The sequence below is a fragment of the Flavobacteriales bacterium genome, from assembly GCA_021739695.1.
Classification (GTDB): domain Bacteria; phylum Bacteroidota; class Bacteroidia; order UBA10329; family UBA10329; genus UBA10329.
The window spans coordinates 1-57,671 of the sequence record JAIPBM010000003.1; the positions used below are offsets into that span (position 1 = coordinate 1).

The 57,671-nt window shown below is 44.3% G+C and carries 45 protein-coding genes (1 of these 45 running past the window's edge); 24 read left to right on the top strand and 21 right to left on the bottom strand.

Annotated features, from left to right (window positions below; all coding sequences use genetic code 11):
- Positions 1–247 precede the first annotated feature (247 nt).
- From K9J17_02275 to K9J17_02290, 4 genes are all read left to right on the top strand, one after another.
- Positions 248–1,822 carry a sulfatase-like hydrolase/transferase gene (locus K9J17_02275; protein MCF8275534.1) on the top strand — a complete coding sequence of 525 codons (1,575 nt, stop codon included), beginning with the start codon at positions 248–250 and terminating at the stop codon, positions 1,820–1,822.
- 376 nt (positions 1,823–2,198) lie between these two features.
- The gene (locus K9J17_02280) at positions 2,199–3,377 is read left to right on the top strand and encodes a DUF445 family protein (protein ID MCF8275535.1); all 1,179 of its coding nucleotides are present in this window, start codon (positions 2,199–2,201) and stop codon (positions 3,375–3,377) included.
- A 180-nt stretch (positions 3,378–3,557) separates the two neighbouring features.
- On the top strand, positions 3,558–4,973 hold the full coding sequence (locus K9J17_02285) for an amidase (GenBank protein MCF8275536.1): 1,416 nt from the start codon (positions 3,558–3,560) through the stop codon (positions 4,971–4,973).
- Positions 4,974–5,018: 45 nt separating this feature from the next.
- Complete coding sequence (locus K9J17_02290) at positions 5,019–6,380, top strand: cytochrome P450 (GenBank protein ID MCF8275537.1); 1,362 nt, start codon at positions 5,019–5,021, stop codon at positions 6,378–6,380.
- 361 nt (positions 6,381–6,741) lie between these two features.
- On the opposite strand, the gene K9J17_02295 is transcribed toward K9J17_02290, so the two are convergent.
- The 10 genes from K9J17_02295 to K9J17_02340 form a co-directional block, all read right to left on the bottom strand.
- The gene (locus K9J17_02295) at positions 6,742–7,479 is read right to left on the bottom strand and encodes a hypothetical protein (protein MCF8275538.1); all 738 of its coding nucleotides are present in this window, start codon (positions 7,477–7,479) and stop codon (positions 6,742–6,744) included.
- 5 nt (positions 7,480–7,484) lie between these two features.
- A complete protein-coding gene (locus K9J17_02300; protein MCF8275539.1) occupies positions 7,485–9,308 on the bottom strand; it encodes a hypothetical protein in 1,824 nt (607 codons plus the stop codon).
- 364 nt (positions 9,309–9,672) lie between these two features.
- Complete coding sequence (locus K9J17_02305; GenBank protein ID MCF8275540.1) at positions 9,673–10,071, bottom strand: hypothetical protein; 399 nt, start codon at positions 10,069–10,071, stop codon at positions 9,673–9,675.
- 159 nt (positions 10,072–10,230) lie between these two features.
- Positions 10,231–11,217 (bottom strand): nitronate monooxygenase family protein, encoded by a 987-nt coding sequence (locus K9J17_02310; protein MCF8275541.1) that lies wholly within the window; start codon positions 11,215–11,217, stop codon positions 10,231–10,233.
- A 33-nt stretch (positions 11,218–11,250) separates the two neighbouring features.
- Positions 11,251–11,886: a YceI family protein gene (locus K9J17_02315; protein MCF8275542.1), complete on the bottom strand. Its 636-nt coding sequence runs from the start codon at positions 11,884–11,886 to the stop codon at positions 11,251–11,253.
- A 42-nt stretch (positions 11,887–11,928) separates the two neighbouring features.
- On the bottom strand, positions 11,929–12,663 hold the full coding sequence (locus K9J17_02320) for a phenylalanine 4-monooxygenase (GenBank protein MCF8275543.1): 735 nt from the start codon (positions 12,661–12,663) through the stop codon (positions 11,929–11,931).
- Positions 12,664–12,670: 7 nt separating this feature from the next.
- On the bottom strand, positions 12,671–14,185 hold the full coding sequence (locus K9J17_02325; GenBank protein ID MCF8275544.1) for a DEAD/DEAH box helicase family protein: 1,515 nt from the start codon (positions 14,183–14,185) through the stop codon (positions 12,671–12,673).
- 85 nt (positions 14,186–14,270) lie between these two features.
- On the bottom strand, positions 14,271–15,668 hold the full coding sequence (locus tag K9J17_02330; protein ID MCF8275545.1) for a cytochrome P450: 1,398 nt from the start codon (positions 15,666–15,668) through the stop codon (positions 14,271–14,273).
- A 151-nt stretch (positions 15,669–15,819) separates the two neighbouring features.
- Positions 15,820–16,923 carry a T9SS type A sorting domain-containing protein gene (locus tag K9J17_02335; protein ID MCF8275546.1) on the bottom strand — a complete coding sequence of 368 codons (1,104 nt, stop codon included), beginning with the start codon at positions 16,921–16,923 and terminating at the stop codon, positions 15,820–15,822.
- Positions 16,924–16,987: 64 nt separating this feature from the next.
- A complete protein-coding gene (locus tag K9J17_02340; GenBank protein MCF8275547.1) occupies positions 16,988–18,022 on the bottom strand; it encodes a PA0069 family radical SAM protein in 1,035 nt (344 codons plus the stop codon).
- A gap of 228 nt (positions 18,023–18,250) precedes the next feature.
- Here K9J17_02340 and K9J17_02345 point away from each other — a divergent pair, with 228 nt between their 5' ends.
- Both K9J17_02345 and K9J17_02350 read left to right on the top strand, forming a co-directional pair.
- Complete coding sequence (locus K9J17_02345; GenBank protein MCF8275548.1) at positions 18,251–18,751, top strand: hypothetical protein; 501 nt, start codon at positions 18,251–18,253, stop codon at positions 18,749–18,751.
- Positions 18,752–18,820: 69 nt separating this feature from the next.
- Positions 18,821–20,434 carry an ATP-binding cassette domain-containing protein gene (locus tag K9J17_02350; GenBank protein ID MCF8275549.1) on the top strand — a complete coding sequence of 538 codons (1,614 nt, stop codon included), beginning with the start codon at positions 18,821–18,823 and terminating at the stop codon, positions 20,432–20,434.
- On the opposite strand, the gene K9J17_02355 is transcribed toward K9J17_02350, so the two are convergent.
- Entirely contained in the window at positions 20,431–21,591 is a 1,161-nt protein-coding gene (locus K9J17_02355; protein ID MCF8275550.1) for a tetratricopeptide repeat protein, read from the bottom strand. The two genes, K9J17_02350 and K9J17_02355, sit on opposite strands and share 4 nt — an antisense overlap.
- Before the next feature lie 150 nt (positions 21,592–21,741).
- On the opposite strand from K9J17_02355, the gene K9J17_02360 reads away from it, so the two are divergent.
- From K9J17_02360 to K9J17_02385, 6 genes are read left to right on the top strand one after another with little or no spacing between them, the layout of a single operon-like run.
- On the top strand, positions 21,742–23,541 hold the full coding sequence (locus tag K9J17_02360) for an acyl-CoA dehydrogenase (GenBank protein MCF8275551.1): 1,800 nt from the start codon (positions 21,742–21,744) through the stop codon (positions 23,539–23,541).
- A gap of 44 nt (positions 23,542–23,585) precedes the next feature.
- Entirely contained in the window at positions 23,586–24,398 is an 813-nt protein-coding gene (locus tag K9J17_02365) for a crotonase/enoyl-CoA hydratase family protein (GenBank protein MCF8275552.1), read from the top strand.
- 21 nt (positions 24,399–24,419) lie between these two features.
- Positions 24,420–24,875 (top strand): hypothetical protein, encoded by a 456-nt coding sequence (locus K9J17_02370; protein ID MCF8275553.1) that lies wholly within the window; start codon positions 24,420–24,422, stop codon positions 24,873–24,875.
- 3 nt (positions 24,876–24,878) lie between these two features.
- Complete coding sequence (locus K9J17_02375; GenBank protein ID MCF8275554.1) at positions 24,879–25,316, top strand: DUF6265 family protein; 438 nt, start codon at positions 24,879–24,881, stop codon at positions 25,314–25,316.
- A 45-nt stretch (positions 25,317–25,361) separates the two neighbouring features.
- Positions 25,362–25,916: a hypothetical protein gene (locus K9J17_02380; protein MCF8275555.1), complete on the top strand. Its 555-nt coding sequence runs from the start codon at positions 25,362–25,364 to the stop codon at positions 25,914–25,916.
- A 46-nt stretch (positions 25,917–25,962) separates the two neighbouring features.
- Positions 25,963–26,349: an acyl-CoA thioesterase gene (locus K9J17_02385; GenBank protein MCF8275556.1), complete on the top strand. Its 387-nt coding sequence runs from the start codon at positions 25,963–25,965 to the stop codon at positions 26,347–26,349.
- Here the strand turns inward: K9J17_02385 and K9J17_02390 are convergent, their stop codons facing one another.
- Positions 26,350–26,790 (bottom strand): GNAT family N-acetyltransferase, encoded by a 441-nt coding sequence (locus K9J17_02390; GenBank protein ID MCF8275557.1) that lies wholly within the window; start codon positions 26,788–26,790, stop codon positions 26,350–26,352.
- Between the two features lie 148 nt (positions 26,791–26,938).
- Between K9J17_02390 and K9J17_02395 the strand changes: the two genes are divergently transcribed.
- Genes K9J17_02395 through K9J17_02405 form a run of 3 tightly spaced genes read left to right on the top strand, consistent with a single transcriptional unit; the run spans position 26,939 to position 29,423 of the window.
- The gene (locus tag K9J17_02395) at positions 26,939–28,372 is read left to right on the top strand and encodes a DUF5106 domain-containing protein (GenBank protein MCF8275558.1); all 1,434 of its coding nucleotides are present in this window, start codon (positions 26,939–26,941) and stop codon (positions 28,370–28,372) included.
- Positions 28,373–28,402: 30 nt separating this feature from the next.
- A complete protein-coding gene (locus K9J17_02400) occupies positions 28,403–28,918 on the top strand; it encodes a hypothetical protein (protein ID MCF8275559.1) in 516 nt (171 codons plus the stop codon).
- A gap of 4 nt (positions 28,919–28,922) precedes the next feature.
- The gene (locus tag K9J17_02405; protein ID MCF8275560.1) at positions 28,923–29,423 is read left to right on the top strand and encodes a hypothetical protein; all 501 of its coding nucleotides are present in this window, start codon (positions 28,923–28,925) and stop codon (positions 29,421–29,423) included.
- Positions 29,424–29,431: 8 nt separating this feature from the next.
- Here K9J17_02405 and K9J17_02410 read toward each other — a convergent pair whose 3' ends face one another.
- Together K9J17_02410 and K9J17_02415 are read right to left on the bottom strand one after the other, a co-directional pair.
- The gene (locus tag K9J17_02410; GenBank protein ID MCF8275561.1) at positions 29,432–31,000 is read right to left on the bottom strand and encodes a T9SS type A sorting domain-containing protein; all 1,569 of its coding nucleotides are present in this window, start codon (positions 30,998–31,000) and stop codon (positions 29,432–29,434) included.
- Positions 31,001–31,036: 36 nt separating this feature from the next.
- The gene (locus K9J17_02415; protein MCF8275562.1) at positions 31,037–32,395 is read right to left on the bottom strand and encodes a peptidoglycan synthetase; all 1,359 of its coding nucleotides are present in this window, start codon (positions 32,393–32,395) and stop codon (positions 31,037–31,039) included.
- Between the two features lie 176 nt (positions 32,396–32,571).
- Between K9J17_02415 and K9J17_02420 the strand changes: the two genes are divergently transcribed.
- From K9J17_02420 to K9J17_02430, 3 genes are all read left to right on the top strand, one after another.
- Positions 32,572–33,411 carry an MBL fold metallo-hydrolase gene (locus K9J17_02420; protein ID MCF8275563.1) on the top strand — a complete coding sequence of 280 codons (840 nt, stop codon included), beginning with the start codon at positions 32,572–32,574 and terminating at the stop codon, positions 33,409–33,411.
- A 125-nt stretch (positions 33,412–33,536) separates the two neighbouring features.
- On the top strand, positions 33,537–37,190 hold the full coding sequence (locus tag K9J17_02425; protein MCF8275564.1) for a PKD domain-containing protein: 3,654 nt from the start codon (positions 33,537–33,539) through the stop codon (positions 37,188–37,190).
- 177 nt (positions 37,191–37,367) lie between these two features.
- The gene (locus tag K9J17_02430; protein MCF8275565.1) at positions 37,368–40,874 is read left to right on the top strand and encodes a PKD domain-containing protein; all 3,507 of its coding nucleotides are present in this window, start codon (positions 37,368–37,370) and stop codon (positions 40,872–40,874) included.
- 17 nt (positions 40,875–40,891) lie between these two features.
- On the opposite strand, the gene K9J17_02435 is transcribed toward K9J17_02430, so the two are convergent.
- Entirely contained in the window at positions 40,892–41,248 is a 357-nt protein-coding gene (locus K9J17_02435; protein MCF8275566.1) for a hypothetical protein, read from the bottom strand.
- 29 nt (positions 41,249–41,277) lie between these two features.
- On the opposite strand from K9J17_02435, the gene K9J17_02440 reads away from it, so the two are divergent.
- A complete protein-coding gene (locus tag K9J17_02440) occupies positions 41,278–42,063 on the top strand; it encodes a papain-like cysteine peptidase (GenBank protein ID MCF8275567.1) in 786 nt (261 codons plus the stop codon).
- Between the two features lie 4 nt (positions 42,064–42,067).
- Here K9J17_02440 and K9J17_02445 read toward each other — a convergent pair whose 3' ends face one another.
- Positions 42,068–45,235, bottom strand: a complete 3,168-nt coding sequence (locus K9J17_02445; protein MCF8275568.1) for a gliding motility-associated C-terminal domain-containing protein — start codon at positions 45,233–45,235, stop codon at positions 42,068–42,070.
- Between the two features lie 505 nt (positions 45,236–45,740).
- On the opposite strand from K9J17_02445, the gene K9J17_02450 reads away from it, so the two are divergent.
- Positions 45,741–46,328 (top strand): hypothetical protein, encoded by a 588-nt coding sequence (locus tag K9J17_02450; protein MCF8275569.1) that lies wholly within the window; start codon positions 45,741–45,743, stop codon positions 46,326–46,328.
- 246 nt (positions 46,329–46,574) lie between these two features.
- The gene (locus K9J17_02455) at positions 46,575–47,789 is read left to right on the top strand and encodes a site-specific integrase (protein ID MCF8275570.1); all 1,215 of its coding nucleotides are present in this window, start codon (positions 46,575–46,577) and stop codon (positions 47,787–47,789) included.
- Here the strand turns inward: K9J17_02455 and K9J17_02460 are convergent.
- Both K9J17_02460 and K9J17_02465 read right to left on the bottom strand, forming a co-directional pair.
- Entirely contained in the window at positions 47,786–48,226 is a 441-nt protein-coding gene (locus tag K9J17_02460; GenBank protein ID MCF8275571.1) for a hypothetical protein, read from the bottom strand. The genes K9J17_02455 and K9J17_02460 overlap by 4 nt on opposite strands.
- Positions 48,227–48,263: 37 nt before the next feature.
- Entirely contained in the window at positions 48,264–48,422 is a 159-nt protein-coding gene (locus tag K9J17_02465) for a hypothetical protein (protein ID MCF8275572.1), read from the bottom strand.
- Between the two features lie 318 nt (positions 48,423–48,740).
- On the opposite strand from K9J17_02465, the gene K9J17_02470 reads away from it, so the two are divergent.
- Positions 48,741–49,010 carry a helix-turn-helix domain-containing protein gene (locus K9J17_02470; GenBank protein ID MCF8275573.1) on the top strand — a complete coding sequence of 90 codons (270 nt, stop codon included), beginning with the start codon at positions 48,741–48,743 and terminating at the stop codon, positions 49,008–49,010.
- Positions 49,010–49,267 carry a hypothetical protein gene (locus tag K9J17_02475; GenBank protein ID MCF8275574.1) on the top strand — a complete coding sequence of 86 codons (258 nt, stop codon included), beginning with the start codon at positions 49,010–49,012 and terminating at the stop codon, positions 49,265–49,267. Before K9J17_02470 ends, K9J17_02475 begins: the two co-directional genes overlap by 1 nt.
- 46 nt (positions 49,268–49,313) lie before the next feature.
- Here K9J17_02475 and K9J17_02480 read toward each other — a convergent pair whose 3' ends face one another.
- From K9J17_02480 to K9J17_02490, 3 genes are read right to left on the bottom strand one after another with little or no spacing between them, the layout of a single operon-like run.
- Positions 49,314–50,291, bottom strand: coding sequence for a T9SS type A sorting domain-containing protein (locus tag K9J17_02480; GenBank protein ID MCF8275575.1), 978 nt, complete (start codon positions 50,289–50,291; stop codon positions 49,314–49,316).
- Positions 50,292–50,327: 36 nt separating this feature from the next.
- Positions 50,328–56,645, bottom strand: coding sequence for a T9SS type A sorting domain-containing protein (locus K9J17_02485; GenBank protein MCF8275576.1), 6,318 nt, complete (start codon positions 56,643–56,645; stop codon positions 50,328–50,330).
- Positions 56,646–56,704: 59 nt separating this feature from the next.
- On the bottom strand, positions 56,705–57,169 hold the full coding sequence (locus tag K9J17_02490; protein ID MCF8275577.1) for a hypothetical protein: 465 nt from the start codon (positions 57,167–57,169) through the stop codon (positions 56,705–56,707).
- Between the two features lie 321 nt (positions 57,170–57,490).
- Here K9J17_02490 and K9J17_02495 point away from each other — a divergent pair, with 321 nt between their 5' ends.
- A protein-coding gene (locus K9J17_02495) for a hypothetical protein (GenBank protein ID MCF8275578.1) crosses the window boundary here: on the top strand, positions 57,491–57,671 show its 5' portion. Its footprint extends 368 nt past the window's final position; only the first 181 of its 549 coding nucleotides appear in the window; its start codon is at positions 57,491–57,493; its stop codon lies beyond the right edge, outside the window.

Genomic DNA, 57,671 nt, shown 5'->3' on the forward strand with positions numbered 1-57,671 from the left:
ATCTTGGTAGGTCAATCAGACGAGATTCCTCCCTTCGATAAAAACTCAGGGCAGGCTGCACCTCGGAATGACAGGACTACTGTCATGCTGACGAAGTGCCTGCCCTGAGCTTGTCGAAGGGAAGCATTTCTTTTACCATCTTGGTAGGTCAATCAAACGAGATTCCTCGTGCCTCGGAATGACAAAACCAATGTCATGTTTCGAAGTGCTATCTCAAGCCGATTTGAAAGGATTAATTTAGAGCACCATGAAGCTTCTCAAACCCATACTCATAAGCCTGTCCATTTTTCTGTTCCTGATCATCGGAGCCCTGCTGACCTGGTATTATCTACAAGGCCCAGCTCATCAAGGTCTGGTCCGTTCAGATTTTGCCGACAGACCATTCAAGATTGAAGAAATCGTTGATGTAACGCCCGTTGCCAATAAGCCGAATATCGTCTTCATTTTGGCGGATGACCTGGGTTATGGTGATGTTGGCTATAACCTGCAAACAGTGATCAACACCAAAAACCTGGATGCCTTCGCAAGCCAGAGCGTGGTGTTTACCAACTTTTACGCACCAGCCTCCATCTGCACACCTTCGCGCATCGGTTTCCTGTCTGGCAGATATGCGCTTCGGCAAGGTTTGGCATATCCTTTTCATCATGTTAATGGCAGTTTGGTGATGAACATTGGTAGTCGCGTGGCCAATGTTTTAGGAGCGGTGGATATGCGTGGCGAGCACAACATCATCAACGGCATCATGCCATCAGAACTCATCATTCCTGAACTGTTGAAGCTTGCCAACTACCGAACAGGTGTTGTGGGAAAATGGCATTTGGGCACCATTTCGCAGGATGATCAATTTCATCCATTCCATCATGGTTTCGATTATTTCGTAGGCCTCGAAGCTTCGAATGACGATTGGCCGGTGGCGTTTTACGACAACGACAAGAAAGTACTGGATGATATTGGCCTGAACCAAGCGCATTATACCCAGTTGTTTACGGATGCTGCGAAGACGTTCATTGATCAGAACAAGGATGAACCCTTCTTTCTTTACTTGGCGCACAAAGACCCGCACCAACCTTTCTTCCCTTCTCAAGGATTTAAAGGGAAGTCTAAAGCAGGTGCCTATGGCGATGCAGTAGAAGAATTTGACCACAGTGTGGGTCAAGTACTCGATTACTTGGATAGCCTCGGCCTAACGGAAAACACCATCGTTGTGATTACCAGCGATAATGGTCCTTGGTTCGAAGGAAATCCGTGTGGTCTGAGAGGCAGAAAAGGCCAAGTATTTGAAGGTGGCTATCGCGTGCCGTTCATGATCCGTTACCCCAAAAAGATAAAATCGGCCTACAGAACAGACATTCCCGCCATGGGAATCGACCTCTTGCCTACCCTTGTGGCAGAAGCAGGCGTTTCGTTGCCGAAAGATAGGATCATTGATGGGCGCAATCTGTTCGATATCCTGGCCGACAGCTCCGAAACGGGTCTTGGCAGAAATCGTCCGTTGTTCTTCTTTCACGATTACGCTTTTGAAGCCGTGAGAATGGGCGATTGGAAGTTCATTGAGACCAATTATAGCTACACATGGCCTGTGCCTTTAGAACATCCGAATTATTCAACGAAGGAATTTGTGCCGACCTATTCTCCGCCAGAAAAGGACACCACCATTAACCGACTGGACAATTGGCCAAAGCTGTACAATTTGAAGGAAAGTCCATATGAAGCATACAATCTGAACACGAGGAACGAGCAAAAAGGCAAGGACATGCAGCGAGTGCTCACTGAATTCAGAAATGAGTTCTTGAAGAATCCAAGAGGTTGGCGTGAGTATTGAATTCACTTATTGACTTGCGGCAGTTCCTCAGGGTGACATAGGTCTATTGCGTAATTCAACTGGCTGTCATGCAGAGGCACGAAGCATCTAGTGTATCATTTATAATGTTGGGAAGAGCCTGAGACTTCTCGTTCCTCGAAGTGACAAGCCGAATCCTAATCTCATCTGTCATGCAGACGAAGGAAGCATCTCTTTTGCTAAGCAAAGACTCCTCGTGCATCCGAGTGACAGGAGTATATGTTTTTCAGAACATGAAACTTATGGTTTGTACCTAGCATCCAATAATTCGAATCTGATTATCTTTCCAAGCGTTTGAACCACCATAAATAATCCGACCATCGAACTCTGGGAAACATATAGCTACCTCCTGCCCTACGTGGCAATACCAATCACGAGCGGCATCGTGGGATGGGGCACCAATTGGTTGGCCATACACATGACCTTTTACCCGGTTGAGTTCGTTGGTATAAAACCCTACTTAGGTTGGCAAGGAATTGTGCCTTCCAAGGCAGCTAAGATGGCTGAGAAGTCGGTTGACCTGATGACCTCTAAGCTGATTGATGTTCAAGATGTATTTGGAAAGCTTGAACCAAAACGGGTGGCACAAGATCTACAGCCAGTGCTGAATACCTTGGCCCGTCAGATGATTGACGAGATCATGACGCAAGAAGCACGATTGATGTGGCTTGCAACACCAGCGCTGGTTAAAGAAGGAATTTACCGCCAAGCCGTTTCGCAAATGCCGGAAGTGGCTGAAGAAATGATGCTGGACATTAGAGACAACATCGAAGAATTCCTCGACCTGAAAGGATTGGTGGTTGAACATCTTACCAAAGACAAATCGCTCACAAACGAGATATTCCTCAAGTGCGGAGCCGAAGAATTCAAGTTCATCAAATCCTCGGGACTCTACTTCGGCTTCCTTTTCGGAATCATTCAAGCCATCGTTTGGTACTTCAACGATTCGTGGTGGTTGCTACCTCTAGGCGGTCTTATTGTAGGTTGGGCAACCAATTGGCTGGCACTTAAGATGATCTTCAACCCGAAGAAGGAAATCAACATCTTGGGCATTAAGATCCATGGCCTTTTCATCAAGCGCCAGCGAGAAGTTGCCACGGAATACTCCAAGATCGTTTCGTCCAAGATCCTGACCGTAGAACGCATGTTCGATCGGATATTCAGAGGCAAAGCTTCTGACAAGATGGTCAGCATACTTCATGGACATATCAAACGCGCCATAGACGATCAGATCGGTCTTTCGAGAGCCATCTATCAGATATTTGCAGGAACTAAGAAATACGACCAACTCAAGGACATGGCGGCCAATCGTTTTGTAGAGAGCCTCCCCCATTCCATTCATCGCACCTTCGATTATGCGGAAAATGCCTTGGATCTTGAAACCACCATGCGCGAGAAAATGTCTGAACTTTCTCCCGATGAGTTTGAAGCGGTTCTTCGTCCTGCCTTTCAAGAAGACGAATGGATTCTCATTCTCGTAGGCGCCATTCTTGGTGGTTTGGCCGGAGTTGGGCAACTTGTTTTCCTCTTTTCGTGAGATGTTGATTTCCAATTTTAAAGGATTTGCGAGGAACAATTACCGATTAACGATTTGCGATTGGTCCACTGCGGAGCTAACATAAATCGTTAATCGCCATTCGCTAATCGTTCATCGATATTCTTTTTTTCCTTTTCACTGGTCGCTATTCACTATTCGCTAATCACTAATTTAGAATCCATGAATAAACGTGTGAATGCCTTTGCGGACGATGCGCTTGGAAACCTTGATGCAACGGGTGTTGCAGAGGCCATTGCGAAAAAAGAAATCTCGGTTCAAGAAGCCATCGAAGCTGCCATAAAGCGTTCGGAAAAGGTAGATCCCGATCTGAATGCCATCATCGTTAAAACCTATGATGATGCGCGGAAATACGACCGATTGAATACAAAAGGCGCGTTCTATGGTGTACCTACCTTCTTTAAGGATACAGATAACATCAAAGGCTATCCGACCCAATTGGGAACAGGCTCCTTTAAAGCGAAGAAGGCAAAACGTAACAGTCGCTTCGTCAATCAATTTCTTTCTACGGGAGTAAGCTACTTGGGAAAAACCACTTTGCCTGAATTCGGTCTATTGTGCAGCACGGAGAACGAAAAATGGTCCATTACCCGAAATCCTTGGAACACGGATTACACTTCGGGCGGTTCATCGTCTGGCTCATCGGCATTGGTTGCCAGCGGAGCGGTTCCGATTGCATCAGGCAATGATGGTGCTGGTTCCATTCGAATTCCAGCTGCCATTTGCGGCTTGGTCGGTTTAAAACCAACTCGAGATCGGGTATACGGAATTGATGGCACCGACCTGATGCCAATTCAGATCATTCACCAAGGCGTGCTTACGCGATCGGTACGTGATACCGCTACCTTTTTCAGCGAAGCCGAAAAGTTCTATCAGAATCCACGCATGCCCAAATTGGGTCACATCAGCCATGCTAGCAAGAAAAGACTTCGCATTGCCTTCGTCAATAATCTGACGGATGGCGCAACGGGACACCAAGATGCTGACACCTACAAGCTGCAGATGGAAACGGCCCAACTGCTCGAATCACTCGGGCATAGCGTTGTGCAGGTTCCTTTGCCCATTGATGTAGATACCATGGTGGGGCATTTCCTCAATTACTACGGATTCTTGGCCTATATGTCGAGTCACATGGGAAGGCTTGTGGTTCAAACCAAGGTAGATAAGACGCAGATTGAACCATTTACCATGGGACTGAGCAAACGCTTTAAGGCCAATGCACTCAGACTTCCTGCCAGCATTCGCGCCATGCGTAAATTGGGACACGAATCCGGCAAGATGTTCGAAAACTATGATGTGGTGATGACGCCTGTGCTTTCGCACAAAACACCGAAGATCGGCTACTTCTCTCCCGAGTTGCCTTACGAAGAAGTCACGAAAAGAGCCATTGAATTCGCTACCTACACCGGTCTGTATAACGTAACGGGAGAACCAGCCATCTCCCTCCCACTCGGTAAAGATTCGGATGGAATGCCGCTAGGTGTTCAGTTTGCCGCGCCTTATGGCGAAGACAAACGCCTATTGGAATTGGCCTTCGAACTCGAAGCCGCCAAACCATTTCGTGTGATGGGTTCTTAGGTCCATCTCCAAGAAGCCATTACCTAATACCTAACTCCTATCACCTTGTCCGCTACCAAGCCCATCGTTCCGCACATTTCGCTACTCAAGATCCTTGTCAACCTTCCGAAGTTTATCGGCAACCCGGCCATTTCCTTCAAAGAGGTCTTAGATAAGCACAATGGCGTGGTTACCATGGATCTTCCGTACAACTCTGTTCTGGCAACCGACAGACCGGAACTGATGAGACATGTACTTCAACAAAACAATCGCAACTACATCAAAACCAGCATTGTAAGAGACTTACTGAAGAAGCAACTGGGCAACGGGCTACTTACTTCTGAAGGAGACTATTGGCTTAAACAACGGAGAGCCATCCAACCCGGGTTTCATCGCAAACGATTGGAAGGCATCGCTTCCATCATGGTAGCTGAGATCAATAAATACCTTGATGACGTCTTCGACAGCTACGCAGAGACCGAACAGGAAATAGACATCGCCAAAGAGATGACCACTTTGGCCTTCAAGATCGTTTCCAAAAGTCTGTTCGGGCAAGAAGCAGAAGATGACAAGTTGGATGTGATTGAAGAGATCGTATCTCAAAGCCAACAGTTTATGGTCGATCAGGTGCGCAAGCCCATGCTCAAACCGTGGTATCGCATCAGCGGTGCCTACACCCGAAATCAGCAGGTAAAGGAAAAAGGCGATGCCTTGGTGATGGAGATCATCCACCAGAGACAACAATCCACTGAAGAGCATCACGATCTGCTGGACATGCTCATCCAGACCAGATACGAAGATGGTTCTGGCATGACCGATCAACAACTGCTCGATGAAGCCATCATACTCTACGTGGCAGGTCACGAAACCTCGGCCAATGCCATGGCCTGGCTTTGGTACCTCTTGGGCACGCATCCCGAAATTGAAGAGAAGGTTCTCCGATCAGTAAACGAAAGCATTGGCGATAAAGCCCCATCCTTCGAAAACCTGCGCGACCTTGGCTATTGCCTGCAAGTAGTGGAAGAAACCATGCGCCTCTACCCTCCTGCTTGGATCATCGATCGCGAACCCCTAGAAGATGATGAGTTCGAAGGCATTCCCATCAAGAAAGGAAAAGATGTGATCTGTTTCATCTATGGCGTGCATCGCAGCGAACGCTACTGGAGCAACCCTACCAAGTTCGACCCCGAACGCTTCTCAGCAGAAAACAAGGCCAAACAGATTCCCTTCTCCTACATGCCATTTGGTGGCGGACCTAGGCTTTGCATCGGCAACAGCTTCGCCCTTATGGAAATGCAATTCGTACTGGCCATGATGATCAAACGTTACCACTTCGAGGTCATCAAAGATCAGGTCATCGACATCAACCCAATGGTTACCCTACGACCTAAGTACGGCATCAAGGTCATCGTCAGAAAGAGAAACTAAGCATTTCAGACTAACCCATTCGTGCTAGTCTTTTTAAACTCATCTCTTCAAACTAACATATATATGCTAGTCTCATTGGTCTAATCCGTGAGTGTTAGTCTCTTCGTCTTAATCCGTTTGATCTAACTTATATGTACTAGTCTCTTTGGTCTAATTCCTAAATGCAAACACCTAACTCCTAATATCTCAATGTGTACTTACCAGACTTCAGGGTGCGCATGTGCATCTTGCATCTCGATGACATATTTTCTATTGCCCAAGTAATCTATTCAGGTAGATCTATTTGAACCTTCCCGTACATGCTTAAGTTCTTTGCCAACTCAAAATGCCATGATTTTCACTTTTAAAGGCCACTTAAATTTTAGTTGATTACCACAAGCTTAACTTGCTTAGATTCAATCGTATCTCCAGCTTGGTCTAACGTGCGGGCAATAAAATCAATTTCTCCTGCATAAGAATTCACTCCCGTAAACACGAACGTATTGATCGCCTTTCCCTCTGCATTCGAACTACGCTCTACTGCCTGAAGGAAACCAGGAACTGATGTGTTTGCTGACACTTCAAACATCACCGCATGGTATTTGCTTGGCACCCCACCGTTGGCTGTCTCCATTTCAGCTGTTAGAGTGATCTCTGCCACCGTGTCGTTTTTCAAATAGAACGGGCTTACAGTCAAGTCTATACCGGTCGGATATGCCTGCTTGTAAAATACCGTATCCGTTCTTTCATAAACAGATAATTCGGTAGTCAGTACATTATCTTTTACCGAAGAGGTAGAAATCATCGTAACAGATATATAGCAGGCATCCAACGAATCAGTAAGCATACTCACGTTCGTATGAAGCACATCCGAACCCGACTTTTCAAATGTGCAATTGCTGCATTTCAAGCTCAGTTTGGTCAGATTGGTATCTGCATCTATTGGAAAGCGATAAGTAACGATAGAAGCGCTTTTACCATCGGCTAAAATGGAATCTGCGCTAAGCGTTACGTCAAGCTCACCAAAGATGGCTTTGGCTGTATAGTCATAATCGGTTTCACGGTAGCAACCAGTAAGTACTAAAAGCACTAAAAGGGAAAAAAGGAATGTGTTTTTCATGGCTATTACTTAAAAATGGAAATGAGATCTTTCGCGGCATCCAACAGATCAAAGTCGATGGAAAGGCCAACGTAAGGCATGGCAGTCAATTGTTTATTCGAATTGAAGGGCTCCGGGTTGTCTCGTCTATAAAACATGGCACCAACACTCAGGTTAACGACATTGGAAAACCGGAAACCATAGCCAACCAAGAAATTCATGTTCTTGTAGATATCAAATCGGGTCTTACCATCCGAAATCGTTATTGGCGAGTACGACACGTTCACAGACGACCGATGCCAAAAGGTCTTAAACTGAATATGTCTGAAGGCTAGATTAGGATCAAGTGGTCTCAAATTGAAGCGCAATCCAAAAAACGGAACAACCGAATTAAAAGCACCAGAGCCATTCAGAACATTGCGTGCATAAGCAACACCAAAATCAGGTCGTACATTGAATTTACCTTTGGTGTTTACGGTCGTAGCTCCTTCAGAAGTTCCTTGAATACTGGTAGCAATGAACTTGTTCATTGGCTTAGTGAAATACTCACGGGTGCCAACTAGCCTGCTCTCAATCGTCTCAATATTCTTGAGCCGTTGCTTGATTTTTCTTTTCTCTTTGTCACTTGTATCCTTACTGTCATGAAGGACCTTCAAACGATGATTTACTAGCGCATAAGTATTCTTCAACTTATAATTTGTTATATCATTCAACAATTTCGCGCGTTTTTCAAGATATGAATTCGTATTCTTCAGATGGTCATAAAGAGAACGTAACAGCACTACACTATTCTCACACAATACCGAACTAGGACCATACGAACCAAGCGTTATCCGTTCTACAATGGTAATCGTATGCTCCAGGTTCTTTTTTCTGTTCGAAACATCTACTTTTTCCACTGTATCGGTCAAATTCTTAAAGTCTATGGGTAATTGTCCACTGGCAATCCACGACTTATAAGTTACAGCTGAAGGCAGAATGTATGAAGAATCAAGTTTTAGAATCTGCATATGAGACTGTTTAGAACCGCAACCATCACATAGCTCTATTAGCTTAGGAAAAACTGTAGTACCATAACATTTTAGAAAGGATTCTAAAGAATTATCTAAACTACCGGTCGTATTGATATTAGTGTACATTACATTTAAATCGTTAAACTGCCGTATTAAATATTTTCTCTTTGTTACCTCAGGATCTATTCGCTCAAAGCAGGCTAATTTCGCTAATGCTTCCTTCAATTTCCCATTCCTCGCAAACTCAAGGATTTTCTGAGCCTCCAGATCTCGATTTTCCATTGCAAGTGGCGCACATTTGTTTGAGTCTAACTCCAAAATTTCTTTGGTTCCACCAAATAGACCCTTGAGATATCGTTGGTTTTTCTCCGTTCGATGATTGGAGACTGCGGGTCTTCTGATAATTTTATCAACTTCATGTTCAACTTCTGAGCTGGAAGCTTCAAATTCATAGTTCACAACATACTTCCGGTTAGCCATTAATGGAAACACCTTTAGCAGAACATAATTGGTCGAGTCAATAATATTACCTGTGGGTTGTCCATTTTTATCATCAGTGTAGACGTAAAGCACGGGCTCACCTATCGAGTCATTCATATCATTGGTCACATGAATAGCCTTTGGCCCCCCACCATAAGTCTTATTGATTCGGTCTTTCTCTGCACGAGAGAATATTTTGGCAACTTGGGTTTTTCCTAACCACCATGCCTTCCCCATGCGCTTTATAGAAGCCCTCGTTAGCGTCAGCCCCTTCTCCTTAGGAATCTTCAGATAAAACTCCTGATCAAAAGGCATGGCCTCTTTCGGTGCGCGCGTTTGCGGATCTATTTCAACCACCTTCGTCTGGCCGAAAGACATACTGTAAAATGCAGTGAAGAGAATTACGAGCGTAGCGCCTTTAAGAAAAGAAGCGCGCTTCAATGGTTGGGAAGTGGGTATCATGGGTCAGTCAATTCAAAGGTTTTAAACATCTTGTTGGAAATTTATTAATTCCTTTTAAAAGACGTGTATTATCGATGATAATATGACTGAAAATAGCTATCCAAAACCTCAAAAATGACTGTTATTGGTTACCACGAACAGCCTACATTCTTCTTTTCTCTATTACAGCTCACATCTTCTTCCAACATCACCACAAAAAACAAAAGGGTTCTGGAATGTTCCAGAACCCTTTTCAATCTATAAGAGAGAGAGTAGTTAATTACTCTTTGTCGTCATCATCTTCATCTCCGTCTTCATCAGCTACATCATCGTCAGCATCATCGGCCTCATCCGTATCTGTTACTTCCACCTCATCGGCCACATCCACGTCATCATACTTGTCTTCGTACTCTTCTCGTGCCTCATCGGTCAAGTTGCCATCCTCATCGTAATCTTCATCATCTTCAATGATACTTTGGGCTTCTGCCACGGTCATACGCACCAAATAGTATCTATCGTCAGTCTCAAACGGCAACGCAGAAACCTTTTTTCCTTCAGCATTCACAAACGAAACTAGGTTTTCTTCAAATCCGAAGGGATAGTGAAGTTTGATCATTTCCCTGACCGCTGGGTCAAGTTTTTCATAGTCTTTTACTACTCGTGGTTTGCTACTGCTCATTCGTTTTTATTTTCTGCGTTATACAACGACTTATGATATTGGTTACGGGTTCAAAACAATAAAAAATTATTACAACTCTCGTTGATCAATAAAGATTTGCTCAACGTTTTCAATCTTAAAAGGATTCAACAAAAAGAACCTTGCATAAATGTGCAACCATCAGGCTTTTTGTCTGTACGATTCAAGCAGTTGTTCTTGCGCTTCCAGCGCATCTAAGAACTCGCTTTTCAAACGTGCTACAAGCTCCCCTACGGGAATGTTATCGTGCACAGTGGCAACTCCCTGCCCAGCCGACCATAAGGTCTTCCAGGCTTTGGCTTCGGCCATCGCAGCATCCATCTCTTTTCCGAAATCCATCTTGGCTTTCTTACTCCACATCTCTTCGGTAATGCCCATGGCCTCCAAACTAGGTCGAAGGAAATTGGCCTCCACACCCGAAACAGCAGCTGTATGCACAATATCGCTTGCGCCACTCTCAATGATCATATCGCGGTAGCCTTCGCTTGCGCGACTTTCCGTGGTATTGATGAAACGGGTTCCAACCCAAGCAAGGTCTGCACCCATTTGCATGGCAGAAGCAATATCTCGCCCATTGCTGATGCATCCGGCAAGCAGAATGGTCTTCTTAAAGAATGATCGGATCTCTTGCACAAATGGCATCGGGTTCAGCGTCCCGGCATGACCACCGGCACCAGCTGCCACCAATATCAATCCATCTACACCTGCTTCGGCAGCTTTCTCTGCGTGGCGCTTCTTGATCACATCATGAAACACCAGACCGCCATAGCTATGCACCGCTTCTACCAACTGCGAAACAGCACCCAAAGAAGTAATGATCAACGGAACTTTGTGCTTCATGCACACTTCCAGATCGGCCTGAACCCGTGGGTTCGTAAAATGCACGATCAGATTCACCCCGAATGGAGCGGCTTTCTTCCCTGTTTCCTTTTCAAAGGCCGCCAACGCTTCCTTTATCTCTACCACCCACTCTTCAAAACCTTCAGTTGTGCGTTGGTTCAAGGCAGGAAACGTTCCTACCACACCATTTTTACAACATTCAATAACGATCTCAGGTCCAGAGATCAAGAACATAGGTGCTGCCACTACCGGAAGGGCAAGATCATTCAGAAAGGCCGGTTTACTCATGTCTGTAAGCTGATATTGATGGATATAGAAGTATTATTCGCAGGTTTTGCTGATAGCAGCACTGATGTCCAGTTTCACATCTGGCCACAGTTTGCTCACACCATCAGCTCCTTTGTGTAGATCATTACAGACTTTATTCAAGGCATCTGCACTTTCAAGTGCATTCCAATCTGCCAATGAAATAATACCGGAAAGCGTGACCAAACTATCACTTGCACTCACCTCAAATGCTGTTGTATCTGTTACACCATTCATGGTGATGGCAACGCTCATTACTTCTTCCTCTACTCCGATAACGCGTCCAGTCAATGTGGCCGTTTCGCTCATTGTACCGAAAAAGTGTTCGAAAATCTTCTTGTCCCGATCAGGATTAGCCGAATTGACGCTGCTTACTGGAATTGAAAAGCTAGCGTTGCTGAATACATCAACAATGGTATTGGCAGCTTTGGTCCCGGCAATGTTCAAGGTATCAAACGTACCCGAAACGCCCACTTTCTCGGTGGTCTTAAAAGCCGTCCATTTCACAGCTAGTGATCCAGTGCTGTAATCGAATGTGCAAGGTTTTGCTTCTGCAGAAGCATCTTCTGTGGTATCGGCACTTTTTTGGTCTCCGCAAGAGATCAATGCCATCAAAAGAATAAATGCTCCAGTGTATTGGAATAGTTTCATGTCAGTAGTGTTTTTGAATGAGGGCGCTAAGTTGCTAAAATCTCAATGGCCATGCACATAAACTGCAAGTTGATTTCGAATTTCCGGTATCGAGTCATACAATTGCTCAAACGAATCGATCACGAAGTAGCGTTCCTGCATCACATCCGTCCTAAAATCGGTGTTGAATATCCGTTCCACATCAAAATCGAGCTTTTCAACCGAGTCACTCAGGCAGTTTTTCGTTTCTCCGTAAGACGACATGATGCCTGCACCATAGATCTTCAGCTCATTGGCCTCTCGTATCAAGCCGAATTCAATGGTAAACCAATAGATCCGACCAAGCAACGCAATAGCCTTAGGATCATGCGTATACTCCAGTGCAATATGACTGATGGCATGAAAGAAATCGGTATATGCCACATTGCTTAGCAAGGGAACATGACCGAATACATCATGGAACATATCTGGCTCTTCCAGATAGTCCAGTTGCTCCATCTTCCTTAACCAACAGGTGGCCGTAAATTGCTTTTGAGAGAGAAATGTGAAGAAGTCTTTCTGTTCGCTGATGTTCGGAACAGTCGTCAATCGCCATCCGGTCAATGGTTTCAATGCCGCTTCAATCTCCTCAAAATCCGGAATCCTGTCAGGAGAAAACCCGATCACGTCCAGTGCTTTCAGGTATTCTCTCGAAGCGCTTTCGCGAAGCAACGAAGTCTGCCGCTCGTAAAGCGTTCTCCAAACTTCAAAATCCTCTTGGGTATAGTTGCTATAGATCTGTGCTGTTGGTCGCTGCACGCCTATCTCAGTTCACAAGTTGATACTCCTGAATTAACCGAACGTATACTTTTCGCTTGTATTCCTCCTGTAGCCACTTCACATAGCTAGGCGTGGTCTTGGCCAAGCAATGACTGTACTTCCGAACTCGGTATTCGATCTCCTCTTTGAGCAGCGCGGCCAATTCTTTGGCATCCCAAAGGTCTTCGGCATTCTCAATACAGATACGTACATGCTGATCAACCGATTGTTCAATCACCACCTTTGGTCGTTCTGCCATGCGGATAGATAATTCGTAAGCCTCCACAATATCAAAGTCGATATCAGCCGATTTCTTGAATCGGTCACGTATCTCTTGGGGCATCTTGTATTTGAATTCGCGCTGAATCTCTTCATCGGAGCGAATGCTGTTCAAATGCATCTCCGGATGACGGAATATATGATCCCAATTGATGTAAGCTTCCCAAAGTCCGAAACGTGCAACGTTGTTTCCAAGATCAATAACTGTGAACTCTTCCTTATTGCTCAGAATCCGCGAACCGCGACCGATCATTTGAAAATACAAGGTCAACGAACGAGTCGCTCTGTTCAGAATGATGGCCTCAACAGTCGGTTCATCAAAACCTGTGGTAAGAATTCCAACCGATGTCAAAATGGCATTGGGCGTGTGCTTAAACCATTTCAATATCTCCCTTCTTTCTGCAGGAGTGTTCTTATTGTCAAGATGTTTGATAGGAAGCCCCGCTTGTTCAAACGTGACACACACTTGCTGAGATGTTTTAATGCCATTGTTGAAGATAAGCGTCTTCTTACCACGGCAATTGTCCTGATACGCACGCAACAACTGGCTTTGCATGGTGTAATCAGAGTAGAGTTCTTCAGAAGAACGAACCGTATAATCTCCGTTGATACCAATATTGAGCGAACTCAGGTTCAGATCGTAGGAAAAGGTTTTGGCTTTGGCCAAATACTTCATGTCAATCAATGATTGAATCGATTCGCCTACAATAAGCTCATCGTAATTCTCATTCATCGGCAACGTGACGTTCGAACTCAAAGGCGTAGCTGTTACTCCAAGGATGGTACTTCCATCAAAGAACTTGAGCAGTTTCCCAAACGAGTTGTAATGCGCCTCATCAATGATGACCAGACCAACGTCTTGCAACTCAAACGCGTCATCATTCAAGCGATTATTGAGGGTCTCTACCATCGCCACAAAGCACTGGTATTCATCCTGATCTTCCAGGTCTTTCACCTCACTGGTAATGACCTTGTTGCGTACGGTAAAGGTTTCCAGCATGCGGGAAGTCTGTCCCAAAAGCTCTATCCTGTGGGTAAGGATCATCACCTTCTTGCCCGTATCGGCAATGTACTTTCTTGCTATCTCGGAGAAAATAACGGTCTTTCCACCACCAGTAGGCAACTGAAAAAGTAGATTGAATGGCTCCTTGCGGTCATACAATCGATCAAAAATGCGATGCAACGCCCTCTTCTGATACTCGTAAAGCTCCTTCCCCACTCCAATTTCGGAGTCATCTTCCATCATATTGCGCTCGTTATCGACCAAACGGCAATACTACGCACTTTCTTACGAATGGTTGAAGCTGAAGAAAGAAATTCTGAAGAAGTTATGACACAGGGTCCGCGCCTGTCAAAACCATTTTCATATGAGGCGAAGGTCGCATGGTTATCAAAGGCTCTTTCCTGAACTCAAAGCCAGGCGATTTGCGAAGTTTAAGTGCACGGACCAACATCGGCACGATCAGTTGCATCTCCATCAACGCAAAGTTGTTGCCGATGCAAAGTCTCGGACCGCCACCAAATGGGAAATACGCAAACTTGTGGCGCCCTTTTGCATTCTCCTTACTGAAACGCTCAGGAATGAACTTCAATGGTTCGTCCCAGATCTTCGGGTCGCGATGAATATAGTACACCGGAATAAGGCAATTGGTGTTTTCCGGAATGTGGTAATCGCCTAAACGATCATCTCCCAAAGTATGCCGTCCGATAACCCACGCTGGAGGATACAACCGAAGCGTTTCATCCACCACCATTCTTGCATATTCCAAGGCATGAAGGTCTTCCAACGTTGGTGTTCTACCGTTCAAAACCCGCTTTTCTTCTTCCGCAAGCTTCTCTTCCACTTCAGGGTTTTCTTCCAAGCAATGCATAAACCAAGTAAGTGCTACGGCAGTGGTTTCATGTCCAGCTAGAAAGATGGTGATCACCTCATCCTGAATCTGCTTGTTGCTCATCTTCTCGCCCGTATCGGCATCTTCCACCTCCATCAGCATGGCCAACAGATCATCATAATCATCTGTCGATTTCCTTCGCTTCTCAATGATATCGGCCACTACTTGCTTGATCGCGTCATATCCTTGCTTTTCGCGCTGTACACTTGGCAACGGCATCCAATAAGGCAAGGGAAAAGGATTGATCACACGATTGATAAGGTTCTCGTTGGCCCTGTCAAACTCGCGATTCACTACGTCCATCGCATCGCTCACATCACTACTGAACATACCTCGGCACACAATATCCAAGGTCATTTCCATCATGCCTTTAGAGACGTCAACTTCTGTTCCTATAGGCAAAGCGCTCCATTTATCAACCAATTCCTGCCCAGCTTCGGTCATTATCTGAACGAATGTTGCCAATCGATCACGATGAAAACCAGGTTGAAGCAATCTGCGTTGCTTGCGCCAAAAGTCACCTTCGCTTGTCAATAGCCCTTCGCCCAAAAGCACTTTCAGCACCTTGTAGCCATGGCTCTTTACATAGTTCTTATTGTTGTCTTGCATGATGTGCTTCACCATCTCAGGATCAGACACGATAACCACTTTATCAAAGTCGCTGATAAAAGGGAAAAAGATGGATCTGATCTGAAACACACCACCCATCATAGGAATGTATTTTTCGCAAAACACGATCGGATCTTCCGCAAACAAACGGGCACTTCCTATAGGCCAACCATCTGTCACCATCGGGGGCAATGGCAGTTGTTTTACGGGTGCTTCTTTTTCCATTTGGCTGCGTTTAAGGAATCAATAAATCCGTTCCTAAAGTAGCGTTTTGTTCGGGCTCAGCGCAGGTTGACTCCATATCGTTGATTGCCACCACCATTTACTGAACAGTGAAATGGAAAAGGACAAAACTGTGAATGTGAAACCTACCTTCTCAGCGTGCCAAGTTGAACAACTTCATGGTTTCTGAACGATCGTCATTGATGACAGACAGGAAATAGATGCCTTGAGGAAATGATCGCAGGTCGATGGTTGCTGATTGTGTCAAAGCACCTTCGAGCATCGTTTTTCCACTGATATCATGTAGTGCGTAGCTCGCTTGATTCGCTGATGCACTCAGATTCACACGAAAAACACCATTACTCGGATTAGGATAAACCGAGAACGAACGATGATCAACATCAGTAATTCCTACTGAAGATCGTATTCCATTCAATGAATCCACAACCGTCAAGGTCTGACCCAATTCGTAGAAATCCACCGTTGGAAAATTCGGGAACTTTTGTTTTTCCGATTGGCACTGAATAGCTCTTGGATAGAAGTAATCAAACTGGTTTACAATTTCCGCCTGTGCTGTCACGCCAATCCCAATAGTGGCATCGGTTACGAAATGATTGAGGATAAACAGGTCATTAGATGCGTCACCGCGATTAAAATCGCAGCTGAAATCACTTGGAGCATTATTTTCAAAATCAGTTTCAACTGCAAAATCCCACATATAGTGGTACCAATCCTGACCTGGCTGCGCATTATCGTGGTCTGAAAACACAACCAGGCGTTTATTCGCATCAATCATCTCTTGCAAGGTCGGCCAAGCTTCTCCAAGCGTCTGCACGAACAAGAATGGCTTCAATCCAACCTGAGTCATCACGGTGTCCATCATGTCTGAGCTGATGTAAGTCTCAAAAAGGATGGTCACAATTTCGTTTGGATTGGCATCTAGAAAGTCTTTTATCTCCGTGAGGTTGGATGCCAGCGTGGTAGTGCCCAAGAAAGTAAAACCATGGTAAGCGGTAGCCACGCCACCTTCATCATACACATCCAGCATCAACCCGCGCACACCATCTTCCATTTGCCGTGTAAGTCCATGGTTCTGGTTCGGAAGATTGAATCCATCATCGCCCGCGTTGAAGGCATTATGTGTGGTGAGGTAAGCTACTTCGTTGTAGCGCTTGCCGCAAAGTTCGGTGTGTCCGTTACATTGGGCTTTAAGCAAAGCAGGAACGGTCAAAAAGGCAATGAGTAGCGAAGTCTTCAAGGATATGAACTGAATATTATCGGAAAGTTAGGATAATATCAATCCGCAAAATGTCTTGATCAGCTCAAAACAACTTCGTTTGTGCTGATGGTCGCTCAAATAAGCTTGAAGTTAACTCTATCATCTTACTGTTGTTGAAGAACTTACGCTTTCCAAGATGATAGCTTTGATTGATCTGCTCCACAAACTTTCCCTCTCCTTTCATACGCGTTCCAAAGCGCGAATCGTTCACCTTTCCGCCATGCGCGGCCGACACCTGATTGAGCACTTTATCTTTCCTGTCGGGATAATGCGTTTCGAGCCATATTGAAAACATTTCCTCCAACGAGCCATTCAATCGCAGAATGATGTAGCCAGCACTTGTTGCTCCGCGCTTTGCCACTTCTTCCATCAGAGCAAATACTTCATGTCCATTGATTCCAGGAATCAACGGTGCCATTAGCACGTTTACTGGAATTCCAGCCTTGCTCAACTCCTCAATCGCGCGCAATCGACCTTCTACTGAAGAAGTTCTAGGCTCCAATTTCCTTCTGAAATCTTCATTCAACGTGTTTAGCGAGATGTTGACCATCGCCAACTGCTTCTCGGCCATTGGTGCTAAAATATCGATGTCTCGAAGCACCAGATTGTTCTTGGTAATGATGCCAACTGGGTTATTGTACTCAGAGCAAACCTGCAGCATCTTCCTAGTGATCTCAAACTTGCGTTCAGACGGCTGATAGCAATCCGTATTCCCAGACATCATCAACGAACCACCTTTCCAACTCTTTTGATTAAAAGCTTCGCGAAGCAATTCATGCGCGTTTTTCTTCACAAGAATCACCGATTCAAACTCCAATCCAGCACCGTAGCCCCAATATTCGTGTGTTGGCCGTGCGTAGCAATAAGAACAACCATGCTCACATCCTTGGTAAGGATTCAACGAGAAATCGCTCGGAACATCAGGACTTGGAACCTTGTTGATAATGGTCTTTGGAAAGATGTCGATGTATTTGGTGCGCACCTTTTCCTCTACTCCGGGCTCAAAGCCTTCATCCCATTCCACTTCCTGTGCGTAGAATCGGTTTTTAGGATTGTATGAAGCACCACGGCCTTTCATGGGAGAAAATTAGCGAATCAGAAATCAGTTCGCCTCATCGAACTTATTAATTCGAAAGTCAATGGAGAAACAACTATTGTAATTAAAAAATTGCATTTTAGCTTCATGAATCGGGGGCTGATCTATCTCATGTTGTTGCCGTTGATTTTAATCGGTTGCCGAGATTGCTACTGTGAGTTAGGACAGAATGAGCTCTTTTGGTCTACACAATGGGCAAAAAACACATCGATGCTTTTTATTACAGATGATGGGATTGAAAAGCAGTATCAAATCATTGATGTTCGAAACGATAAACGAGAAGTCTATCCGCACATGTCTCTTTGTGAAGGCTCGGATGCAATGGGAGAGCTCTCGATTGATGAATTCGTTCAGTTGAAGTGGACCAATACAGAGGACAGTTCTGACTATTTAGGAATAGACATTAATTGTGGTGGTATCATTTTTGGCTTCAACAGGCCTTTTTCTGGCGATCCGATTTATTGGTATTTGGATTTACTGAAGTACCGTTATACAAATAGCGTTGTAGACAGCGCCAATAGGATGATTTCGGAGGTTAAGCAGATTGGCAACTATGTCCGATACGATAAAGCTTATGGTCGATGCGTTGGTTGGTTTTACTTTGATCTAGAAACACAGGATACTTTATATCAATTCGTTATCAGTCGCGACTTAGGGCCTATATACCTTAAACCCAAAGGTGAAGTTGGCATGTTAAGAGCTTTAAACTGAAGGATAGAGTTTGATCGTTTCAAAATCTGCTTCATTTATGGCTAATTTCGCGCGCCCAAAACAAGACCTATGATTTCTACAAGCAATATTTCTCTTCAGTATGGCAAACGCGTGCTGTTTGACGATGTGAATATCAAGTTCACTGGCGGTAACTGTTACGGTGTAATTGGTGCCAATGGTGCTGGAAAATCTACTTTCTTGAAGATCCTTTCGGGAGAGATCAATCCGAATTCTGGAACGGTTCATATCGAACCAGGAAAACGGATGGCCGTGCTTAAACAGAATCACTCTGAATACGACAATCACACCGTGCTTGACACAGTGATGATGGGACATAGTGTGCTTTGGAAGAACATTCAGGAACGTGGAGCCATTTACGCTAAACCGGATTTTTCGGAAGCAGACGGCATCAAGGCTTCGGAGTTGGAAGAACAATTTGCTGAAATGAACGGCTGGAATGCTGAATCGGATGCCTCTTCGCTATTGAGCGGTCTAGGAATTTCTGAGAATCAGCTCTACACCTTGATGAAAGACATTCCTGGTTCGTTGAAAGTTCGAATCCTGTTGGCTCAGGCACTTTTCGGAGATCCAGACATCTTGATTCTGGATGAGCCTACCAACGACCTTGACCTTCGTACGGTTCAATGGTTGGAGAATTTCCTCATGGATTTCGAGAATACCGTGATCGTTGTTTCGCACGATAGGCACTTTTTGGATACGGTTTGCACTTCCATTGCTGACATCGATTTCAAGAAGATAAAAGTTTACACTGGTAACTATTCGTTCTGGTATGAATCGAGCCAATTGGCTTTGCGTCAGAAATTGAGCGCCAACAAAAAGGCGGAGGATAAGAAGAAGGAATTGCAGGAATTCGTACAACGATTCAGTGCCAACGCCAGTAAAAGCAAGCAGGCAACAAGCCGTAAAAAGCTGTTGGAGAAGATCAATGTCGATGAAATTCAAGCTTCTTCCCGTAAGTATCCTGGTATCATCTTCAAACAAGCACGCGATGCCGGAAATCAGATACTTAGTGTTCACAGCATCAGCAAGAGTCTGAATGGACAACCACTTTTCTCAAAACTTACATTTGAAGTGAACCGTGGAGATAAGATCGCCTTTATCAGCAAAAGCGGTTTGTCCACCACCACCCTATTTCAGATCCTGATGGGCGAACAACAACCCGATTCTGGAAATTTTGAATACGGTCAAACCATTACCACTGCTTATATTCCAACGGAGAATAGTCACTACTTCAATACGAAAGACAATCTGATTGATTGGCTCCGCGAATTTTCAGAGGATAAAAGCGAAATCTATATCCGTGGTTTCCTTGGCAAAATGCTCTTTACAGGCGAAGAAGTGTTCAAATCTGCCAGCGTATTGTCTGGAGGAGAAAAAGTGCGTTGCATGCTTAGCCGAATGATGCTGAACGAAGCCAATCTGCTGATCATTGATGAGCCGACCAACCACTTGGACCTTGAATCAATTCAAGCCTTCAATAACGCACTGGTCGATTATAACGGAACGGTGCTCTTCACCTCTCATGACCATACGTTTGTTGAAACCGTTGCCAATCGTATCATCGAAATTGGACCAAACGGCTACTTAGATAAGCTGATGACTTACGATCAGTACATTAACGATAAGCGTGTAGAAGAACAGCAGGCGGAGCTTTACGCCTAGCGTTTTCTGAATAGCCTGTAGCTCAGAAATACGATGATCGCGCAGGCTAAGGCTAGCAGTGCGATTAGCGGTTTGTCGTGTTCAGACGAACGGTGTTCCATAGAATTCAACCGGCTTCTTAAGGCTTTTTCCCGATTGAACCGAGTAAACTCTGCTTGATTGATGGCTCCTAGCATCAAACGCTGTGTTTCCTCATTGATGTCAAAATTGAGCTGTTGCCAAACCAACAAGCTATCTGCCATTTGAAGTTCGCAAGCTGGTTTTTTATTGGATCCGCACAATGCCCTTTGTAATCGAAAATAATCGAGCATTTGCTCCGCTCTCCGCACCGATAATTTCTTGAATGGCCTGAGCCAAGCCTCAATGGAATCGAGCGTGGCTTCTGCTTCCGAAAATTGCTCCAAGGCCAGTTGTGCTTCCGCCTGACCGAGCAACGACTTAACCATATGCATGGTGTCCTGAAAAGGGCGGTACCGTTCTACGTTCTGTGAAAAAAGCTGAAGCGCTACACTGTAATCCGTATTTATCTTGTGCCATTTTGCCAAATTATCAGTCACGCTACCAAGCATGTGCTGATGTTCTGGAACAGCTGAATTCAATCCAAAAACGGCACTATTGTAATAAGTGTAAGCTGAATCGAAATTGCCCAACTCCATCCAAACCATGCCCAAATTGTTCATGGCAGATGCGTGCCAGATGGGATCTAGCATGGTATCTGAAAAATTCTCCGATTGCCTGAAGTAATACAACGCGCTATCGTAATTATGAGAAAGCAAATGGAACGTTCCTAATTTACCTAAGTGATTGTAAACGGCATCTGACGAGAATCGGTCACAATACTTTGTCAATCGGATAGCGTTATGCGTCATTTGAATAGCTGCCGATGAGGCGTTTACCTGCATCAGCAACTCCCCTATCCTATCATAGGTCAAGCTCAGTTCGCAGTAGGCATCCCGTGAATGCGGTTCGAGAAGAATGATAGTTTGAAGAAGAGACACCTTCTCTGCAAGTGAAGATGTAGAATCAGCTCGTTCTTGCAATTCCTTGATCTTCGCATCTACCATTTCGGGAGAACGGGAAATTCGCTGAAGATCCCCTTCAGATAACAATAGACCAAGCGATTGCCCCGATACGGAATGTATCAACACAACTGTCATTAGGAAGCTAAAAACTTGGCGTAGCACAGGACAAAGGTAGGTGAGTAAACGTAAGCTTAACTGTTTTGAAATAAACAGGATTGTATTATGGTCTTGACTCGATCGTCAATTCATTTAGTTTTGTCGCCACTCAGTAAAACACTTAGAATAATGGCAAAAGAATACATGAGCATGCGCAACCTGCGCTTTTTGCTTCACGAGGTTTTGAATGTGGAACAACTAACCCAATATGAGCGCTATGCCGAACATACAAAGGAAGGTTTTGATATGATGCTGGATTCTGCAAGGCAGATTTCAGACAATCTTCTGTTTCCTATCTACACGGAAATGGACGAAAAGAAGCCTGAGATGGGTGACGGTGTTGTGCATGTTCATCCGCAGATCAAAGACATCATGCGCGAAACAGGAGAAAGCGGATGGATCGTGGCGCAAGAAGATTTCCATCATGGCGGACAACAAATGCCTGCAACGGTTTATAACGCTGCCAACTTCATTTTTCATGCAGCTAATACATCTGCTGCTTCGTACTTTGGACTTACAATGGGTTCTGCGGAGCTTATTTCCGCCTTCGGGAGCAAAGAATTGCAGGAAACGTATATGACCAAAATGTTTGCTGGTCACTGGCAAGGAACCATGGCGCTTACTGAGCCGCATGCAGGAAGTTCGTTAGGTGACATTTACACCACAGCTTCTGAAGCCGCAGACGGTTCTTACCGTATTAAAGGACAGAAGATATTCATCTCTGCAGGAGACCACGATGGCGTTGAAAATATCGTTCACTTGATGTTGGCCAAAATTGATGGCGCACCAGCAGGAACCAAAGGCATTTCATTATTTGTTGTTCCAAAATTCCGTCCTGAGAACGGTAACTTGGTTCCTAACGATGTTTTTACTGCCGGATTTGAAGGCAAAATGGGCATGAAAGGTTGCCCCGTAGCTCATTTGGTAATGGGCGATAATGCTGATTGCCACGGCTGGTTGGTGGGCGAACCGAATAACGGTCTGCGCTACATGTTCCAAATGATGAATGGCGCACGTATCAGTGTTGGAATGATGAGTTCTGCCCTTTCCTCTGCTGCGTATTATGCGTCATTGGAATACGCCAATGAGCGCCCACAAGGAAGAACACATTCCAACAGAGATGTTGAATCTCCAATGGAAATGATCATCAACTATGCAGACGTGAAGCGTATGCTTCTTTTCCAAAAGTGTGTTGCCGAAGGCGGTTTGGCTTTGGTTTGTCAATGTGCTTTCTATGCTGATATGGTGCGCGTTTCTGAAGGAGCTGACAAGGAAAAATACCAATTACTCTTAGACCTGCTTACTCCAATGGCCAAATCATATCCGGCCGAAATGAGTGTTCAAAGCACGAGTCAAGGAATGCAAGTATTGGGAGGTGCAGGTTTCTGTAGTGATTTCCCACTTCAACAATACTATCGTGATACACGAATCAACCCGATTTATGAAGGCACAACTGGTATTCAAGCCATGGACCTTTTGGGAAGAAAAGTGACCATGAAAATGGGTTCTGCAGTGATGGCATTCGGTGCCGAGTTGCAGGAAACCATCAAAGCTGGAATGGCTGTAGAAGCCGTGAATCCGTACGCTACGAAGTTGGCCGGTTCTGCTCAGAAATTTCAAGAAGTGACAATGAAACTGATGGGATTGGCGCAAAGCGAAGCACCAGAAGTATTCTTAGCAGATGCAACGCTTTATTTAGAAAATGCTGGAATTCTAGCTGTGGGATGGCAATGGTTGAAGCAAGCGTTGGTGATAGAAGCAAAATTGGCTGAAAATCCTTCTGGAGAAGAGTTGAATTTCTACAAAGGAAAACAAGCAGCGTTCGAATTTTTCTTCGAATACGAGTTGCCAAAATCAATCGGACTCACCAAGCGACTGCTCAGCGATTACCGACTGACACTCAATCTTGATGCCGAATACTTGAATTGATCTAAAGGGCGCACATTCAGTGCGGCCTTTTTTAAAACCAGCTGATGAGCTACGAACATTTTAACTACACGCTTGAGAACAAGATAGCTCACGTGGTTATCAATCGGCCCGATAAGGTCAATGCCTTGAACGAAAAGGCATGGGAAGAACTGAAGGCCATTTTCGAGCGAATAGACAAAGAACCTGAGGCTCGTGTAGCTATACTTTCTGGCGAGGGAAAACTGTTCTGCGCAGGCATTGATCTTCAAATGCTCATGTCTGTTAAGAATGTTGAAAACATCGAATGTGCTGGTCGAAGAAGTGAAAAGATTCTGGCATTTGTTCACGATTTACAGGATTGCATCAACGCCATTGAAAAATGTTCGAAACCCATTCTGGCAGCCATTCATAGCGGCTGCATTGGCGGAGGCGTTGATATTGTGGCAGCTTGCGATATGCGCTATTGTACAGAAGATGCCTATTTCACCATCAAGGAAATTGACATGGGAATGGTGGCCGATCTAGGAACGTTGCAGCGTTTGCCCAAGTTTGTAAAACCTGCGTCAGTTGCCGAAATGGCTTTTACTGGAAAAAAGGTAGGTGCTGCGGAAGCTAAAGAAATTGGTCTAGTGAACAATCACTTTTCCGACAAGGAATCGATGATGCAAGAAGTTCACAAATTGGCAGAAATAATAGCTTCCAAATCGCCACTTTCCATTCGAGGGACGAAAGAAATATTGCGCCACACAAGAGATCATTCAGTTGCTGATGGATTACATCACATGGCAGTTTGGAATTCGGCCATGCTACTTTCTGACGACCTGACCACTGCCTTTATGGCCGCAATGAGCAAACAACCGCCTGTTTTCAAAGACTAGAACCGAGCGTACATTTGCGGAATGGAATTACCCAAATTGGTCGACCTGGTTTTAAACGAGCTGGTTTCAACCAGACAACCGTCTATCAGTGTCAGGCGGATTCTCAAGAGCAAAAAGATTGAGTATACCGATGACGTGATCACTTCCATAGAAGGTCTTTTAGAATCAAAAAGCCTCGTCATCAAGAAGGATGTTGATTCCGAAGGTTATGCCTGCTATTCGCTCACTGTTACTGGTCAGGATTTCATTAAAACCTTTGGTAGTTATTCAAAATTTCTTCGTGGTATTGAATCCGAAAACAGGAAAGTTCAACGGGCCAAATCTAAAAAGCCCTACAAAGCAATGGATACGGACGGGAATCCACCTGCCCCATTCACTCCTATGGAGCCATCATTTATGGACAAGCACAAATTGGAACTACTCTTCCTCGTAGTAGTACTGGTTCTTTTTTTCGTGGTTGCCAAAATCACCGATTAGCGAATGCAGCATTTCTGTAAGGCTTTAACGCTCATTTCACTGCTTTACATGACGCGTGTTCGCGCGCAAGAAGTGGATGAGCTAAATTGGATGATAGGTGCATGGGAACTTACAGAAGGTAGCTCATCGACCGTTGAGTCGTGGACAAAGCTTAATGATTCTACATTGATTGGAAAATCTGATTCATATAACGATGGCGAATTGGTCTTTTCGGAAAATTTGCGAATTGAAAAACGCGGAAAAGAATTCAACTACGTGGCTATTCTTCCAAGTAAAACGGCTGTTTTTAAATTGGATGAACTGGCACACGGAACTGTTTCGTTTGTAGATCCTGAAAATGATTTTCCATCACGAATTACATATAGAAGGGTTCCTTCAGGAATCGAGATCGTATTGTTCGGTTCTGGAAAAGAAGAGTTAATGGTTTTTCGCCCAAAATGAATGATCGGTACAATTCTTGAAACACGAAGTACAAACGCTCTCGTCATGAAATCCCCACTATTTCTCATCGGTTTCGCAATCCTACTTTCCTCCTGCTCCATTAATCGGATGTTTCTGACGGTGGATACCAAAATGCAAATTGAAAAAGCAGGCATCGACATAAAGAAGGTCCAGTTCTATAATTCGGAAGAAATTGTTCTTGCCCGTCAACTCAAGAACGAGGAACTGAAGGTGGCTGAAGGAAAAGTGCGCATTGAAAATGGAAAGCAGATCGAAGAGATCATTATTCCGGCCAACACGCCTGGAATATGCGAACTGAACGATGAGAAGACCTTGAAAGTCAGTTTCGATACTGGCGATGATCGGTCAGTTCCATTTTTGGTTGAGCGCCAAGGTGATGTGGTTGTTGCAGGTAGCTATTTTAAGATCGGTGCCAAGAATTGGACTCGTTCAAACAATGGAAACAAGGTTGGTCAACTTGATTATCAAGGGAAAATCTACACGCTCGTTCGTGGTTCAAATAGCCGATTGATGATTGACAAGTCAGTCCTTAATCGTGTAAAACGAGATGTGCATGTGGCAAAAGGCAGAAAGCTCTGATACTTACATTTGCCTTTCTGAAAAACAGGCTTAAATGGAATTATTGATGACGAAAGTCTGCATGACCAAAGACATTGGTGTGCACGGCAATTTATTTGGTGGTTTAATGCTTTCGTGGATTGACGAAGCGGCCGTGGCCATGAGCAACCGGATTTGCAAAACCCCAAATATGGTCACTCGGAAAATGACCGAAATTCTATTTGAGCGTCCTGTAAAGGTGGGACACACGATCAATATTTATGGTGAAGCCGTGTCGATGGGCACAACATCCATTGCATTGAATATTGAAGCAAGACGTTACAACGTTTACACAGAAAAGGAAGATGTTGTCTGCACTACTCAGATCGTGTTCGTAAGAATTGATGAGGAAGGAAATAAGATTCCGATTGCAGGCGAAGTTCGTAGACGGTTTGCAGAACAGCACAAATCCTGATCAGCGCTTGAACAGGAATTCTTGGGCATCGGGCAAGAAACCAGCCCTTCCGAAAATGTCGTGAGTCGTTTTTCCGGCCGTTAGACGGACAAGAATATTTCCTTTGGCGTAAAGCTTTGATCGATTCAGGAGTTCGGTGGCAATACCTTTCCTCCTTTCCTTTTCAGCTGTAGCCAAAAATGCCAGAATGTTTTCTGCAAAGTAGCCTTCGAAGTTGGTACGATTAACCACCGAAACACCTACAATTTCGGTTTCGATGCTTGCAATGATCACGAATCCACCCTGATGCGGAAACTTACTTAGGGCATACTCAATGGCACGCGAAACGTTTTCCCTCGAATCCAAATAATCATCCAGATTGGTCATCAGGAAATTGATGATGGCTTCTTTCTCCAGAGTTGTGACGAAATCGGTGGTATTTAAAAGTTGGTATTCAATCATAATGTTAAAAAATGTAAAAGACCAAATCCAAGGGCAACTAGGAATAGGCTTTGCGTTATTTAGCCAAAGGCAGCCTAAGAAACTCAAAAAGCACATGAATTGCTAATTTTGGGCGTCCTTTCAACCAGACAAACACGATTATAAGAATATGAGGAGAACGCTATTTACATGGATACTGGTAGGATTAGTAACTACCGCTTTCGGTCAGAAAGCAGGATACGAACTTGATTTTACCATAGAAGGCTGTAAACCAGGAAAAGCCGTGCTCGCCTATTATTACGGTGACAAGCAATATATCAAAGACAGCACGCGAGTAAACGATAAAGGTCATTTCGTATTCAAGGGAGACGAAGACCTTTCGCAAGGCATTTACATTGCTGTAATGCCACCAGACAACAAATACTTTGAAGTCATTGTGGATGGCGATCAGCAATTCAAAATGGTATCCAATTACGATAGCCCGATCAATAGCATGAAAGTGACCGGGAACGAAGAGAATGTTCGTTTTTACAGCTACCTCAAATTCCTTAACGATCAGAAAAAAAAGAGCAAACCGCTAACCGATCAAGTGGAAGCGCTTCAAAAAGCTGATAGTGCTGGCTATCGCGAAACGGCTGAATTCAAGTCAATTCAAGAGAAGATGACGGCTGTGGATGAAGAAGTGAAAGACTATAAGAACAAGTTTATTGAAGATTATCCTAAGGCGTTGTTGACCAAAGTGTTCTTGGCATCTAAAGACCCAGACATTCCAGAAGCACCTGTTTTGGAAGATGGGAAAACGGATAGCACTTTCGCTTGGCGATACTTTAAAGATCACTATTGGGATTTGATTGACTTCACTGATGATCGCATTATCAGAACGCCTGTGTATCATGGCAAGCTAGAGCGATTCATGACCAAGACAATCTATCAGATTCCTGATTCAGTTATTGTTGAAGCAAGTAAACTCATCGAAAAAACCAGAAAGAGCCCAGAGCTTTTCAAATACACCGTATTCTGGATCACCAGTCATTTTGAAACATCCAAGCAAATGGGAATGGATGCCGTTTTTGTACACATGGCCAATTCTTACTATTGCACGGGTCAAGCGTTTTGGGCAGATTCGACTACCATCGAAAAAATCTGTGAGCGTGCTCGTAAGTTGAATTATTCACTCATAGGACACACTGCTCCTAATCTGATCATGAACGATACCGCAGGGAATTTCCAAGTGATGCATGCGGTTCCTGCTGAATACACAATTGCTTACTTCTGGGACCCAGAGTGTGGGCATTGCAAAAAAGTGACTCCGTTGGTAAAAGAGTTCTATGATCAATTTAAGGAAGAACTTGGTGTGGAAGTTTACGGAGTTAACACCAATGCAAAGGAGCGAGATGAGTGGATCAAATACATCAACGAACATGATCTGAATTGGATCAATGTGGAAGACCCAGAACAAAAAACGGCTTACAAGTATCTTTACGACATCTATTCAACGCCTGTTATTTACTTACTAGATAAGGACAAGAAGATCATCGCTAAGCGAATTGGAGCCGAAGACCTTGAAAACTTCATCCGTCATCACAAAAAGAAAACATCTTAGGCATTACTTTAGCCACAAATAATCCAAGAAATGCTCAACTCAAGAAATCTTTTCATCCTCGTTCTTATTGTCCTTTGTGCTGGATTAAGAATAGCTGGTATTCTTCCTTATAATTTTTCACCTGTTGCGGCTATTGCCCTTTTCGGTGGAGCCATGTTCAGCAATCGTGCTTTGGCATTCGTTGCTCCAATATCCATCATGTTCATATCCGACCTTTTTGTAGGAATGCATGATACGATGTGGGCCGTTTATGGCGCATTTCTTATCATCGTTCTGATCGGTCGTTTTGTGTCAAAGAAACCGAGTATGTTGGCTGCAATGAGCGGTGCACTCGCAGGTTCTGTTTTGTTTTTTCTTATTACGAATGCGGCAGCTTGGTTCGGTAATCCTTATTACTCTCAAGACTTTGCAGGATTACTGAACAGTTATGTTGCTGGTATTCCATTTTTTAGAGGAACAGTAATTGGCGATATGCTGTTTACTCTTGTTCTTTTCGGCAGTTACAAACTTGCCGAATACCGTTTCCCAACTTTGGTAAAAGCGTAAAGTTTTGCTTAAGAATCCGATTGCCGCAACGCTCATAGCGTTGCTGCTGGCCACCGTTGTGAACAGCTATTATTTCACTACCGGAACTGATCTTACGGTAGTTGTTTCGAGAACGCTATTTGCTGATCTGTTATTAGTACTTAGTCTAGTACCAGTTTACCAAACCATTCTTTTGAGCAATGGTGTTGTGGGACAGTTGATCACCGATAAAGTGAAATCGGGCATGAAACCTGTGGCCATGTATACATTCCTGTTGGCGCTTATCACCTTTGTCCTCTTCAAACTATTTGGCGATCCTTTGGTAGGTGCGAGAATTGTAGAACTGACCGAACGAATGAACAGCGCAATTGAACAAGGATTGATGACAGCTGACCAGAAGACTGAACAGCTGGAATTGGTGAAGCAGATCTACTCTCCAAGTTCACATGTCATAATCGTGCTGATATCAAACCTTTTCGTTGGATTTATCAGCTCGATTCTAGCCGCTATCCTAGTAAAGAAGTAATCTTCCTTTTAGTTCTTCACGAACTTTTTTCTGGCTAATACCTCGTTGCCGCTCATTAAACGCATAGTATAGATTCCTGCATCAAGGAAATCAACATTGGCTTGGAACTTATTGTGGCCTGCATGTTGCGTGATCACCTGCTGAGTGACAATCAATTTCCCAGACATATCAAATACATCATAGTTCAATAAATTACCTGACCGTTCTGCAACCCAAAGTAATTGTAGTGTTTCGTTGGCAGGATTTGGATAAAGTGTAAGGTTTTCCCACGCTTGTGGACTCGGTTCGTCATAAATAAGTTTGACTAGCCCTTTCTCCTCCTCTGTCAGTCCAGACAGATCGATATCGCCACCACGCATATATACGTTCAGCTTCATTGTTCCATCCTTGCTGAATTGGTTCGAAAGTGAACTACCCTCTGCAAATGTGAGTTTCGCTCCAACAGGAAGTTCCATGTAAAACTGTCCTGATTCGGGGTCGGTGTAGTATTCATAAATGAACACTGGCCCGTTTATAATAAGCTCAGCATTCGGCTCAATGACGAGTTTCCCGCCTGTTTTAAGTGCCAACATTCCAACGCTATTGAAACCATACTCGAATCGAGAACCAGTTTTTATTTTCAAACCACCGCCTTTACCAAATAGATTACAGCCAGTAGAACCGTGAAACCCTATAGTTCCACCGTCAATCACTAATTGATTTCCTTCTTCCCATAGCACCTCAAAGAATGTAATGCACATGCTTCCGCCCAAAATCACTTCCAAACCATGTCTGATCGAATCAGATCCATCAACAAGAGCTCCTCGTAAAGCTGTATAATCCTGGAAATGCAATGAAGAATATCCATCAACATAATATTGAACCAAAGTGGAATCAGTCGGATTTCCCCAAGGCTCTACATCAGTGTACGAAACAGAATCGGCAGTTGGGTAGATGTTGTGCCAATATCGAACAAGATTTGGGCCATAATCTGTCTGCGGCTGTGTTACCTGAGGTACAATTGTAGTTCCATCCCAATGAGGATTTAAACTTGGAGAATACAACGATAAATTATATGATGCTCCCAAAGACTTGTATTCATATATCAAGCGATTGATTTTCTGTCCAACTACTTTCTGAGTTGGAAAACAGAGAGCTTCTGAACCATCATATATGAGATCTTGAGCTATTTCAATTGTATCAGATACTGAAGAATCTGGCATCTCCATTCCCAAATGAATGTCCGTTTCATAGCCTAGTGAAGTCAGCATATAAACCGTGGTCGTATCTACAACAAGAGCCGAGTCAAGTACCATTTCAAAGAATACTGAACGATTGGTTGGGACTGATAGAGTTGGAAATCGCCAAGATCCGCTTACTTGAACCAACGAATAGCATAGCAAACTATCAAGGTCACCATTCCACTGATCGTTTACTGTGGAATACATCCGAACCTTCGAATATGCGTTAACGGTTGTAGTGGTGTCAAATTCGCACGGAACCGGTTGAACAGATCCTAGATCAACCTGATAAGACTGCGAGCATGCAGTGCCAAAAGAAAGGAGAATGAGGAGAAACGCAGAGTATAATGTCTTCATATCAAGAATTTGACATGAATGTAACAAACTATCAGGTTACTTCACAATGGAGGCGGAGATTTTTTCGAGGTCAAGACCATCAAAACTGCCAGAACTCATCATCAACAGATTCTTGCGTTTCCAGTTAATGCCTTGCAAAAAGTCTTTCAACTCCTTCGAATCGGTGATGACAATCAGGTCCTTACGTCCAAAAGCCTTTTTCACTTCCTTCTTGGTCAGTTCTGGCAGTTTCTTGTGCTTAAGCGTTTTGGGATTGAAGTAAACAATGGCCATATCAGCTGCCTTCATGCTTTTCCGATACTCTTCCAAAAACTTTAGATTGAGTGAACTAAAGGTGTGTAGTTCTAGACAAGCAATCAATTGGCGGTCGTCAAATTGCTTTTTCACAGCATCTACTGTTGCCTTTACTTTAGATGGCGAATGGGCAAAGTCTTTATAAACCGTTGTCTTTTTAGACGATGCCAACAACTCCAATCGCTTAGACGCACCTTTGAAATCTTGAATGGCTGAATAAAAATCGGGCCGCTCAACACCTAAACTAGCGCAAACCAAACGGGCACCATTCAAATTGACCAGATTGTGTTCTCCAAATACTTGAAGAGGAATCTTGCCTTCATCGGTAAGCAATGAAGTGATACCATTTTCTATCACGTAAGGTGGAACCGAATATGGCAGTAGAGAAATCTCATTGTCCGATTCATCTGCCACTTTCTTCACTTCAGCGTCATCAATGCAGTAGATCAGCTTGCCATTCTTTTCAATCAGATCAACAAACATGCTGAACTGCTCCACGTAGTTCTCGAAGGTGGGAAACACGTTCACGTGGTCCCAAGCAATGCCGCTGATAAGAGCAATATTAGGTTTGTAAAGATGGAATTTAGGACGTCTATCGATAGGGCTACTCAGATACTCATCACCTTCCAAAATAACGATTGGCGCTTCTTCAGTAAGCTTAACCATGGTATCGAAACCAGCCAATTGTGCACCTACCATGTAATCGGCATTGATTCCACATTTGTTCAACACATGCAGAATCATGGCTGTGATGGTGGTTTTGCCATGGCTTCCACCAATGACCACTCGGGTTTTCTCCTTGGTCTGCTCGTAGATATATTCCGGATAGGAATAGATCTTCAATCCAAGCTCCTGCGCTTTCAGCAATTCGGGATTATCGGCACGAGCATGCATGCCAACAATAACAGCATCTAGGTCGGATGTGATATTGGCTTCGTTCCAACCCATTTCTGCAGGTAGTAGACCGAATTTGGCAAGGCGCGTTTTAGAAGGCTCAAAAACCTCGTCATCCGAACCGGTAACCTTATACCCTTTGTGGTGCAGCGCCAAAGCAAGATTATGCATGGCACTCCCTCCTATGGCAATGAAATGGGTTTTCATCTCAAACTACGTTAAGCAAATGTTAAGCCGTGCAAAATAAGACGGACAAACCATGTAGCAATGTTAAATTTTAAGAGCTGTACATATTGGCTCACTGCCACATGAGGCGAGTACATACAATCGGATTCGGATGCTTCTTTTCTGCTTTACCATATCTTCGCCAAAAACAATCAGCAATGCAACTCTACAGTATAGAAACAGGATATTTCAAATTGGATGGTGGCGCCATGTTCGGGGTTGTGCCTAAATCCTTGTGGCAAAGGACGAATCCGGCCGATGCGAATAACCTCTGCACTTGGGCCATGCGCTGTTTGCTTATTCAAGATGGAAACAGGCTGATCCTTGTGGATAACGGCATTGGAAACAAGCAGGACGATAAATTCCTTCAGCATTACTATCTGCACGGAGATGATACGCTTGAAAAAAGCCTCGCGAAGCATGGTTTCGGCAAAGATGACATCACAGACGTGTTCCTAACCCATCTTCATTTCGACCATTGTGGCGGCAGCGTAGTTTGGAACCGCGACCGTACTGGCTACGAAATGAATTTTAAGAACGCTACCTATTGGAGCAACGAGCGGCATTGGCAATGGGCAACAGTTCCGAACAGAAGGGAAAAAGCCAGTTTCCTGAAAGAGAACATTCTACCGATTCAGGAAAGTGGGCAGTTGAAATTCATTGGCGATGAGGGAAATTGGATTCCCGGCATTGATATTCTGTTTGCCAACGGCCACACCGATGCGCAGATGATTCCAAAAATCCAGTACAAAGGCAGAACCATCGTTTTCATGGCCGACCTTTTGCCCTCAGTAGGCCACTTCCCTATTCCTTTTGTGATGGGATATGATACCCGTCCGCTGTTGACCCTTGATGAAAAGGAGAAATTCTTGAACGAAGCGGCTGCGCAGGACTACATCCTCATGTTTCAGCATGATTCTGTGAATGAATGCTGTTCTGTTATCAGTACAGACAAGGGCGTGCGGGCTGACCAACTACTCAAACTTTCAGAACTTTAGAAAGACAACTACCGAGGAATAGCCTCGTTCATAAGTTGTTCATCGCTTGATCATTGACGCATCGGATAAAAGAGAGAATCTTTAATTTCGAATGGTTGATGGATCAGACATAGTGACCACCAAGTATGAAACGAGCCTTACCCCTGCTCATATCGTTCCTGCTGACCCTTGTTGTCGGAAATGTGTTCTCGCAATGCAACGAGCTCATACCGTTAGAAGTGATCAATCCTGGTTTTGAAGGTCCAACGGCAGCACACATTACTCCTGCACCTTGGAGCACTTGTGGCATCACACCAGATACGCAACCTGGCTCGTGGGGAGTAACACTTCCACCCTCTGAAGGCAATAGCTACGTTGGTTTTGTATACGGAAGCGCAAGTTGGCAAGAAGGTGCTTCGCAAGCACTGAGCGGAAGCATGCAGGCAGGAGTTCAGTACGATTTTACGATCGATCTTGCCGCCACACCTGCTTCTGGTGGTGGGTTAGACCCCAGTCAGCATTGTGTAATGGAAGTTTGGGGCGCAAGTGCCATTTGCCAGAAAACGCAGTTGATGTGGAGTTCGCCTTTAATAACGGCTTACACATGGGAAACTTATAACGTGAGCATCCTCCCAACTCAAAATTGGACACACATCTATTTCATCTGCAACTGCGGTCCTCTTGGGTATATCCTTCTCGACAATATCACTCCGCTTCAGGCGAACAATCCCAATGTGTTCATCACTTCTCATGTGGATGGTGATGCAGAATCCTGTGGATTCACACTCGCAGGAAATGTGAACAATGCAGTTATTGATTCCGTTATCCTGACTGGTAATTTCCAAGGATCGCCATTGGCTACAACCATGAATGGCTTGGATTGGTCTGCCCCTCTTACATTCAATGGACCTGGTAATCAAACGGTGATTGCCACGGCTTACTATACAGACCAACAGTTGCAAGAAACCTGTGTTTCTACTCATGTAGACTTGATCATCAACTCACCAGCCTCCAATTTCACCTTTGTAAGTCAATGCGATGGGACAGCCATTCCCTTCACCGATGCTTCAGTTCCCTTTGGGTCGAACACCATTACAGATTGGAATTGGGATTTTGGCGATGGAACTACTTCAACACAACAGAATCCAACTCACACATTTTCCGCTTCCGGAATATATACTGTCAGTTTAGAAATAACGTCTTCGGATGGTTGTGCGGTCACTTCAAGTCAAGACATCACCGTGTACGAAAATCCAGTTGCCGATTTCACCTTTAATGAAGCCTGCGAAGGAGATATCACCGATTTCTGGAACGTGTCTTCTATCGGCATCGGAACCATCATCAACCAAACCTGGGACTTTGGTGATGGGAATACTTCTACGGTGCTCAATCCATCAAATACCTATTCCAATTTGGGGGTCTATGATGTTCAATTAACAGTTACCACTTCTGATGGATGTATTGGTTCAGTAACCCAGCAAGTTGGCATGTTTCCGCTGCCCGTGGCCGATTTCAGTTTTACAGATGCCTGTTTGCAATCCGATTTTCAGCTTACCGATCAATCTTCAGTGGTTACAGGTGCAGTAACGGCTTGGGATTGGGACTTTGGAGATGGTGGCATATCAACCGTGCAGAACCCTACAAACACTTACGGAGCGGATGGCACTTATAACGTGACGCTAACAGCCACCACTGATCATGCTTGTACTGATGTGATTACCCAAAGTATTACAGTATATCCGTTGCCTGTGGCAGATTTTACCAATACCACCGTTTGCGCGCTCATCACGATGGATTATACAGATGCATCTTTGGTCTCATCTGGCACCATAGCTGGTTGGCAATGGTATTTTGGCGATGGTTCAAGTGCCACAACTCAGAACCCAAGTCATGATTTCACCACAGGTGGAACCTACACTTCATCGTTGGTGGTAACAACAGGATTTGGCTGCCAAGACAGTGCGGCCATTGATGTAACTGTATATCCCAAACCTGACGCGGAATTCATCCCGATCGATGCATGTCTGAACGATCATAACACCTTCATTGATCAATCGACTATCGTTGGTTCGAATATCAATGGCTGGAATTGGGATTTTGGCGATAATGCAGGCACATCCACCATTCAAAACCCTATTTACACCTACACATCAAGTGGGCAGTACACCACCGAACTGATTGCCACAACTGCCGATGGCTGTAAAGACACGGTAGAACAAACGGTGAATGTGTTTGATCTTCCTGTGGCAGATTTCAATTTCACTAACATTTGCGAAGATGATTCTGTTCTGTTCGTAGATCAATCAACCATTTCTTCTGGTGCCATCACAGGCTGGAATTGGGATTTTGGAAACGGTCAAACATCCAGTCTACAAGTTTCTCCTTACCAAAGCTATCCTGCAGATAACAACTACCCTGTTTCGCTCATCGTTTCTTCCGGATTCGGATGTTCTGATACGTTGCAAGACATGATAGAGATCTATCCTGTGCCTATTGCTGAGTTTCTGTTTGATAGCGTTTGCTTTCCACTGGAAATTCAGTTTACTGATGTTTCAGACCCCAACGGAAGTTACGCCATCACTTCGTGGAATTGGACCTTCTCTGACGGCCAGACCAGCGCACTTCAATCGCCTAGCATGGATTTTGGAATGCCAGGAACGTTCTCAGCCGAACTGGGAATAAGCAATGGCCCCGGTTGTAAGAGTTTCTTTGCTGCCGGAGATGCAGTGGTTCATCCGCTGCCAGTGGCCGATTTTCCAACGGATATGGCCACATGTTTAGAAGACACCATCTTCTTCACCGATCTATCAACCATCACTCCAATAACGGATGATGTAATTGATCAATGGACATGGAATTTGGCCGATGGAAACATACTCAATGCACAAAATGGCTATCATATTTACAGCACTCATAACCACTATAATGTAAGGCTTGACGTAACCACTAATCATGGATGTACTGACGATGTGACCCATGTTGTGGAAATTTATCCGCTTCCTGCTGTGAATTTCATTGCAGACCCACCGCAAGGATGTGCCCCATTGGATGTTCAGTTCTTCGACCAAACGAGCATTCCAAACCCTTACGTCCTATCCACTTGGGATTGGTATCTCGGAAACGACTCAACCACCTCATCTTCCCCATCTCCTTTTCTGACATATGATCCAGAGTTGGAACCGATGGATATCGCTCAATACGATATAGGGCTTACCGTTACATCAACCAACGGTTGCGTCTCTAGCATCTATAAGCCTGCATACGTAACGGTTTACCCTAAGCCAGTTGCCGAATTCACCGTAAGTCCAAAGGTCAACAACATCATCAAGCCGCAATTTGAACTCACTGATCTTTCAACTGAGAACGTGACACAGTGGGATTGGAGCTTTGGAGATGGAACTTACTCAAGCGAACAAGACCCCACTCATCGGTATCAAGCAGTTGGAACCTATCCCATTGGGCTTATTGTGGAAACTCAATTTGGCTGTAAAGACACCTTTGGACTTGAAGTGAAAGTTGAACCTGTTTTCACCTTCTACATTCCAAATTCCTTTACGCCAGATGCTGATGGCATCAACGATGAGTTCTTCGGTCAGGGAGAAGGATTTAATTCCTATTCAATGTTCATTTACGACCGTTGGGGAGAAATGATATTCGAATCGAACAACGCTGATCATCATTGGGATGGCACCTACAAAGGCAAGCAGGTTGAACAAGGAACGTACGTTTATCGGTTCTACATCATCGATTGGCAATCAGACGATCATCAGTATGATGGGCACGTAACGCTTCATCGCTAAATGAGTTCTTCTTTCTAGTAGACAACCTCAACCATGCGTTGCCGTTTGTAATTGTGATGTTCCGATAGGGAATTTGCTTCAGATTCCTAACTTCGGTGCTTACTGGACGTGCTCAGCAACAACCCCATATCATCCGCTGACCGACAACTTTGGCCATCTAGATTGATTCGGCACATTTTGTTGGTTCTCACCCTTGGGATTGCGATTAATTCGTTCGGACAAGAAATCTGCAATAATGCCATAGACGATGACGGAGATGGATTGATTGACCTGAACGATGACGAGTGCGTTTGCACCGGTTTCGGTGGTTCAACCAACGCTTCTTCATTGATTCCTAACAGTTCATTCGAAGACAGAAGTTGTTGCCCTAGCGGATATTCTGCCTTGAACTGCGCTGATACTTGGATCCAAGCTTCCAATCCCACTTCTGATTATTGGAATACCTGCGGCACGGCTGGCAGCAGTTTCGATGGAGGTGCAAGCCTTCCACCTCCAGACGGTAATGGTTTTGTTGGATTCATCAACATGAGCGGTTGGCAAGAATATGTTGGTGCTTGCCTCACTTCCACTATGGTTGCCGGTCAGACTTACGACCTGAGCTTTTACATGGGTTATACCAACAACAGTCCTGCCCTTGATCTTACCTTCTATGGAACTCCCAATTGTGGCGACCTTCCGTTCAATAGCAACGATTGTCCAGTAGGAATCGGTGGTTGGATTCAGTTGGGGCAGACCACCATTGGCGGACCATTGGGTTGGGAAGCGATCACGGTGACGTTCACCCCAAGCATCGACATTAACGCTCTTGTACTTGGAGGTGCATGCGGCAGCGGTGACGCTCGAACCTATTATTATATGGACGACCTAACATTGGTCTCAACCGATGAATTTGAAGTGCTTAGCGTCTCGCTGAGTGGGCAATATTGCGACAACGATATTGCTCTACATGCTGTATCCGATAGTGCTGGTGGAACATGGCAATGGTATAAGGAAGGCATTGCCATCGTGGGTCAGACCACTGCAGACTATAGTGTGCCAGCAGGAATGGCCGGTGTGGGGAATTACACTGTAGTTTACACAATGGGAAGCCAGTGCGAATCGATTGATATTGAAGTAGCAGCACCCGATTTTCCTACTGCCGATTTCGTTACCACTAACGTGTGTTTTCCGGCTGATGTGTCATTTACTGATCAGTCAAGTGTTGCTTCAGGTTCTATTATTGATTGGCAGTGGGATTTTGGCGACAACACTACTTCAACTGCTCAGGATGCTACTCACACGTACGTTTCGGATGGGACATATACGGTCGAATTGACCATCACCACAGATATTAATTGCGTGGCCAATTACCAAACTGACGTCACGGTCTACCCCAAACCAGTGGCCGACTTCAGTTTCGTACCTGGCTGTTTGGGCGACCCAACGGTTTTCACAGATGAATCAACCATCAACACTCCTGGAAACATTACTACCTACGAGTGGGATTTCGGTGACCTGAATACGTCTTCACAATCAGATCCATCCAACTTCTACGCTGCCGAAAACAGTTACAATGTGGAGATGATAATTACAAGTGCCGATGGATGCAAGGATACTTCTTCAGCCGTTGTCAATGTTTATCCAAGCCCAATTGTTGACGTTTCTGTCCAAGCGGAATGCACACTTGATAACGTTCAGTTTGTAAACAATTCTTCCATATCCAGTGGAATCATCAGTCAATACGACTGGGATTTTGGAGATAATTCTACTTCTGCCAGTGTTGCTCCAATCCATATCTATCAGTTGCCCAACACTTATACCGTTCAGTTTACTGCCACAAGTGATGAAGGCTGCGTGTCCGACACTACGTTTCAGCTCGTTTCCTATCCCAATCCTGTGGCAGATTTTAGCGCAACTGAAGTATGTGCAGATGCAGCGGTGCAAATATTAGATCATAGCTTTGTCATTGCTCCAGGAATTCTGGACACATGGGAATTTGACTTAGGAGATAATTCGCCCGTTTTGAACGCAGTTCCAGCACAGTATCAATACGCTACTTCTGGAACTTACACGCTTCAACTCATACTTACCACGCAAGATGGTTGTGATGACACCTCGAGCATCATGACGAATGTGTATGACCTACCAACGGCCGATTTCAATTTCAACAACATTTGTGAAGATGATTCGGTGCAATTCGTAGATCTTTCAAGCATTCCTTCTGGAAGTATCAATAACTGGCAATGGAGCTTTGGGAATGGAAATACTGCATCAACGCAACTGACCACGTATCAAAGCTATCCTTCCGATAATCTGTATCCTGTTTCGTTAATCGTGTCATCGGGTTTTGGCTGCTCCGACACGCTAGAGGATGTGATAGAGATCTACCCTGTTCCAGTTGCCGAATTCTCGTTCGATAGCGTGTGCTATCCGCTTGAAATTCAGTTTACAGATCTGTCAGATCCGAATGGAACCTATCCCATCACCAGTTGGGACTGGATATTCAGCGATAATCAAACGAGCAATCTTCAAAGTCCATCCATGGATTTTGGAATGCCTGGAACGTTCTCAGCAGAACTTCAGGTTAGTAACGCGCCAGGATGTAAAAGCACATATATGGCTGGCGATGCTGTAGTTCATCCATTGCCTGTGGCTGCCTTTCCAACTGGATTAGCAACATGCTTGGAAGACACGATTTTCTTCACAGATGAATCCACTATTGCTCCAGTTACGGACGATGTGATCAATGCCTGGAATTGGAACTTGGATGACAACTCTTCGATTACAACTCAAAATGGATTTCATGTCTATCAGGATGCCGATCTTTATAACGTACAATTATCTGTGACAACCAACCACGGTTGCAGTGGAAATGTAACGCATGTGGTCGAAATCTATCCACTACCGAATGTCGATTTCACCTCATCACCTTTCGAAGGTTGCCAGCCACTACAAGTTCAATTTATAGATGGCACGACTATTCCAGCTCCCTACTTCCTTGCTGGATGGGAATGGAACCTGGGGACCGATTCCTCCATTGCTTCTGTCCCAAATCCATTTCTGATCTACGACCCGGAAATCGACCCTTTGGACATTGCACAATACAGCATTTCGCTACAGGTCACTTCTGGTAATGGCTGTGTTTCCGACATTTTCCGACCGAATTACATAAGCGTTTATCCAAAACCAGATGCGTTGTTTTCGGTAGATGAAGACGTCAAAAGCATCCTCGACCCTAAATTTCTATTCACCGACCTTTCATCAGAAAATGTGACCATCTTGGATTGGAATTTTGGTGATGGATCATTTTCTGCTGATCAGAACCCGCAACATACCTATGGCGAAATCGGAACCTATCCTATTACGCTCATGGTAGAAACGCAATACGGTTGTTTGGATACGATCGGCTACGAGGTGAAGGTCGAACCTATATACACCTTTTATATTCCAAACTCCTTTACTCCAGATGCTGATCGGATCAATGACGACTTTTTCGGTATAGGCGAAGGATATGTCTCTTACGCGATGTACGTCTATGACCGGTGGGGAGAATTAATCTTTGAATCAAACAAAGACACCTACCATTGGGACGGCACTTACAAAGGAAAACAGGTACAACAAGGCACCTATGTATACAGATTTTACATCATTGACTGGCGTGGCCACGACCACCAATACAATGGTGTGGTCACCTTGCATCGTTGATCGGATCAAGTTTCGCGTCAGTTTTCTATGAATTCCTGAAAGTCATCATTGTAATAGATCATGACTTCTTCTCCCTCAGCAATATTTCGAGTGGCCACAAAGGTCTGAGTCAGTTTTTCCTCGTCTTGATGAAGCACCTTGGCACTGAAGTCTTTATCGTGATTAAAAAAGCTTCCTACATCGCTCAGGCATAGCGCATAATATTCTTCACTCCATGGAAATTCCAGTGTTGCAATCAGTTCTGGCAATTCCTCATTATGATGTAGTAGCGTAACATGACTTACTGCCAATATTTCGCCTTCAGCAATAGCTCGTTTGGCAAAAACTCCTTTACCGTGAATAGGACTTTCCTTGATTTCTACGCAGTCGTTCATGTACCTTTGTTTTTCAGTTCGCAAGAATAATGAAATCGTTGCTTAATAAAGGTATTCACCAACTTTGGAAGCTCGTACACAAGCAAGTAGTGTGTTCCGATGTGGAGAAATTGGTTTTCCTTGAGCGCGCAGAAGAGGTCAAATCGGAAATCAGTGACTGGTGTGGTACTACCGAACATGAAAACATTGGCCTCGGGCAAAATTGCAACGCATCATGGTACTTAAAGTCTACCGGAATTAAGCGTGCCTCCTACCCTTTCGATTGGGTTTTTGCTACACCAGCCATCATAATGGATATCTTGAATGACGATTTCAAGGCTTTTCTGGATAAGGACCAACTTATCCCGCATGGAATGGATGCAGGACATAAACGTTATCACGAAACGATGTTCGGTCATCGAAATCCTGCATCGTCTGCCTCAGACCTTCAATTTCTTGAACGATGTGTAGCCAGATGGAAGCAGTTGATGCATGACCGAAAGCCTGTGGTATTTATTACCGTTGTATTGAACGAATTTGAAAAAAGAAAACGGTGGCAAGATGGATTTACGAAAGGATTTGCCATGCCTAAAAATCAGGTTCTGTCGGATTTTGAAGGAATGATGCAGCAGATCAAGGACTTGAATCCCAAGGCTAAATTCCTCTTCATAGAGCAATACACCGAAAAACCGTTCGAACTCAGCATAACTGAAAAGTCAAGCAGTGCTCTTTGGATTAAATTCTGTTCAATCGATAAGAATACTGGAGTTCAGTACATCAACGAAGTGGACGATTCTGTAATGACAGTGCTTTACGAAGGGTTGACACCTAATTAAGCCATCAATCCCTTATCAGCGTTACAATTCCTTTGTAAACGTGACGGTCAAGGTCAGCATACTCCCTGAAAGTGATAAGATAAACGTAAGTTCCAACTGGAACTTCCTTCAATGAGAACATATTCGTTCCATCCCACTTTTTCTGGAATTTTCCAGTTTGCCAGATCAACTTGCCCCAACGATCGTAGATGAACATATCGTAGCTCTCCTCCTCAATTCCTTCTCCTTGCGGAAAGAAAAAGTCATTCTTTCCATTGATTCCAGGCGTAAATGCATTGGGAATGTAGAGCAAGAGCATTGGGTCAATATTCACATACTGATAGGTCGTATCGTAGCAATAACCATTAGAAGCAAGCAGCTGAACCAAGTAATCTCCAGCTCGGTCATAATGATGCTTTGGATCTTCTTCATTCGATGAGTCCCCATCGCCAAAATTCCAGGTCCATTGAGAAGTTCCAATGGAATTATTGATGAATTGAACTTCTTGATCAAGCAAATTTTCGCCTTGAATTCGGTACTCGAACGCACCAGTTGGATAAGGCAGGTCATCAGCAACATCAACGAAAGTGGAATCCTTACACCCGTTGAGGTCAGTCACTACAACTTCATAGGAACCAGCACCTAGATCGTAATGAACTGCGGTTGAAATACTATCTGGCTTCCACAGATAAGTATATGGCGGTGTACCAAGTTGAACATTTATCACTGCTGCACCTAGTCCTTGTCCGCACGTATCTGTCAAATAGCTAGGTAGCAAGGTTAATGCTGGTGGTTGAGTTAGGGTGAAAGTCTGCACAATCTTGCATCCATTTGCATCCGTAATCGTTGCTGTATACGTACCTACAGAAAGATCTGTGGCAGCACTACCGATTTGGGAGTTCGGGTCGTCCCAAACAACGGCAGCATAAGGAGTCGTTCCTCCCGTGATCTGTGTTATGGCAATAACCCCATCTGATCCCAAATAGCACGAAATAGGCGTAACCGCAGATTGAGCATCCAAAAGTACAGGTTCGAACAACTCGACAGCATCTGTGGTTGTGCATCCATTGGCATCAGTTATATCCACAAAATAGATTCCAATATCAAGTCCTTGAAAAGTGTTGGCACCCGTATTTGATGCAGTTTCCACCAAGGCTCCAAAAGCATCTGACAATACATATTGGAAAGGCGAAAGCCCGCCCTGTGAAGCTACTATCTCACCATCGCCACTTTCAAAGCAACTCAGATCCTGAGGAGTGAGCGTCATAGGTAAAGGTTGAGCGGGTTGTGTGATGGTTATTGTTGCACCAGCAGCACATCCAGTTGCATCTTGGGTTACAACGTTATATGTAGCGGCAATTAACCCAGTGATCGATGCGGTCCCTGCGGTTCCAGGATTTACTTGAATTGGCGTAAGGAACGCATCAGTCCAAACGATATCATACGGGGCCAGGCCGTTAGTTACAGTCAGTGAGGCGGCACCATCGCTTCCTCCAAAACAAATATTATCCGTAATGATGAAATTCATGCTTAAACCAGCCCCATCTACAATAACGAATGGTGATGTTGCTGTACATCCGTTTGCGTCAGTTACTGTCACAGAATAATTTCCAGCCAAAAGCGCATTCGGATCTTCGCCTGCCCAATCAACCACATATGGAGGTGTTCCTCCCGCTGTCACGTCAACCGCTGTTCCATCACTCAAGCCAGGGCAAGATGTTTCAGTTACGTTCACTGAAACGGTAAGTAACGTTGGTTCAATAATATCGACTTGACCAGAAATAACGCATCCATTTGCATCTGATACGGTTCCAGCATATGGTCCAGGACATAAGTTGGTGATACTATTACCAATAGCTCCTGTGGACCACGTAACTGTTACCGGAGCAGCGCCACCTTGAACAACCACGTCAGCAGTTCCATCGCAGGCACCATTGCAGGTAACATCTGTTGAACTGAAAACTGCTGTCGGGCCAGGGTTAACTGTTACCTGAAGCGTGGTTTGATCAACACAACCATCAACAGTTAAAACCCCAAGTGAAACAGGAAAAGTTCCAGATGAAGGAAACGTATATGAAGCATCTGTTGATATGATCGTATCACCAGGCATCGGAACCCAAGCACTTCCAAGAATAACACCCCCATTTCCATTCGAAGTATTGGTGAAATCCGTTGGATTTCCCTCGCAAACAGTTGTAAATGTAAAGTCGGCTATGGGCGAAGGAGATACCGTTACGTTCAGAGTTTCCACAGGAGATGTACATCCATTCTCGGTTACTTGAAGCGTAACCGTTTGCTGTCCTGATGCGGCCCAACCAACCTGATATGGCCCCTGACCGCTGCCACTGACCACAACTCCGGTTCCGAAGTTCCATGCGTACGTGGCGTTTGCAGCAGCATTTCCAGTATAGGTTATGGTTGCTGGTGCACCAATGCAAACAGCAGAACCACCAGCATCAAAAGTCGCTGACGGTCCAGGAAGGATATCAACAGTAACCGATTCCGTGGCGCTGCATGAATATCTATCAGTGACTCCAACATCGTAAGTGCTTGTAACCGCTGGGCTAACAGTGATGGCTGCCGTGAATTGATTCGTAGACCACGCATATTGATACGGAACAGAACCAAGAAGTGTCGATGCCGTCAAGGTTACAGGGTTACCTGCACACACGTTATTCGCACTTGCCACAACGCTGATCTCTGGGCATAAGTTGACTTCGATAACCGAAATACTATTGTCACTGCAACTAAGGTCATTCCACTGTCCACCAGCATAAATTTGAACACATTGCTCCCCGTTTTGACAGTCAGAATCACACCCTCCAAAAATGTCCGTATCGCCAAATCCATTGTCATTCGGTTCTCCTCCTGCCCAATTCTGGTAAATTGTTGGACTTGCGTTGGGCACAAATGGACCTGTTGTGCCATCGCTAGCGAAAAAGGTGGCTGCGCCTGCTCCGCTACGTTGATACCCTATCCACACTGTAGCTCCATTATAGGCGCTGGCGTCTAAAGCAGCAGATACGTTTGCATTTTCTGCAGCATCATTCATTACAACCAAATTGGCACCTAAGGTTGCCGCATTTGCCTGAGATTGTGCAGCGGATTGAGAAGCTGGATTTACGAAATATAAACTACAAGGCTGTCCTTGCACGTTAAGTGGAACGTAACCCGCCCCTTGAAATGTCGCCATGATACCTGGAATATCGCAGGTCGGGGACTGGGCTTTAGCAACAAGTACGAATGAACTTAACAGGATAAAAGAGAATAAGAATTTTATAGTGTATGTCCTAAACATTGGTCTCATCAAGAATGGGGTTGTCTTTTGCTGGCATGAATTACGCTAATTGAAACTTGATGACCTTTGTTTTGGTCAATCAAGTTTTCAACATAATGAACGTGGGATGATTGGGTGAGTTGCCAACCCAAGTCCTGTAATCATTAACCAGAGCAATATTATTACGGTATTAGCCAAGATGAATGTAGTCTGCCAAATTTCCAGCCTGTTCAAATATGGTTATTCAGCGCCCTGCTTTTATAAGACCTTCAAAGCCAATTCAAATACTCAAACTGTAAATGTCTTTGTGGCTGTTCAACTCAACCATCTATAAATAGCCAGATTATTACTTGGCCTACCAAAAAGTAATCGAACGATAGACAACCCACTGCGATATGTTGAGTTATCTATTATATCAATCATGAAAACCACGGCTTTTTTCATATTGTCCATTCTATTTTCCGTTTCGGTTAAGGCACAAGAAGCATATGATCACTATACCAACTACTACTCTATTGAAGCTGGTTTCATTGGTTCATCGTCAGGCCTGGTACTAGGGCCAACTTTTTCCGTTTACCGTGGTGGCCATAAAATTGACGCAGGCCTCGGAATGAAGATCTACGATGTTTGGAAAGATGGTTCTGGAATACTCACCACTTATCTAGGTTACAAATATTACCCAAACGAGCGAAAGAATGATTTCAACCTATATTTCGGTTATTACGATGTTCTATCCGTTCACAACATGGGAAAGCGATTCCCTGAAGTGTATGATGAAGCTTCAGACAAATACCGATCCCCCACTTATGTTTACTTACTCGAAAACCTTATTGGTTTAGGTTTTGATTACCAAATGGGAAATCGATTTTACATGTATACCGATTTCAGTGTAGGCGTGGTATTAGATTGGACCACGTATCGCGAGACCGAATCAACAATAGAAATCCGTTCTACGGGACTTGCAAGGCTTGGTGTAGGTTACAACATTGGTTGGAGGAAGGCAAAATGAAGGCAACAAAAAACCCGAAATCATTTCTGATTTCGGGTCTGAGTTGCGGGAGCTGGACTCGAACCAACGACCTTCGGGTTATGAGCCTTGTGAATATTGAGTTGATATGGTCTATTTTGATTCATTTTGTGCTTAAACAGTAAAACTCAGGTGTCACTTCATATCGTGAAAAACCATGTAAAACAGTCAAATGTTTTACCTATGTTTTACCAACTATTCGTATCTTTCGTTCTCAAAACAAAGGATATGGCAAGTGTTAAGGTACTGCTTTTAAACCATAGACAGCGAACAGATGGGACATGCCCACTAAGTGTGCGAATTATCAAAGACCGAAAACCTCGGTACATTTTCACGGGACACTACATCCTTCCTAAGGATTGGGATGAATCGAAATCGTGTGTAAAGAAGTCTCACGATAACTCAGTGAGATTGAATAACCTTCTGCATAAGAAGGTGTCGGAGGCTTCAGGGGCAATCATGGAGTCTGAGGTTGCCGATGATGATGCAACGGCAGGTGAATTGAAAAAGCGTGTTACGCGTTCAGGCAAGCGAATGTCATTCTACGACCTTGCCAAGGAGCGGATTATTGAGAAAGAAAAGAGTGAGAAGTTTTCGGTCTCAAAGGCGGAGGAATCCATAGTCAACAACATTCGAAGATTCGCTGGTAACTCTTTGGTCTTTGAAGACATTACGACTTCCTGGATCAATCGGTTCAAAGCATTCTGTATTTCTGAGTTAGGGCATAAAGGAAGGACGGTAACCAATCAATTGATATTCATTCGCACCATGTACAACCGAGCTATTCAAGAGGGAATTGTGCAAGCAAAGCATTACCCCTTTGCTGGTGATATGGAGAAAATACGGATTAAGGGAGGGCTGAAAATTGGTCTGACCCAAGAAGAGATTCAGCGGATAGAAGCACTTGAGCTTGAACGTGGGACTCCTATATGGCACACGAGAAACGTGTGGCTTTTCGCCTTCTATTTCGCAGGGATTCGAGTGTCAGACGTATTGAAAATGACATGGGCAGACATCAAGGATGGTCGCGTATGGTATGTGATGAACAAGAATGACAAACCAATATCTCTGAAGATTCCTGAGAAAGTGCAGGTCATTCTTGACTACTATATACCAGAGAGACAAGGTCAATCAGACTATATTTTCCCCGACCTGAAAAAGGCGAAGAAAAATGATGTAGAGGATATATTTCGTAAGACCCGAACTGCCACAAAACGATTCAACAAGTACCTTAAGGTTATTGCCCAACAAGCAGAGGTTGAAAAGAACCTTTCAAACCATATTGCACGGCATAGTTTCGGAAATATTGCTGGAGAGAGGATTCACCCTCTTATGCTACAGAAATTGTATCGGCATTCAGATTTGAAAACGACCATCAACTACCAATCGAACTTCATACATAAAGAGGCGGATGAGGCGTTGGATGAGGTGATTAATTTTTAACCCAAACTTATCATTTCGAACTGGATGTAGTACCAAAACACCAGCAACGCTAATAAAGAGACGAACATTCCTCCGCATACTGCCACTGGTACAAGTTTCAGCACTGGTGGGCTCACTACATCTTCATTAAGAATCTTGTTTACCCGATTTGTGGTTTCCTTAATGTCATTATGGTATTTGACGAACAGTCCAATACCCCACAATGGAGTACCAACGCTTACAATTGTTACCCAGAAAAAGACTTTGACAACAGCTAATGCTATCCATGAATTTTCAAACTCGATGATTGTAGCGCTAATAGCAACAATACTAACCGAGCAAAAAAAAGTATACCAACGAACAAGCAAATCCATAGTTGATTTCACTACACTATTTTTCTCCTGTAGTTGCAGTTTATAAAACTCTAGCCTTGTCTTATCAATATTCTTCAGCTTCATATTCTCTCTGTTTTGTAGCATCACCAACTTAAGACATTTATTCAAACAACCAATCAAATGGCATTCGTCCCGTTGCCATCAATCGCACAATCTGCCACACAAATTCAATGGCAAAGATGATTATGAAGAGAATGAGGAACTCTCCGAAGCTTCCGAATTCTCGTAACTTGGCTTCTACTTTTCGCAAAAGATTCATGAATATCAAGATAGGGATATATGAGTTTACTCTGATGCCAACAGATGAGCAGGCTAACTATCTGTGGGATAACGGTGAGTATATTACTCATTCCATCCGTGAAGGAATGAGGTATCAACTGCATGTATTGAGTAATTTCTATGTTGAAGTGACGTACGACAGTACAGAGAACTGTATTGTTGACTTGAAATCATTCAAAACCTCACGGCTTCTTGAACCCTACTTGTCTCACATTGATATTGGAGATTTGATGTAACACCAAAGTACGGAAGGTCGCCCCACGGTATAGGGTTTGTTGTCTTTTGTATATTTATATCCATGAATGTCATCTGCATACAAGACCAAGCGTTCTATGCTCTCATAGAAGAGGTGGTTGACCGTATGAAGGAAAAAAGTGGTCAGGTTGAGGATAGATGGGTGAAGGCAGATGATGCAATGGAACTCTTAGGAATTAAGAGCAAGACTACACTTCAAAAATTGCGAGACGAAGGAAAGATTCGTTTCTCTCAACCGTACAAAAAGGTAATTCTTTACGATAGGGAATCAATACTGCAATTGTTGGAGAATAATGCAAAAGAAACGTTCTAATGGAAGATGAATTCGAAAACCCAGAAGATGGGATAAATGTTGCTGAGTATGAAAAAGGATTTAACCAGGCTTTCGTTGTAGCTGAAGCTAATCCAACACTCGCGAAAGACATTTTTTCATCATTAGAACTGGATAGTGATTTTGCGAGTGGGCTGTTCCATGGCTCAAGGGAATTTTTCCGACAACAGGAATTGGATAGGGCAAAGGAACTGGATTCACTCCGAAATCGTGGTAATGATATGGAAAGGGGAAGGTGAGTAAACTATTCCTGTTGCTAGACTACAGTATATTCAAACTCACATTCTATTGCTTTAAGATAACGAGTTTTTCCGTTAGGGCTGCCTTGCCGTTGACTATCAGAACGACACTGTAAACACCATCAGCCCAATGGCTTACGTCAATGGACACAGGAAATTCCCCCTGTCCGCATAAGGCAGACACCCCCTTTTGAATAGGGAACGTGCGGCCTAGCATATCGAATACTCGAAGTTCCGCCCTATCGTCCCCCTTCAGTTCACACTTAACGGTAATTGTACCATCCATACTCGGGTTTGGAAACACCTCCATCCCCCACCTTCGGGGGGTTGGGGGGCTTATACCCACGTAGTGCGCGCTGTCTATATGGCTCAGCCATACATCGTCTAGGTAATAGGCTCCTACAAACCAATCGTACTCAGGACCGACACCTCCCCCAATAAATTCAATTTCGCTATTTACGTCTGTTCTAAAATTACCAATGTGAATGTACCGCTCACCACCATGGGCCGTGAACGTGCCGCTCACCTTTACCCAATCGGTCTTGCTGGTGAGTGGGTTGGCGGAGGTGTTCTCTACGTAGATCTCACAATTTGGCCAACATAATAACTCCCCAAACTCCGCTGTATCGACATCGGTAAATGTCACACCGAGGTTGTGCGTAGCATACTCTGCACTATCGCATTGGCTAACATAGAATTCGACATAGTAATCTTCACCCTCAACCAAGGGGTACTTCAGAGGACACTTAACAAATTCTCTTGCATCAACAAAGGAAGGGTAATTTACATACGTAGCAAAACCAGCGTAACCCTCTCCTCTACGTGGCATTTGCACACCATTAACGTTAACTGGAACAGAATACCCATTATCACCGCAGACATTATACAGATCGGGACTGTTCATGGATCGATTCCAAGGGGAAGCCCAAAAAATTGCCCCTCCGCTCGTTGGGCAATAAGTAATTTCCTCGAAAGAAGGATTAGGAACAATGTTCTGAGCCTCCAATTGGAGGCTCAGAATCATTATCAATATGAACAATGCAGGTTTCAAACTCACATTCTATTGCTTTAAGATAACGAGTTTTTCCGTTAGGGCTGCCTTGCCGTTGATAATAAGGACACAATGATAAAGCCCTTCACTCAATCCATTCAACTGCAAGGCATCAGAGCCACACACCCGTGTATTGCTGTACACCCGTCTGCCCGTCATTTCATATACCATCAGCTCGGCCCGGTCGTCTTCTTGCAGATGGCATTCGATGGTTACGATTCCTGTTGTAGGGTTAGGGTAAAGTTTAAGTGTTCCAACATAAGCATCGTGCTGCGGGTCAGGCTCTGGCGCGGCCCGCTTAGCACTTGGTTCCACAGGCAATTCACAGACATTCTCGTAGAATACGATTGTCGTATCCATACTCAATAGCAGTGAACGGGCCTGATAGACACCCGGGCCGTATTTTAGGGGACACAGGGCCGCCACCTCTCGCAGGTAGCTGATATCACTCCCTGTCCAAGAGCTGTCGTTGCTGAAATAGTGGTCGACACCAATGCCCAACACGGTTTTAAACAATGACTGCAAGGTGTCGGTCGCTACCACTTTTGCATTCACATCCAACAGATGCTTCTCCGTGGCCGAGTCGAGTGGGAAGGTCAATTGACCTGCAATGCTATCGAGGTCGCGGTAAGCCGTCAGGTTCATTGTATCTACAAATGCCTGAAAGGTACTGTCCATGGTATAGATGGAATCATATCGCAACGCGCGATAGACATGGAGCCGCGCCCATTGGCGTGCCTCCAAGCTATCGACCCCATGGAATACCAATGTGTCGAGCGCAATGGCTTTGGCAAGGGTCGGATCAGGACTGCGATACTCAGGAACGGAATCACAGTCTGTGCTGGAAGATGTTCCAGTTGAAGACTGTACTTCAATTTTATACAATGAAAGACTTGGATTAACCGCAATAGAAATAAACGGATCAGGATAGAAATCGGTATTCGGGGAGCCTTGAACATAGAAATCTCCGGGCGTCACTGTCGGGTCGATATTGTATGTATGCCTCGTAAAGCTGTCGTGATTCACCCATAAGTTATTAGACGGCACGGTTGGGCTTCCTTGGTTGTTGATAAAGCCGTTCTTATGCACGTAGCCGTTTGTGCTGGTGGCCATGGTGTTTTCCTCTATCAGCGCACCGGGCATGCCCCCGTAGTTATAAATGGCATCATTCGTATAGCTAATATCATTGCAACGTATATCGGCAAAGGGGCTGGTTTGACTTTGTATGCCCCGATAGTTACCACTGCCTCCGCCAACAATGGTATTCTTTACAATTTCGGCACGGGGGCAGTTTATAGCACTTACTCCAACACTACCGTTACCAAACCCAGAGGATACGCTGATGTTGTTTTCTGCCACTATTGGATTGGCCAGATTCCATGTAAAGATTCCTGTGGCCATACTCTGTATGGTATTTGGTTGCCCGAGAATACCTTTTTTCCCAACCAGCATATTCGAATTATCATTTGCGCCAAAACCTATTACACCGATTCCAATGGTATAGGGGTCGTAAGACATTGTATGCATTATTGTATTGCTACTCAATCGAACCCATTCTGTAGCATCTAAATTGTTGAATCGCGATTGAATGCCCCATTCACAATCTGTAAACGTGCATCCGTTTATCAGTACATTTCCTGTAGAGGCATGCGTCAAAACCCCAATGCCATCAAACGCTGAAGACGCACCAGTGCTACTTACGCCACCATTGAGCCGGGTAAACGATGCACTGGTTTCAACATGCACATCATTCATGCCCCAAGTAAATATCCCACAGTCCGAATCGCGGAAAATATTGTTCTTAAATGCTTCAAATTTACGATCACTTCCAGACGGAGCAAAACACTGAACGCCCCAACCTGCATTCTCCCAACCTCCATAACTGTCTGCTTTTCGAATATACTCGAACAGATTATATTCATAAAGTGCTACGTTTGAATTTTCTCCACGGATACCCCATTTAGCGTTGGCAAAATGATTCCCTACTAGATTATCGTTTGCCGTGCCAGGCCAGGACATATCAGTACCAGAAGATACCGATGAATTCTCAATGAACAGACCAACTAACGTCTCTCTTAAATCATCACCATTAGTATTCAATTGACTTGTACATGTGAAATCATTGTTGCTGAGAATTGCTGATGTGATATCTGACTTGTCTCTAATAAACACATGGAAATAATTACGATCGTAATTACTATTTCGGATGTCCAATGCACCATTACCTCTAAATAATGTACCAAAATAGGCATCCTCAATTGTAGTGGAAGGGCTGAATGATGCATTACTTTCAACGGTGAGGTTCCCTCCTTCCCACACAATAAGCTTATGCCATAAATAATCACCACAGGCATGCAACCATGAATTCTTTGTCGTTCCATTATCGGTTATCGTCAGAGTAAATGGCGAAAGCACCTCAATAGTGGCTCCTTGTGTCAAGGTAACTTCACACCCTTCTAAAGCAAGATCGTGATCAACGGTCATTGTTCCTGTAACAGTGAAGTCTTCTGATATTGTCCAAGTAGCACCACTCGTATTTACAACAGGCGCAACGGTAGTTGCATTAAAATCGGATACGCTGAGATCCACAACGCGATGTAGCTCCGTTGTACCGTCATCTTCATACGCTATGCAACAGCCTTTCAACTCAATGAAGTTACATACCTCCTTAACACCATTATTGGCTGTGACGAAAATGATCACATCTTCACCATAATAATCACCCCAATCGGATACGATTATCTGTTCGGTACCTTGCCCTGTCCAAACGATCGGGTTGGTTCCTCCACCTGGCACACCCCACTGCAAATTGGTATAACCAACTGGCAGTTCAACACTTAATGTACAGGGCATAGAATACTCGCATGTGTATTCACATCCTGTGATACCAAGGCTATTATCTGGAGCAGTTTGAGAAACGACAACTTGATCTTCACATTCAGTCCCATCAGGAGCGGTAATATGAACGGTATAAGTACCTGCATGTTGATCAGGAATAAATGGGTCGATTACGACCTGACCTACATCTCCAACGGTGATACCAAAGTCTGGGTCTCCTGAGAATTCCCATTCAAAAGAAAATCCATCAATACTGCTGCAACCTACTCCTAATTCCAAAGTAGTTCCAGCACAAACTTCCATATCGTCTTGTAGCAGCGCCATTTTGACTACTCGAATATTATCGAGATGATACCTCGCGTATACTCCGTTAAAGTAATTAGCAGCTTGGTTGTTCCAATTGCCATTTGATAATGCTGGAAACGGATTTCCATTCAAAACCTGTGCGTCACTATTGAAATTGCCTAACGTTACAATATCCTGTCCGCCAACTGTAGGAGTAATCACACCATCCATTGTTTCCCAGGTGGTGCCTATGTTGTTTGGATTAGTTGCCACAATAGCATGGGTTTCAGGATAGAATCCTGGAACAATCAAACCATTTGACACATTTAATGAGTATATCGGAGGTATTTGCCCGATAGAAAAGGCAATGCCCATACCATTGGTCATCCAACGAGATTGTCTAGAATTATTGCTTCTGCAAACCGCATCGTAGCTGTAGTAATAACAAGTTCCTGCTTCTAATGGTTCTTTAAGTTTTGTGCCAATATATTCCCTCCAATTTGGCGATCTATTAGCTTGACCAAATCCTGGCTGAGTCTTGTATCTGTACGTAACAATGCTCAAATATTGTTCATTCCCCTGTCCACTAAGGTTATCTAGGATTCCTCCGCCATTTGGATTATTAGACGGATCTATTCCGTACCAACCTAGTTCATTTGGAAGTAGCGGATTATATCCATCACAAAAAGCTGATTGCATATCTGGGCTTCCCCCAGCAGTAAACCAATTACAAAGTGGTGTTGGGCCAAGATTCACGCATATCTGCGAGGTTGTGGAGGCTGTAGGTATGTAATTTTCAAGACCGCCATTACCGATCAGGTCACAATCAGGAAAATCTGCGCATTCAGCTCTTGGTCCTCTCTGCTGAATGCATACCCTATAGTAGTTGTGGTCAGTGACTGTATCCTTGCGCAGAAACCTTAACTTGTAATCACTTAAAGCTACAAGACTATCAAGCTCAAGTTTGAAATGAAAATATTCGAAAACCGTATCTATTCCTTTGGTGAATATAGGGGCGGATCCGCAGCCCTCGTAAAGAAGTATGGAATCAATCACTCCAAAGTCATTGTCGCTCGCCAACCAAATATCAAGGTCTATCGAACTGCTGTCTGGAATTAGCGTTAGCCATAGTTCATTATTATCCATGGGTATATTAGAAATACACGTGTCAGAAGGTCCAATAGTATATTTAGGTAACTCACAACCACACTCCATACTACTATCACTCTCCAACACGAACATATTGAAATCACTGACCCCGCTAGAAGTAGAGATGGTTCCTTTATCAGCTGTTCCAGTGGTGGCCCCATTGCCAAGATCATCCCATTGTGTGCCGTTCCATCCTGCAACATGACGGGCGGAAAGTGATGGATCCATAACGCAACTTGTAACCGTATCCCAGCTCAACTTAACCACCGGTGTACTGCTTCCTACGTTCCGGGTAAGTGTCCAATACTCGTTGGTACTGAGATAATCAAGTGAACTCGCTTTGCTAGCATGGCTATTAATCCAGTCACTGTTGCTTTCAAAATACTCCCCAGTAAAGGCATCGGTCACAGTGCTTGGAGCAGTTATTGAAATCGGTCTATATATCCCGTTGCGTCCCACCGGAAACGTAAAAGCATCATTTCCGATCTTTTTCACCGCGCCTTCCACGTAACTGTTGTCTGTAGCAGTCGGTAGAACAATTCCATCATCAAGCGAAACAAGGGCATTGCTCCTGCATTCGATAATGCCATTGGTCAGATACAATCCCTTCGTAATTGTGATGTCGTCCATCAACAGAACCCTACCTGAAGGTTTGTCAATCTCTAATCGTCTTGTTTCAACAATATTATCTCCTCCTAAGGACAGATTTTGTTGTCCACTCCCTGCAAACACTAGTCTACCCGTAGAAGTGCCATTGCCAATAACGACATTACCTCCTTGTTCATCGCAGGTAACATCCCCATGAACCACAGTTCGCATACTGTACCCCAATACAACGTTGTTATGCGTACTGGTAACTAATAGTCCACCATAAATGCTATCAGTAATTCCTGCCGAAACGCGTATCGGGCCGGTAGCATCATTTGTGATAACCAGATCAGACATGAAAACATTGCCAGCTACAGTATCTGTACCGGTGCTTTCTTTGGTCAACGCCACGTTATCCAAAAACCTATTGTCTGTGATCAATATGTTACCGCCTGTTACATAGGCAGCTCCATTTATCACCGCCCCATCAACGGTCACATCATCTAGGTCAATGGTCAGACTTCCGATGTTCGGGCCATAGGTTCCTTGCTGCAGATAGAATTCCTGCGCATCGGCACCTTTGTTCAATATCACGCCTCCCCCAGTTCCTTGCTGTGTTAGTCCCATGATCTTCAGAAAACCATCCGTGTATCCTGTACTTCCGTCAATTACGCCATTTCCACTTGTTTGGATCAGTTCGCAGGTACCAGAGGTGACCGCCATGTTCAGATCGCCTAGACCGCTCTTGTTAAGAATGATGTTGCCGTCAACAGTCATCTTAGCCGATCCATTTCCACCTGCCAGTCCGAAACTGGTTCCTGAAGGTCCTTCATCATTGATCACTACATCCCCCTGAACATAATTATACGGGTATTGATAGGCCAAACGTATCCTTCTTCCAGAAATAGTTAATCCTGCAAAGCATGAATCCGCGGGATTATTCCCCATGTTCATATTGGCATTGGACGTATTCTCAACATCCACATGACCGTAAAACTTGTTGCCGCGCCACCAAGTAGACCCGCTGCCAGTGGTCTGATGGATCTTGACACTGTCTGTACACGAAGCGTATTGAACCGTAACGGTCGTGGCGGTCAGATCCAACTTACAGTTCACGGTGGCGTTGGTGATAGTTGTGCTATTGGTTGCACTTTGGACAATCTTGCCCGATGTTGTTGTTCCACCGTACATCAGCAGCTGATCATTAACGGTCAAGGTGTATCCATCTAGATTCATGGTGCCACTGTTGATACGGTAGCGTTCGATGGTCTTATCACTGGTCAGTTTAAGGTTGTGGGATGCGGATTGAATGACAATGTAATCCGAGGAACTTGGAACTCCGTTCGGTGTCCAGTTAGTGGATGTGCCCCAAGCTGTATTGGTCGTGCCGTTCCAAGTATATGAGGTTTGAGCAACGAGCGGTGTACTGAGTATTGCGAACGAAAGAAGGAGGAGAAGGTTTTTCATGGTCAAAAGGTTTAGGTTCTGATATTTCCTGAGTTGGGACGAGCGTTACTTTCTGATAGTCATGGATATGTTCCTTGAGCAACAGTGGGTCCGACACCCTGACCATTGACATTACCAAGGCCGTTACCATTGACCAAGCCGTAACCGTTCCCTTGAGCATTGGCATTGACCAATTTCACCCGGAAGGCAGAAACATTTTCGAACTGCCCTAGACCTATGGTCCATGCTCCGGGCTTTCCATACACATAGGTGCTATCGGGAAAGGCCTGCACTTCCAATGGGAATACACGGTCTACATAATTGATAAGGCCATCAGGACTTTCCATGATCACGCGGACACTGGGTGCAGAGAAATGAAAGCCGATCACACACTCCTTAGGTGCAGCCTCCAGTGACGAAAGAGATAGACTATTCGCATCAACATTTCCTGCCACATGGTAGGCGATACTCACAGGTGCCTGGGCGTTTGTGTTGAAGGAGATGATGGCCAAGGTCAACGTGATGAATGAGGATAACAGTTTCATGGTCAAGTGGTTTTGATTAGACAGCCACAATGTCATAATTTTGACCGTATAGAACAGTCGATTTACCGTTACGAGTTATCAACGATCTGACTAGGCGGATATTAACTGACTGTTATGTCGAAAGGCGTGCAACTATTCTGTCGTTGCTGGGTTTTGAACTTGTCAGCTAGTGCATTAAGACGTAATGTTTAGGCAACATCTCGACCTTGGATCTGTGAATAACTTTCTCCGATGATCAATGTTGAATTTTGTGCTTCTACGTGATATTCGTAGTCTTGATGTGGGATTTTGGAGCTGAATAACCTGGATTAAAACCGCTGAATGGTCACGAAGCTTCCTGTTAAAAATAAAGAAAACACATACGTCCTGCTCGATGAAGATATTCTTCAAGATCTGAGGGACGATCCTGAGTTAAAGAGAAAGGCTTTTATCGAAAAACTTTCTCTCCACTCACGAAGCGGATACGTATACTTCCAACGCTATCTGTCGTACAAGCAGTTCC

Excerpts from the sequence above, each read along its gene's own strand:
- K9J17_02275 (MCF8275534.1), top strand. The coding sequence starts at position 248 with ATGAAGCTTCTCAAACCCATACTCATAAGCCTGTCCATTTTTCTGTTC.
- K9J17_02285 (MCF8275536.1), top strand. The coding sequence starts at position 3,558 with ATGAATAAACGTGTGAATGCCTTTGCGGACGATGCGCTTGGAAACCTT.
- K9J17_02295 (MCF8275538.1), bottom strand. The coding sequence starts at position 7,479 with ATGAAAAACACATTCCTTTTTTCCCTTTTAGTGCTTTTAGTACTTACT.
- K9J17_02305 (MCF8275540.1), bottom strand. The coding sequence starts at position 10,071 with ATGAGCAGTAGCAAACCACGAGTAGTAAAAGACTATGAAAAACTTGAC.
- K9J17_02310 (MCF8275541.1), bottom strand. The coding sequence starts at position 11,217 with ATGAGTAAACCGGCCTTTCTGAATGATCTTGCCCTTCCGGTAGTGGCA.
- K9J17_02315 (MCF8275542.1), bottom strand. The coding sequence starts at position 11,886 with ATGAAACTATTCCAATACACTGGAGCATTTATTCTTTTGATGGCATTG.
- K9J17_02325 (MCF8275544.1), bottom strand. The coding sequence starts at position 14,185 with ATGGAAGATGACTCCGAAATTGGAGTGGGGAAGGAGCTTTACGAGTAT.
- K9J17_02330 (MCF8275545.1), bottom strand. The coding sequence starts at position 15,668 with ATGGAAAAAGAAGCACCCGTAAAACAACTGCCATTGCCCCCGATGGTG.
- K9J17_02340 (MCF8275547.1), bottom strand. The coding sequence starts at position 18,022 with ATGAAAGGCCGTGGTGCTTCATACAATCCTAAAAACCGATTCTACGCA.
- K9J17_02345 (MCF8275548.1), top strand. The coding sequence starts at position 18,251 with ATGCTTTTTATTACAGATGATGGGATTGAAAAGCAGTATCAAATCATT.
- K9J17_02350 (MCF8275549.1), top strand. The coding sequence starts at position 18,821 with ATGATTTCTACAAGCAATATTTCTCTTCAGTATGGCAAACGCGTGCTG.
- K9J17_02355 (MCF8275550.1), bottom strand. The coding sequence starts at position 21,591 with ATGACAGTTGTGTTGATACATTCCGTATCGGGGCAATCGCTTGGTCTA.
- K9J17_02360 (MCF8275551.1), top strand. The coding sequence starts at position 21,742 with ATGGCAAAAGAATACATGAGCATGCGCAACCTGCGCTTTTTGCTTCAC.
- K9J17_02365 (MCF8275552.1), top strand. The coding sequence starts at position 23,586 with ATGAGCTACGAACATTTTAACTACACGCTTGAGAACAAGATAGCTCAC.
- K9J17_02370 (MCF8275553.1), top strand. The coding sequence starts at position 24,420 with ATGGAATTACCCAAATTGGTCGACCTGGTTTTAAACGAGCTGGTTTCA.
- K9J17_02375 (MCF8275554.1), top strand. The coding sequence starts at position 24,879 with ATGCAGCATTTCTGTAAGGCTTTAACGCTCATTTCACTGCTTTACATG.
- K9J17_02380 (MCF8275555.1), top strand. The coding sequence starts at position 25,362 with ATGAAATCCCCACTATTTCTCATCGGTTTCGCAATCCTACTTTCCTCC.
- K9J17_02385 (MCF8275556.1), top strand. The coding sequence starts at position 25,963 with ATGACGAAAGTCTGCATGACCAAAGACATTGGTGTGCACGGCAATTTA.
- K9J17_02390 (MCF8275557.1), bottom strand. The coding sequence starts at position 26,790 with ATGATTGAATACCAACTTTTAAATACCACCGATTTCGTCACAACTCTG.
- K9J17_02395 (MCF8275558.1), top strand. The coding sequence starts at position 26,939 with ATGAGGAGAACGCTATTTACATGGATACTGGTAGGATTAGTAACTACC.
- K9J17_02400 (MCF8275559.1), top strand. The coding sequence starts at position 28,403 with ATGCTCAACTCAAGAAATCTTTTCATCCTCGTTCTTATTGTCCTTTGT.
- K9J17_02410 (MCF8275561.1), bottom strand. The coding sequence starts at position 31,000 with ATGAAGACATTATACTCTGCGTTTCTCCTCATTCTCCTTTCTTTTGGC.
- K9J17_02415 (MCF8275562.1), bottom strand. The coding sequence starts at position 32,395 with ATGAAAACCCATTTCATTGCCATAGGAGGGAGTGCCATGCATAATCTT.
- K9J17_02420 (MCF8275563.1), top strand. The coding sequence starts at position 32,572 with ATGCAACTCTACAGTATAGAAACAGGATATTTCAAATTGGATGGTGGC.
- K9J17_02425 (MCF8275564.1), top strand. The coding sequence starts at position 33,537 with ATGAAACGAGCCTTACCCCTGCTCATATCGTTCCTGCTGACCCTTGTT.
- K9J17_02435 (MCF8275566.1), bottom strand. The coding sequence starts at position 41,248 with ATGAACGACTGCGTAGAAATCAAGGAAAGTCCTATTCACGGTAAAGGA.
- K9J17_02440 (MCF8275567.1), top strand. The coding sequence starts at position 41,278 with ATGAAATCGTTGCTTAATAAAGGTATTCACCAACTTTGGAAGCTCGTA.
- K9J17_02445 (MCF8275568.1), bottom strand. The coding sequence starts at position 45,235 with ATGGCGACATTTCAAGGGGCGGGTTACGTTCCACTTAACGTGCAAGGA.
- K9J17_02450 (MCF8275569.1), top strand. The coding sequence starts at position 45,741 with ATGAAAACCACGGCTTTTTTCATATTGTCCATTCTATTTTCCGTTTCG.
- K9J17_02455 (MCF8275570.1), top strand. The coding sequence starts at position 46,575 with ATGGCAAGTGTTAAGGTACTGCTTTTAAACCATAGACAGCGAACAGAT.
- K9J17_02460 (MCF8275571.1), bottom strand. The coding sequence starts at position 48,226 with ATGAAGCTGAAGAATATTGATAAGACAAGGCTAGAGTTTTATAAACTG.
- K9J17_02465 (MCF8275572.1), bottom strand. The coding sequence starts at position 48,422 with ATGAATCTTTTGCGAAAAGTAGAAGCCAAGTTACGAGAATTCGGAAGC.
- K9J17_02470 (MCF8275573.1), top strand. The coding sequence starts at position 48,741 with ATGAATGTCATCTGCATACAAGACCAAGCGTTCTATGCTCTCATAGAA.
- K9J17_02475 (MCF8275574.1), top strand. The coding sequence starts at position 49,010 with ATGGAAGATGAATTCGAAAACCCAGAAGATGGGATAAATGTTGCTGAG.
- K9J17_02480 (MCF8275575.1), bottom strand. The coding sequence starts at position 50,291 with ATGATTCTGAGCCTCCAATTGGAGGCTCAGAACATTGTTCCTAATCCT.
- K9J17_02485 (MCF8275576.1), bottom strand. The coding sequence starts at position 56,645 with ATGAAAAACCTTCTCCTCCTTCTTTCGTTCGCAATACTCAGTACACCG.
- K9J17_02490 (MCF8275577.1), bottom strand. The coding sequence starts at position 57,169 with ATGAAACTGTTATCCTCATTCATCACGTTGACCTTGGCCATCATCTCC.